Genomic DNA, 46069 nt, shown 5'->3' on the forward strand with positions numbered 1-46069 from the left:
GCGCTCCGTGGCGGCCGCGCCCGCTCCGCCCCCCCACCCCCCGCCCCCGCCCCCCCCCCCCCCCCGCCGGGGGCGGGGGGGGGGGGGGCCCCCCCCCCCCACCACCACTTCCGCAGCTTGACCACTCGCGGGGTTCCCCGCCTGGGCGCCCACCGCCGCACGGCGAGGTGGGACGCCCGCAGCACTCGAGGAGATGTTGTTGATGGACCTCGGCCAACAGCAGGTCGACACGACCGGCGTCGGGACCGGCGCGGTCACCGCGACGGTCCGCGGCGGTGACGGCTGGCCGGTCCCGGAGGCGGTGCTGACCGTCATCGACGGCACCGGCACCCAGGTCGCCCGCGTGCAGGGCGACGCGCAGGGTTCGGTGGTCGCCGCCGGGCTGAAGGCCGGTGCCTACACCGCGATCGTGACGGCGGTGGGCCACGAACCGGTCGCGCGCACCACGCTGGTGCACGACGGGACCGCCGCCACGCTCGGCGAGGTCGAGCTGCGCCGCGCGGGCGGGGCGGACCTGCCCGCGCCGGGGCTGTGGCGGATCGACCCGGTGCACTCGTCGATCCAGGTGACCGCCCGGCACCTGGGGATCAGCAGCATCCGCGGGCGGTTCAACGAGTTCGCCGGTGAGATCCGCATCGGCAACCCGATCGAGTCGTCCACCGTGGAGGCGACGATCGTCGCGGCGAGCATCGACACGGCCAACGGGATGCGCGACGACCACCTGCGCAACCCGGACTTCCTGGACGTCGAGCAGCACCCGCGGATCGCCTTCCGCTCCACCGGCCTGCGCCCGCGCGGCGGGGACCGCTGGGACCTGGACGGCGAGCTCACGCTGTGCGGCCTGACCCGCCCGGTGCGGCTGGACACCCGCTTCGCCGGGGTCGGCCCGGACCCGTGGGGCGGCACCCGCGCCTCGGCGACGGCGACGACCCAGCTGCGCCGCGAGGACTTCGCGATGAACTTCAACCAGGCGCTGCAGACCGGCATCGCGGCCATCGGCACCACGCTGAAGGTCGAGATCGACATCCAGGCCGTCCGCGAGGACTGACCCGCCCCTGCCGGGGACGGCGCGCGACTTCCCCGGCAGCCGAACGGACCTCCGGCACGTGCGACAGGCCGGAGGTCCGTTGGGTGTGGACCTCCGGCGTGCCGGTCGGACGACACGCCGGAGGCCGCGGGTTCGAGCCGCTCGTCAGACCTTCTCGGCCTTCTCGGCCTTGCGGACCTCACCGCTCCGGAGTTTCTCGCGGTAGGAAGCCAGCTCCTTCTTCACCACCGGGATCATGATGTACAGGCCGATGATGTTGAACAGGGCCAGCGCGAACAGCACCGCGTCGGCGAAGTCGAGCACGCTGCCCAGCGTCAGCACCGAACCCACTACGGTGAACGCGCAGAACAGCACGTTGTAGGCGCGCTCCTTGGCCTTGCCCTTGCCGAACAGGAACAGCCAGGCCCGCTGACCGTAGTAGCCCCAGGTGATGATGGTGGAGATCGCGAACAGCGCCACCGCCACGGTCAGCACGTACGGGAACCACGGCAGCACGGTGGCGAAGGACTCCGAGGTGACCGTGACGCCGTCCGGGGTGTCCCCGCCGTTGAGCACGGTCTGCTGCGCGTCGGTCCAGAACTGGGTCTTGGCGATGACGATGGTCAGCGCCGTCATGGTGCACACGATGACGGTGTCGATGAACGGTTCCAGCAGCGCGACCAGGCCTTCGGTGGCCGGGTGCTTGGTCTTCACCGCCGAGTGCGCGATGGGCGCCGAGCCGAGCCCGGCCTCGTTGGAGAACGCGGCGCGCTGGAAGCCGACGATCAGCACGCCGATCAGCCCGCCGAACCCGGCCTCCGGGGTGAACGCTCCGGAGAGGATGTCACCGACCGCGCTGGGCACCAAGGCGTAGTTGACGCCGATGACGGTGAGGCAGGCCAGCACGTAGATCACGGCCATCGCGGGCACCAGGCGGCTGGTGACCGCGCCGATGGACTTGATGCCGCCGATGATCACCGCGCCGATCAGCACCGCCAGCAGGATGCCGAAGATCAGCGCCGCGCCGTCCGAGCCGAGCAGCCCGGTCTCGCCGCCGGTGACGTTGCGCAGCTGCGCGAAGGTCTGGTTGGCCTGGAACATGTTGCCGCCGGCGATGGCGAAGAACAGGATCATGACCGCGGCGAGCACGGCCAGCACCTTGCCCAGGCCCGCGCCGAAGGCGTTCGGGATGCGCTCGGCGATGCCCTTGCGCAGGTAGTGCATCGGGCCGCCGGAGACGGTGCCGTCGGCGTCGATCTCCCGGTACTTCACGCCGAGGGTGCACTCGACGAACTTGGTGGCCATGCCGAGCAGGCCGCAGAGGATCATCCAGAAGGTCGCGCCCGCACCGCCGACGGTCACCGCCACGCCGACGCCGGCGATGTTGCCGAGGCCGACGGTGCCGGACAGCGCCGAGGCGAGCGCCTGGAAGTGGTTGATCTCGCCGGGCTCGGACTTGTCGGTGTACTTGCCGCGGACCAGGTCGATGGCCAGCTTGAAGGACCGGATCTGGATGAACCCGAAGGCGGTGGTGAACACCGCCGCGGCGATCACCAGCCAGGCCACGATCCACGGGAAGGTCACGCCGAAGACGGTGACCTCGCCGAAGACTATGTTGGAGAAGCCGTCCGAGATCGGGGTGAAGACCGTGTTGATCGCGTCCTCGATGCCGGAGAGCGCGCCGCCCTCTTCGGCAGCCAGCACGAGCTGGTCACCCGCTGTCGTGGTGGTCATGACGGTTTAGCTAAATCGGGTGAAATGTCAACATCAATACCTCGGTGTGACATTTGCCTGAAACTGAGACCAGTTCGTGTCCTGCATCACAGCCTCACCTTGAGCGGAACTCGCTCAACTTTCCTCGCGTTGACCGTGTGGATGAGGCTGGTACAGGGCACGATGTCCTGGTAGGAGCCATCGGTGACGAGGTGAGGAATGGACGCGTTCAACCCGACGACCAAGACCCAGCAGGCGATCTCCTCGGCGGTGCAGGCCGCGACCGTGGCCGGCAACCCGGACGTCAGCCCCGCGCACCTGCTCGGCGCGCTGCTCGCCCAGGGCGACGGGCTGACCGCACCCCTGCTGACCGCGGTCGGCGCCGAACCCGCGGCGGTGCACCAGGAGCTGGAGCAGCTGATCGGCAGCCTGCCCGCGGCCAGCGGCAGCACGGTGTCCGCGCCGCAGCTGTCCCGCGACGCCGTCCGGGCGCTCACCCACGCCCAGCGGCTGGCCACCGAGATGGGCGACGAGTACGTCTCCACCGAGCACCTGCTGGTCGGGCTCGCCGCTGAGGGCGGCCGGGTCGCCGACCTGCTCAAGAAGCACGGCGCCACGCCCGAGGCGCTGACCGACGCCTTCGGCAGGGTGCGCGGCTCGGCCCGCGTGACCAGCCCGGATCCCGAGGGCACCTACAAGGCCCTGGAGAAGTACGGCCAGGACCTCACCGACCGCGCCCGCAAGGGCGACCTGGACCCGGTGATCGGCCGCGACGCCGAGATCCGCCGCGTGGTGCAGGTGCTGTCCCGCCGCACCAAGAACAACCCGGTCCTCATCGGCGAGCCCGGCGTCGGCAAGACGGCGATCGTGGAGGGCCTGGCCCAGCGCATCGTCGCCGGGGACGTGCCCGAGTCGCTGCGCGGCAAGCGCGTGGTGGCGCTGGACCTGGGTTCGATGGTGGCCGGGGCGAAGTACCGCGGCGAGTTCGAGGAGCGGCTCAAGGCGGTGCTCAAGGAGATCACCGACTCGGCCGGGCAGGTCATCACCTTCATCGACGAGCTGCACACCATCGTCGGCGCCGGGGCCAGCGGCGAGGGCGCGATGGACGCCGGGAACATGATCAAGCCGATGCTGGCCCGCGGCGAGCTGCGCATGGTCGGCGCGACCACGCTCGACGAGTACCGCCAGCACATCGAGACCGATGCCGCGCTGGAGCGCCGGTTCCAGCAGGTGCTGGTCGGCGAGCCGAGCCCGGAGGACACGGTGGCGATCCTGCGCGGGCTCAAGGAGCGCTACGAGGTGCACCACGGCGTGCGGATCACCGACGGCGCCCTGGTCGCCGCGGCCACCCTGTCCGACCGCTACATCACCGCGCGCTTCCTGCCGGACAAGGCGATCGACCTGGTCGACGAGGCGGCGTCCCGGCTGCGCATGGAGATCGACTCCCGCCCGGTGGAGATCGACGAGGTCGAGCGCGCCGTGCGGCGGCTGGAGATCGAGGAGATGGCGCTGTCCAAGGAGGACGACCCGGCCTCCCTGGAGCGGTTGGCCGCGCTGCGCGCCGAGCTCGCCGACCGCCGCGAGAAGCTGTCCGAGCTGACCGCGCGCTGGCAGCAGGAGAAGGAGTCCATCGACAAGGTCCGCGACCTGAAGACGCAGCTGGAGCAGCTGCGCGGCGAGTCCGACCGCGCCGAGCGGGACGGCGACCTGGGCAAGGCCGCCGAGCTGCGCTACGGCCGGATCCCGCAGCTGGAGAAGGAGCTGGAGGCGGCCACCGCCGCGCAGTCCGAGCGCAAGGCCATGCTGCAGGAGGAGGTCACCGCCGACGACGTCGCGGACGTGGTGAGCGCCTGGACCGGCATCCCCGCCGGGCGGCTGTTGGAGGGCGAGACGGCGAAGCTGCTGCGCATGGAGGACGCCCTCGGCGCCCGCGTGGTGGGGCAGGCCGAAGCGGTGCGCGCGGTGTCCGACGCGGTGCGCCGCACCCGGGCCGGTGTCGCCGACCCGGACCGGCCCACCGGCTCGTTCCTGTTCCTCGGCCCGACCGGCGTCGGCAAGACCGAGCTGGCCAAGGCGCTGGCCGGGTTCCTGTTCGACGACGAGCGGGCGATGATCCGCATCGACATGTCGGAGTACTCCGAGAAGCACTCGGTGGCCCGGCTGGTCGGCGCACCGCCCGGGTACGTGGGCTACGACCAGGGCGGGCAGCTGACCGAGTCGGTGCGCCGCCGCCCCTACTCGGTGGTGCTGTTCGACGAGGTGGAGAAGGCGCACCAGGACGTCTTCGACGTGCTGCTGCAGGTGCTCGACGACGGTCGGCTCACCGACGGCCAGGGCCGCACGGTGGACTTCCGCAACACGATCCTGGTGCTGACCTCGAACCTGGGCTCGCAGGCCATCGCCGACCCGAACCTGTCCGAGCAGGAGCGCGACGACGCGGTGCTCTCGGTGGTGCGCAAGCACTTCAAGCCGGAGTTCCTGAACCGGTTGGACGACGTGGTGGTGTTCCACTCGCTGTCCACCGAGGAGCTGACGTCCATCGTGGACATCCAGGTGGACCACCTGGCGCGGCGCCTGGCGCAGCGGCGGCTCACCCTCGACGTGCAACCGGCGGCGCGGGACTGGTTGGCGCTCAACGGTTTCGACCCGGTCTACGGCGCGCGCCCGCTGCGCCGCCTGGTCCAGTCGGCGATCGGCGACCAGCTGGCCCGCAAGCTGCTGGCCGGGGAGATCCGCGAGGGCGACAAGATCCGCGTCGACACCTCCGACGACAACGACTCCCTCGTGGTCACGGCGTCCGAGAGCTGAGGTCGTGGTGAGGGCGCCGCTCGGGGTGCCCTCACCGCTGGATGAGGATCAGCGTCTTGCCGACCGTGGTGCGGTTCTCGACCGCTGCGTGCGCCTCAGCGGCGCGTTCCAGCGGGAAGGTCTGCCCGATCAGCGGTCGGATGGTGCCCGCTGCCGCCTTGGCCATCATCTGCTCCGCCCACCGGCGCTGGTGGGTGCCGAAGTCGAAGAGCTGCTCGATGCCGAGCACCTCGACGCCCTGCTGGCGCGCTTGCTCCGCGGAGATCTCGGTGACCGAGCCGCTGGACGCGCCGTGCACGGAGAAGCGCCCGCCGCGGGCCGTCACGCTGAACGCGGCGCGCCCGATCTCGCCGCCCACGCCGTCGAACACGACGTCGGGCCCCTTGCCGCCGGTCGCGTCGAGGACCTGGTCGGTCCAGTCCGGCGCGGAGTAGTCGACCACCGCATCGGCGCCCAGCTCCCGGAGCACGTCGAGCTTCCGGGCCCCGCGCGCGGCCCCGACGACCCGCGCCCCCGCCTCCCGGGCGAGTTGCACCAACAAGCTGCCCACACCACCGGCCGCGGCTTCGACCAGCACGTCCTCGCCCGGGCCGATCGCGGCCGCCTCGACCAGCCCCAGCGCGGTGCTGCCGTCGCTGAACAGCGCGGCGGCACCGGGCAGGTCCAGGCCGTCCGGCACCGGGAACAGCCCGGCGACCTCGACGAGTGCCTCCTCGGCGAAGCCCCCGCTGTCCCCGGTCTCGGCCAGGACGCGCCGCCCGAGCCATGCCGGGCCCACGCCCTCGCCGACCGCGCGGACCTGCCCGGCGACCAGGCCGCCCGGCACGTAGGGCAGCCGCGGCCGCTCGTGCCACTCGTCGACGCCGCGCCGGATCTGGGTCTCGATGAACGTCGTGCTCGCCACCGCCACATCCACCACCACCTGTCCCGGACCGGCCACCGGGTCCGGTGCCGAGCCGGGCACCAGCACCTCGGGGCCGCCGAAGCGGACCACCTCGACCACTCGCATGTCGTTCGCTCCCTCCGCCCGCTGGCGCGGGCTGGCCAAGCCTGTGACTTCGAGTTCGGTCGAAGTCAAGCGATCAGCGGTGCAGGTAGGTGGAGGTCACGGCGAGCGTGGCGAACAGCGCTGCTGCCGAGGCGAAGACGACCGTCGCCGTGGTGAGGCCGAAGGAGGTGCTCACCACGCCCAGAACCACGCTGGGGACCCCCGCCGACAGGTAGGCCACCACGTAGATCAGCGCCGAGGTGCCCGCGCGGTGCTCGGGCGAGGCAAGGCCGGTCAGCATGCGCATGCCGCCCATGAACACCACGCCCCAGCCGGAGCCTAGGACCGCGGCCGCGGCGAAGAACAGCAGCGGCTGGTGCTCGATGGTCGAGGTCGCCACCCCGGCCAGCCCGAGGACCATCACCGGCCCGCCGATCCGCACCGCGCGGCGGGCTTCCACACTGGACAGCACCAGCTGCGACAGTCCGCCGAACCCGGCCAGCACCGCGACCGTCGCGCCGCCGATCAGGTAGGGGTTGCCGTGCACCATGTCCTTGGCCACCGACGGGCCGAGGGACATGAACATCCCGCCGACGATCCACGACGCCAGCAGCGTGGTGGCCATGAGCGCGAACGCGAGGCCCTTGCCCGCCGGGACGGTCGGCCGCTGCGGGCGCAGCACCTCGCGCAGCTTGTGGCGGTGGGCGACCGGTTCGGGCATGGCCAGCACCCCGGGGACCGCCACCGCGAGGCCGAGCACGAGCAGCAGGTAGCTGGTCAGCGTCGGGCCGGGCACGTACTGCACGAGCGCTCCGGCCAGCAGGGAGCCCAGCGCCATGCCGAACGCCGCGGCGACCCCGTTGACCAGCGATCCGCGGTTGGTGCCGGGGCGCTGGAAGTCCAGCAGCGAGCCGCTGATCGCGCTGGTCGCCACGCCGGTGGCGAAGCCCTGCAGCGCGCGGCCCGCGTACAACCAGCCCACGGCGGGCGCGAAGGCGAGCAGGAGCATCGAGACGATCTCCAGCACCACCGCTACCAGGAGCACCGGTCGGCGCCCGATGTGGTCGGACAGCGAGCCGAACAGCAGCAGCGCGGCCAGGATGGCGACCGCGTAGACGGCGAACACCTCGGTGAGCACGGTGGTGGTGAAGCCCCACCGCTGCTGGTAGATCGAGTACATCGGGGACGGCGCGGTGGACGCCATCAGGAACAGGGCGTAGAGCGCGCCGACGAACCAGAACGCGGCGGGCCGGGACAGCCCGCCGCTGCGGAACACGCGCCCCGCGCTGCGGGGCCGGAGGAGTTCCGTGGTGGTCATTGTTGCTTCCATCCTCGCGAAGGCCGGAACGGATTATTCCGTTCCGCAGGAACACGAGGGCGGAACGGATCATTCCGGTCCGCGGGTATCCTGTGGCCCAAGACACCCCCTAATGTCGAGTCCTGCTCCACCGCAACTCAGGGGATCGTGATGCAACCCAGCCACAAGAAGCCGCGAAACGTGCCGGACGCGACCACCGCTGGGCATCGCGGGGAGGAGGACGGCGACCTGGTCATCCGGGCCGCCCGCGACGTGTTCGCCGAGCAGGGCTTCGCCGCCCCGATGGCCGAGGTCGCCAAGCGCGCGGGCGTCGGCGTGGCCAGCGTGTACCGCCGCTACCCGAGCAAGCACGAGCTGGTCGAGCAGGTGCGCATCACCGGCTTCCGGTTGATGCTCGCCGAGGTCGAGCAGGCGCGCGCCGAGGAGTCCGACCCGTGGGCGGCCCTGGTCCGGTTCATGCGGCGGTGCCTGCGGGAGAGCTCCGGGATCGGCACGCTGATGCCGCAGATGGACCCGCAGCACGTCTACTCCGAGGAGTTCCGCGACCTGCAGCGGCGGGTCGCGAAGGGGCTCGAGGAGCTGGTCGGCGCTGCCCAGCAGGCCGGTGAGCTGCGCTCGGACGTCGACTGGCCGGACATCTTGCTGCTGCTCAAGCACCTCAACCCGCGGCTGCCCACCACCGAGCGGCGCCGCGCCGAACTGCGCTCCCGCTACCTCCCGCTGGTGCTGGCGGGCCTGCGCCCCGGTGGTCCGGAGCTGCCGGGCTCGGCCCCGGACCGCGCGGAGTGGCAGTCCCTCTGCGACAACCTGGCCACGCCCTAGTGCTGCCCTAGGTCGACCCCAGTCCCGCGCCCCGCCGCCCGGTGGGGCGTTTTTGCTGTTCAGGGGACCTTTTTGCCGGTCCTGCTCGACAGAGATCATCGTATGGTTACCCTATGGTCATAGGTTAATGGAGATGGGAGCGAGTGCTTGATCGAGTTCCGGGTCGACACGGGATCGGGCGTGCCGCCGTACCGGCAGCTCGTGCACCAGGTCGAGCACGCCCTCAGGCTCGGGCAGCTGCAGGTCGGGGACCGGCTGCCCACCGTCAAGGAAGTCGCGAGAAACCTGGTCATCAACCCGAACACGGTGCTGAAGGCCTATCGCGAGCTGGAGCACAAAGGACTGGTGAAGGGCCGTCCGGGACAGGGCACGTTCATCGAACGCGGCCTGATCGGGCTGCCCGCGGAGAAGCAGGCCGAGCTGCGCGCCGGCCTGGAGTCGTGGTTGACCGAAGCGCACCGCGCGGGCATGGACGCCGACGGGATCGCGGCGCTCGTCGCGACGGTGCTGGCCGAATCTCGCTTGGAGGAGCGGACTTGAACGAGATCGCGATACGCACCAGCGGGCTGGGCAAGCGCTACCGGCAGAAGTGGGCGCTGCGCGGCTGCGACATCGAGGTCCCGGCGGGACGGGTGGTCGGCCTGGTCGGCCCGAACGGCGCGGGCAAGTCGACGCTGATGAACCTCGCGGTCGGCCTGCTGGCGCCGACCGAGGGGACGCTGGAGGTGCTGGGCCGCCAGGTGCGGGCGGACACCGTGCAGCACCGGGTCGCCTACATCGACCAGGAGCACACGCTCTACCGGAACTTCACGGTGCGCGAGATGGTCAAGGTCGGCCAGAAGCTCAACGCGCACTGGGTCGACCAGATCGCGCTCGACCGCCTCGCCGAGCTGAACATCCCGCTGGACAGCCGGGTCGGCTCCCTCTCCGGCGGCCAGCGCGCGCAGGTCGCGCTCGCGGTGGCGCTGGCGAAGGAACCCGAGCTGCTGATCCTCGACGAGCCGGTGGCCAGCCTCGACCCGCTGGCCCGGCGCGAGCTGATGGGCGTCCTGATGGAGGCGAAGGCGGAGACCGGCTGCACGGTGGTGCTGTCCTCGCACGTGGTCTCCGAGCTGGAACGGCTCTGCGACTACCTGGTCGTGCTCGACCGCGGCCGGACCCGGCTCCTCGGCGACATCGACGAACTGCTGGACGAGCACCGGCTGCTGGTCGGGCCGAGCGGGCTCCAGGCACCCGAGGGGGTCGTGCACCAGCACGTCGACGAGGGCCGGTGGTCGCTGCTGGTGCGCGGGACCGAGCCGGTCGACCCCGGCTGGACGGTGCAGCGGGTCAACCTCGAAGAGCTGGTCATGCGGTACTTGAGCCTGGCCACCTCGCAGCGGGCCGGAGCCGCGGAGGTGGCGGCGTGACCTGGGTGGCATGGCGGCAGCACCGCCTCGGGGTGGCGGTCTTCACGGTCGCGTTCCTCGCCGTGGCGGGGGTCTACCTCTTCGCCGACGCGCTGGGGACGACCGCGCACGCGGTCTTCGGCACCCCGGACGGGTTCACCGGGACGTTCTGGCTCGCCGAACGACTCGACGTGGTCCGGTTGCTGTCGCTGCTGGTCGGCGTCTTCGTGGGTGCACCGCTGGTGGCCCGGGAGGTGGAGCAACGCACCTACCGCTACGCCTGGACCCAGGGCGTGTCGCGGAGGCGCTGGCTGAGCACCAAGGTCCTGCTGCTCGGCGCGGTCGTCCTGCTGCTGAGCACCGCCTACACCGCGGTGCACATGTGGTGGTTCGCGCCGGTGGCGGGGCAGCAGGGCTGGTTCACGATCTACAACCAGGCGGGCGTGGTCTTCCCGGCGTACTGCCTGTTCAGCTTCGTGCTCGGGGTCGCCGCCGGGGCGGTCGTCAGGCAGACCGTGGTCGCGATGGTGATCACCCTGGTCGGCGGGGTGGTGGCGATGTTCGGGATGTCGTTGCTGCGCCTCCGCTTCGCGGAACCGGTGACCCTGTTCGGCCCGGCTGACTCCACCGCGATCGACGACGTCGCGCGGCTCGGCGACGTCCTGGGCTCTGGCGGCAGCCCCACCGCCACCTTCGTCACCTTCCACCCGGCCGAGCGCTTCTGGCCGTTCCAGTTCACCGAGGCCTCGATCGTCCTCGGGATGACCCTGGCGGCGCTGGCGGTGGCCTTCTGGCGGCTGCGCCGCAAGACGAGCTGAACCCCGTTCCGGGGGCACTTCCACGAATCCTTCGCAGGGCGCGGGAACCGCGCCCCGGTGGGTGCTGCCCGGAGCAACACGACAAGGAGTTGCGCATGTCCTGGCTGGCTTGGCGGCAGCACCGCCTGGCACTGGCCGGTTTCGCCGTCCTCTTCCTCGGCGTGATCGTCCTCTACTGGCTCGCCGACCCGCTCGGCGCCGACGCCCCCACCGTCTACAACTCGGCGCAGGGTTTCTCGCGCCTGGTCAAGTTCGGCGAGGACGTCATGTCCTTCTTCCAGCCGATCCCGGTGCTGGTGGGCGTGTTCACCGGTGCTCCGCTGGTGTCCCGCGAGCTTGAGCACGGGACGCACCGGTTCGCGTGGACCCAGGGTTGCTCGCGGGGGCACTGGTTGCTCAGCAAGGTGGTCCTCGTCGGCGGTGCCGTCGTGGTGCTCAGCGCGCTGGCCGCCGCCGTGCACGCCGCCTGGTTCGCGCCGGAGGCCGCTGCGCGGGGTTGGTTCGCCCTGTTCAACCAGACGGTCCTGGTGTTCCCGGTGACCTGCCTGTTCACCTTCGGCTTGGGCGTGGCGCTCGGCGCGCTGATCAAGCGGACCGTGCCAGCGATGGCGGCCACGGTGGTCGCGGCCTGGGCGGTGCTCCTGGTGGTCGCCCGGCTGCTGCGGCCGAACTACCAGGAACCGGTGACCGCCACCCAACCGTTCGCCAGCCGCGACGCCCCGCCGGGGCTGGCCACCGGCTACTACGTCGACGGCGAGGTGAACGGCGACCTGGCGACGTACACCTACCACCCGGCCGACCGGTTCTGGACCTTCCAGTTCATCGAGACCGGCCTCTACCTGGCGCTGACCGCTGCCCTCCTGGCGCTGGTCTTCTGGTGGCTGCGCCGCAGGACCAGCTGAAGCACCTCGGGTCACCGGAGTGGCATTCCCGAGCCCGGCTGGACCACGGTCCTCCGGTCCCGCGCAGCCACGGGCTCCGCCGCTGCTGGCGGTGTCCTGCACCAGCACCACCTGATCGTTGTCGCGCCGCGAGGCGCTCTGAGAGAGGAATGACATGCGATTACGAAAGTTCTTACCCGTGCTGCTCGGCGCGGTGCTGGTCGGCTCGGTCAGCGACGGCACCGCGCAGGCGGTCGTGGGCGGTGGCCCAGCCGACGAGCCCTACCCGTTCATGGCGTCGCTGCAGGTCCCCGAGGAACCCCGGTTCCACTGCGGGGCGACGCTGATCGACCAGGAGTGGCTGCTGACCGCAGCGCACTGCGTCGACTCCTTCGAAGCCGACCAGCTGAGCGCCCGCATCGGCAGCCCGGACCGCACCACTGGGGGTGAGCAGCGCGGGATCGCCGAGAAGGTCCCGCACCCGGACCACCGCCAGGACTTCCTGGCGCAGTACGACTTCGCGCTGCTGAAGCTGGACCGGCCCGTCGACCTGCCCACCGTGGCGATCGCGGAGTCCGCGCAGCCGCCCGGCAAGGACGTCCGGGTCATCGGCTGGGGCCGCGAGTGCAGCTACCTCGACTGCGGCCCGACACTGGCCTTCCCGCGGGTGCTGAAGCAGTTCGACTCGGAGGTGGGCGCCGACTCGGAGTGCCACAACACCGACGGCACCGTGGACATCTGCGTGCGCGGGCTCGGCGACGCGTCGATGTGCAACGGCGACTCCGGCGGACCGGCGCTGGTCCGCGAACCGGGCGGGCGCTGGGAGCAGGTCGGCATCGCCAGCAGGTTCGGCGCCCCCGACCCGGGGGCCGGCTGCGCTGCCGAACCCGACATCTTCGCCGACCCGGTGGCCGTCCGGGACTGGATCGCGCAGGAGATCGGGGCCTGAGATCTGCGCAACGCCCGGCCCACCTGGGGGTGGCCGGGCATTTCCGCAGGTCAGCTTCGGCCGAAGGGGTGGATCGGCGGTGGATCTCCAGGTGATCTTCGTCTTCGGCGGTGATCGGACTACCCTGCGCAGTGTGGGCATACCTGCGTGGCTCTGGTTCGTCGTCGCCGTCCTCGCCATCGGCGCGGGCGTCGCGCTGCTGGTCGCTGACCGGTCGCAGCGCGTCTCGAACAACCGGGAACGGCGGCGCTGGGCCGCGCTGCGCGGTTGGCAGTTCGCCGAGGCCGACCAAGTCCTGCCGACCCGCTGGGAGCGCGGCGCGCTCGCCCAGTACGGCAGCCCGACGGCCACCGACGTGGTCGCCGGCTCGACCTTCACCGCCGACGGTCGGCGCCAGGTCTACGTGATGGACCTCGCCGTCAACGGCCGCGCGGCGACCGTGCTGGTCGGCATCCGCTGCCGCCGGGCGGCCCCGGCCACCATCGAGCTGTGGCTGCCCGACGTGCCGGTGCCCCAGGACTCCGAGCTGGACCTGCTCGGCCCGGTCGGCGCCCGCTACGCGTTCGTCACCGAGGTGGCCGCCGCCCGGCCGCTGGTGACCCCGGACCTGGTGGACGCCACCGAGGAGATCGGCTCGGACGTCACCGTGGTGTGGCTGGAGGACGACTGGGTGCTGGCCGCCCTGGAGCCCGGCCAGGCCGACCCGGCCCGGCTGGAGCGCCTGCTCCGCGACCTCGGTGACCTGGCCGACCTGGTCGACCCCTTCGACACCGACCCGAACGAGGCGGAGACCGCCGCCGAGGTCGAGCACTCCGAGTCCCGCTGACCACCGGGCCGCCCGGTAAGTTCGGGCCCATGCCTACCGCACTCGTCACCGGAGCCACCGCGGGGATCGGACGCGCCTTCGCCCGCCGACTCGCCGCGGAAGGCCACGACATGGTCCTGGTCGCCCGCGACGCCACCCGGCTCGCCGAACTCGCCGACCGGTTGCGGGCCCGGCACGGGGTGCGCGTCGAAGTGATCTCCGCGGACCTCGCCGACGTCGAGCAGCGCGCGCAGGTCGAGCAGCGCCTCGCCGACGTCGACCAGCCAGTGGACCTGCTGGTCAACAACGCCGGGTTCGGCACCGCCGGTGCCTTCTGGGACACCCCCACCGCCGAGCTGCGCGAGCAGCTCGACCTCAACGCGGGCGCGGTGCTCGCGCTGACCCGCGCCGTGGTGCCGGGCATGCGGGAGCGCGGGCGCGGCGACGTGGTCAACGTGTCCAGCGTGGCCGGGTTCTTCCCGGTGGCCGGGTCGACCTACGGCGCGACCAAGGCCTACGTGACCGCCTTCTCGCAGGGCCTGTCCGTCTCGCTGACCGGCAGCGGGGTGCGGGTCATGGCGCTGTGCCCCGGCTTCACCCAGACCGAGTTCCACCAGCGGGCCGGGCTGGAGATGGGGCGGCTGCCCAGGGCGTTCTGGCTGCAGGCCGACCAGGTGGTGCACGAGGCGCTGGCCGACCTGCGCCGGGGCAGGGCCGTGTCGATCCCGGGCGCGCAGTACAAGGCGCTGGTCACCCTCGGCCGCCTGGTGCCGCAGAAGTTGCAGCGGGCGATCGTCGCCCGCACCGTCCCCGACCGCACCTGAGGCGGCGAGGGCCACCATCGGCGCCCGCCCCACCGGGACGTATGCTGAAAACTCGTGGTCACAGTGGATGAACAGCAGCGCTCCGAGCTCGCCCGCCTGGTCGGGGAAATCGCCGTCGTGCACGGCAAGGTCACGCTGGCCTCGGGCAAGGAGGCGGACTACTACGTCGACCTCCGCCGCGCCACGCTGCACCACCAGGCGGCACCGTTGATCGGTCGGTTGCTGCGCCAGCTCACCGCCGACTGGGACTACGCCGCCGTCGGTGGCCTCACGCTCGGCGCCGACCCGGTCGCGACCGCCATGATGCACGCTGGAGGCGCCCCGCTGGACGTCTTCGTGGTGCGCAAGAACACCAAGTCGCACGGCATGCAGCGGCTGATCGAGGGGCCGGACGTGACGGGTCGCCGAGTGCTCGCCGTCGAGGACACCTCCACCACCGGCGGCAGCGTGCTGACCGCAGTCGAGGCCCTGCGCGAGGCCAACGCCGAGATCGTCGGCGTGGCCACCGTCGTCGACCGGGACACCGGGGCGCGGGAGAAGATCGAGGCGGCCGGGCTGCCGTACCGCTCCCTCCTGGGCCTGGCCGACCTCGGCCTGGCGTGACCCCGGAGGACCTGCGATGACGTCCGAACTCGACCGCGGCGGTGGCGGTGCGGACGTCGACCTGGGGCCGACGGAGTGGGGCACCACGGTCGGCGTCGGCCCGTGGGAGGGCCCCTGGCCGACCGACGAGCGCTACGACCCCGAGCTGCTGGAGCACGGCGACCGCCGCAACGTGGTCGACCACTACCGCTACTGGCGGCGCGAGGCGATCGTCGCCGACCTGGACCTGCGGCGGCACGACTTCCACGTGGCGATCGAGAACTTCCAACACGACCACAACATCGGCACCGTGGTGCGCACCGCCAACGCCTTCGCGGCGAGGGCCGTGCACATCGTGGGCCGGCGGCGTTGGAACCGGCGCGGCGCGATGGTCACCGACCGCTACCAGCACATCCACCACCACCCCGAGCTCGACTCGCTGCGCGACTACGCGGCCGAGCACGACCTCGCGGTGGTGGCGGTGGACAACACGGCCGGGGCGGTGCCAATCGAGCGCACCGCGCTGCCACGCCGCTGCGTGCTGCTCTTCGGCCAGGAGGGGCCAGGCCTGCGCGAGGACTCGCGGCGCGAAGCCGACCTGGTGATCTCCATCGCGCAGTACGGCTCGACGCGGTCGATCAACGCGGGCGTGGCGGCAGGCATCGCGATGCACACCTGGATCCAGCAACACGCCGACCCGGACGCCGCCTGGCGGTGAATGCCGGGTCCGGACCAGCCGTCAGATCGACCTGCTGCCTACGGGAGGCCGGGCCTTGCCGCAGGGCCCCACCTACGGCCGCTGGCCGTCGCCCGAGACCACCGCCGCTCGGTGCGGGGAGGGCTGGAAAAGCAGTTCGCGCGGACCCGGTGGGACCGGATCCGCGCGAACGTGGCGACTGATCAGCTCGCGGCCTTGCGGGCCTTCTCGCGGCGGCCCTTCAGGTACTCGATGACGATCGGGATGACCGAGACCAGCACGATGAGGATGGCCATCGCTTCGAGGTTGTTCCGGATCCACGGGATGTTGCCGAGGAAGAAGCCCAGCAGCGTCATGCTCACGATCCAGGCGACGCCGCCGATCGCGGAGAAGCTGAAGAACTTTTTCTGGTCCATCTGCGCGATGCCCGCGACCGCGGTGATGAAGGTGCGCACGATCGGCACGAACCGGGCCAGGATGATCGCCCGCGCGCCGTAGCGCTCGAAGAAGTCGTGGGTCTTGTCCACGTGCTCGCGCTTGAACAGCTTCGAGTCCGGCTTGTTGAACATCGCCGGTCCGACCTTGCGACCGATCCAGTACCCGGTCACGTTGCCCACGAACGCGCACGCGCTCAGCAGGATCAGCACCAGCCAGATCGGGGTCTCGATCGCCCCGGCCGCCACGAACAGGCCGGTCACGAACAGCAGGGAGTCACCCGGCAGGAAGAAGCCGATGAGCAGGCCGCATTCGGCGAAGATGATCAGGCACACGCCGATCAGGGCGAACGGGCCGAGGGACTGGACGATGTTCTCGGGGTCGAGCCAGTCCGGCAGCAGGGCCAGCGCGGAGGTGTTCGCGGCGGCGTTGACAATCGCGGGCAGTTCGGTCGTCACGGTCGCCAACGGTACCGCGACCCCGCGAACCCCGGACCTCGGGCGAGCGACCCGCTGCGCACGCACCACAACCACCTGATCACCTGCCGCATCGCGGCGCGGCTCGGCGCGGTGGCGGCGTGGGCCGCCAGCACGACTCGCGGACCTGCTCAGAGCGGGTCGCCAGGCCAGGTCACTCGTCCTCGCGCCCGGTCAAGTCCCAAGGAGCCCCGTCAGTCCCGTCGAGCCTCGTCAGTCGCGGAGAGCCTCGTCAGTCCCGGGGAGCTGCCCAGGCTGTCGAGGCTCGTCGCAGCGGGGCACCGAGGACCGCCAGGTCCGCTGCCCTGCTCACCAGGTCGGGACGACGAGTGTCATGACCCCAGCCAGTGCCCCGGTCGCCAACCCCAGGACCAGCGCGAAGACCAGCACTCCTGACACGGGCAGCCCCTGGCGAGCAGGCGGCGGCGCAGGAGGCGGAGGTGTCGGTGCCATGCCTGGACTGCCCCCAGCCTGCGCACGCAGCGCCGAGGACAGCAGGTGCTCAGGATCAGGCGACGTCACACCCCGAGCTTAACCACCAACCCCAACGACCCCACCCCTTCACCCATCCCCCACATCCCTCTGCCGCACTCATCCCTCTTCTCCACTCATCGGCCTCCCGCCTCCGCCCACGACCCTCCACACGCACCAGAACACAACTCCAATTGGAAACCGGAAACCTGATTTCCCTTGGAAACCGCACCCCTCCGCCGCACGCCCGAGGCACAACCACACCCAGTCGGCACCCTCGCCCGACCGACCCGGCTGCACGAAATCTACAGTTTCAGTTGAAACTGTAACCAGGGGTGACGGGGTGGGTTACAGTTTCAGTTGAAACTGTAGCTGGGGGTGACGGGACCGCAGTTTCAATTGAAACTGCGAGTGTGAGTGGGGAACAGGCGCAGTTTCAATTGAAACTGCGATCGGTCCCACGCGTCCGGCGGCACGTTGCTTGCCCATCGTTACAGTTTCAGTTGAAACTGTAACGGGAGGTGAACCGCCTGACGGGTTCCGGTGGGGTCAGCTCACTGAACGTGGGATCTCGCCTTGGTTGGGTGAGTCTTTCGGGGGTCCTGTCGGTGTGTTGGGGTGGTGACGTGCCGGTGGGGCGCAGTTTCCATGGGAGCTGCGCCCCACTCGGGTGCCGGGTCAGGTGGGGTCGACCGTCCAGGTGCCGTCCTTGAGGACTCCGGTGAGGTGGAGGTCGTCGTCCAGGACGACCAGGTCGGCCGCCAGGCCGGGGCGGATGGCGCCGATGCGGTCGTCGAGGCCAAGCAGCTCCGCGGGCTTGGTCGAGGCCGCCGCCACCGCCGCGGGCACGCTCTGACCGCCGGACTCGACCAGGTTCCGGAACGCCACGTCCATGGTCAGCGTGCTGCCCGCCAGCGAACCGTCCGCCAGCCGGGCCTCGCCGTCGGTCACGGTCACCGGGAGCTTGCCCAGCTCGTAGGTGCCGTCCCCGGCGTCGGTGGCGCTGATCGCGTCGGTGACCAGCACCGTCCGCCCGGTGCCCGCGTGCGAGGCGGCCAGCTGCACGATCGCCGGGTGCAGGTGCACCAGGTCGCAGATGAGCTCGACGGTGACCCGCTCGTCCTCCAGCAGCACGCCGATGGGCCCCGGCTCCCGGTGGTGCAGCGGGCGCATCGCGTTGAACAGGTGGGTGGCCACCGTCGCCCCGGCCTCCACCGCGGGCACCACCTGCGACAGCACCGCGTCGGTGTGCCCGACCGCGGCGATCACACCGTTGTCGACCAGCTGGCGGACCGCCTCGACCCCGTTCGGCAGCTCCGGCGCCAGGGTGACCATCTTGACCGCGCCGCGCCCCGCGTCCAGCACCTGCTGCACGGCGGAGGTCTCCGGGGCCCGCAGGATCGCCGGGTCGTGGGCGCCGCACCGGGCCGCGGACAGGAACGGACCCTCCAGGTGGATGCCCGCCAGCTCGCCGTCCACGACCAGGTCGCTGAGCGCGCTGATCTGCTTGGTCAGGTCGGGCAGCGGGGCCGTCACCAGGCTGGCCATGACCGTCGTGGTGCCGTGCCTGCGGTGCGCGGCGATCGCGGCGCGCGCCTGGTCGACCTCGATGCTGGTGAACGAGCCGCCGCCACCGCCGTGGCAGTGGATGTCCACGAAGCCGGGCACCAGCCACTGCCCGCGCAGGTCCACCACCTGGCCCGCGGGTGCCGGACCGGTGCCGACCTCGGCGATCTTTGCGCCGGAGGTGCGGACCCAACCCCGGTCCAGCACTCCGTCCGGGGTGACGACCTGCCCACCGGCGAGGATCAGTTCGGGATCGTTCACTTCGCTCTCAATCCTTCCGTCGCCAGCAGTGCTGCCCCGAGGCAGCCCGCGGTGTCGCCGAGTTCGGCCAGTTCCAGGTGGGGGCGGCGGTGGTACGCCGCCAGCATGCCGTTGAGCCGGTCGCGCAGCGGCTCGGTGAGCAGGTCGCCGGCCTGCGCGAAGCCGCCGCCGAGCACGATGCACTCGGGTGCGGCGACCGCCACCAGCACCAGCAGGCCCTTGGCCAGCGCGTCGACCGCCTCCCCCCACACAGCTTGCGCGTCCGGGTCGCCCGCGCGCACGGCCGACGCCACTTCGGCGCTGGTCCGGGCCACGCCGGTGCGCGCCTGGTAGCGGCGGGCCACGGCCGCCGAGGACGCCAGGGCCTCGACGCAACCGGTGCGCCCGCAACCGCAGGGCTCGCCGTGCCCGATGTCGACGTGCCCGATCTCGCCCGCGAAGCCGCCGCCGGAGTGCACCCGCCCGTCGAACAGCAGCGCCGCGGCGATGCCGGTGCCGATCGGCAGCACCACCACGTCGCGCATGCCGCGCGCCGCGCCCAGCCGGGCTTCGGCGAGGCCGCCCGCGCGGACGTCGTGGCCCAGGCTGACCGGCAGGTCGATGCGCTCGGCGAGCAGGTCGCGCAGCGGGGCGTCGCGCCAGCCGAGGTTCGCCGAGTACACGCCGATGCCGCGGTCCTCGTCTACCGCGCCCGGCACCACCACGCCAACCGCGTCGACGGGGGTGTCCACGCGCAGCTCGGCCACCAGCTCGGCCACGGCGGCCACCACGCACTCCGCGGTCGCTGCGCCGTTCGCACCACGCGGGGTCGGGCGTCTCAGCCAGCGAAGTGGTTCCGCGCTGTGCTCGCCGACGGCGACCAGCGCGGCCTTCATCTCGGTTCCGCCGATGTCGACGGCGATGGCGTTTGCGGTCACGCCGACGATCCTCCGCTACCGGACACCTATTGGTCTACACCAAACTGGTGTGTTGTTCGCGGAAGGTTTTCGCGGACTTCCCGCGCTCACCCGCCCATCAGCTTCTGCAGCGCGTCGAGCGCCCGGCTCGCGGTGGACTTCACGGTGCCCCGCGACACCCCGGTGGCCTCGGCGATCTCCGCCTCCGACAGGTTGCCGTAGTAGCGCAGCACCAGGACCTCGCGCTGCCGCCGCGGCAGCTTGCCCAGCGCCGCCACCACCGCCTGGTGCTCGGCGGTCAGCATCGCCAATGACTCCGCCGACCGGGCGTCGGCCTGGTGCGGCGGCTGGTACTCGCGGGCCGTCTTGCGGCGGCGCAGCACCGAGCGGCTGCCGTTGACCACCGCGGTCCGCAGGTAGCCGATCGCCGCCCTGGCGTCGCGCAGCCCCGACCAGTTGCGGTAGAGCCCGGTGAACGCCTCCTGCACCACGTCCTCGGCCGTCGCCGGGTCGTCGACCAGCAGGATCGCCAACCGGACCATCCGCATCCGCTGCTGTCGGTAGAGGTCCTCGAGGGTCAGCGGCGGCGCTGAGGCGTCGATCGCCGCGCTGTCCAGGGTTCGCAGGTGGCCGAGGGTCTGCTCGACGCTCCGTTCGACTCCGCGTGAATCACCGGCCATGATCGAACAAGTTACCGGTTGCGCCCTGGTCGGTGTGGCGCGGCCGGGTAGCGTGCGCATCGATCGTGATCCGAGGACGGAGGTTCGGCATGGCCAGGTTCGCAGTCGAGTTGGTCTACGGCGAGGACCAGGAGCGTCGGCTGGAGGTCCGCCCGGCGCACCGCGAGTACTGCCGGGACCTGGCCGCTCGCGGGGTGGTGCTGGCCGGCGGCCCGTTCACCGACGGCGAGGGCGCGCAGCTGGTCTACGAGGTGGCCGACCGCGACGAGCTGCAGCGGGTCCTCGACGCCGACCCCTACACCGAGGCCGGGGTGATCGCGCGGACCACCGTCCGGGAGTGGGACGTGGTCGTCGGCTCGTGGTTGCAGTGACCTTCCAAGATCATCAACTCGACCTCGCTGCGGGGCGAAAGCCCAGCGTGTGAGGATGTACACAGGATTCGTCGCGTTCTGAATCCTGTCACCGGCTTTCCAAAGCGGCCCCGCCTCGGGCACTGTGACGCGAAAGTGTGGCGCCCAGCCGGCAGGGCCCGCTGGTGACCTGCGGCTCGTAGGATGCTGCGCAACTCCCCGTCACCACGACCAAACTCCATGCGAGGAGGACGACCGATGCCCATCGCGACCCCCGAGGTCTACGCGGAGATGCTGGACCGGGCGAAGGCGGGCGAATTCGCCTACCCGGCCATCAACGTGACCTCGTCGGAGACGCTCAACGCGGCGCTGCGCGGGTTCGCGGAGGCCGAGAGCGACGGCATCATCCAGGTCTCGACCGGTGGTGCCGAGTTCGCCTCCGGCACCAAGGTCAAGGACATGGTCACCGGTGCCACCGCGCTGGCCGAGTACGCGCACGTGGTCGCCGCCAAGTACCCGGTCAACATCGCGCTGCACACCGACCACTGCCCGAAGGACAAGCTGGACGGCTTCGTCCGGCCGCTGATCCAGCTCAGCCAGGAGCGGGTCGACCGCGGCGAGAACCCGCTGTTCCAGTCGCACATGTGGGACGGCTCGGCGATCGACCTCGACGAGAACCTGCAGATCGCCCAGGAGCTGCTGGCCGCCGCGGCCAAGGCCAAGATCATCCTGGAGCTGGAGGTCGGCGTGGTCGGCGGCGAGGAGGACGGCGTCGCCAACGACATCAACGAGAAGCTCTACACCGCGCCCGGCGACTACGAGAAGACCGTGGACGCCCTCGGCAGCGGCGAGAAGGGCCGCTACCTGCTGGCCGCGACCTTCGGCAACGTGCACGGCGTCTACAAGCCGGGCAACGTGAAGCTGCGCCCGGAGATCCTCAAGCAGGGCCAGGACGTGGTGTCCCAGAAGCTGGGCCTGGCGGCCGGTTCCAAGCCGTTCGACCTGGTCTTCCACGGCGGTTCGGGCTCGCTGCTGGAGGAGATCCACGAGGCGGTCTCCTACGGCGTGGTGAAGATGAACATCGACACCGACACCCAGTACGCCTTCACCCGCCCGATCGCGGACCACATGTTCAAGAACTACGACGGCGTCCTGAAGATCGACGGCGAGGTCGGCAACAAGAAGACCTACGACCCGCGCAGCTACCTCAAGGTCGCCGAGCAGGCCATGGCGGCTCGCGTCGCGCACGCCTGCGAGAACCTCAAGTCCGCGGGCCGCATGCTGGCGGGCTGATCTACTGGCGGTTCCAGGCCCACTCTGCTGAGCGGTGCGGGTAGCGAACCTCAGACGCCGCCTGGCCCCAGGATCCCGTTCGCCAATGCACGACGAACGGGCTGTCCTCGCCAGGCGACGTCTGAGAACCCGCGGCGGTGCCAGTTGCCGGGATGGGCTGTGCGCCTGGCGGCGCACGCGACCCCTGACGATCGGTGCCGGTCGCCCGTCGCGGTGGCTGTCCACCGCTGGAAGCGGCTTCGCCGCTTGCCTGACGGTCGCTCTTCCGGGTGGCTGCTGGTGATGTTCGACGGCCCGTCCGCCGCGTGCGGACGGGCCGTCGTCGTACCTGACAGGATTGGGTGCATGACGAGGAACCTGTTGGAACCGCCGGAGACGTTGCTGCCGGAGAGCCCGGAGGCGCGGGACGAGCTCAGCGCGGGCACTGACCCGACCGTGGTCGCCGCGCACCACCCGGCGTTCAGCGCCGCTTGGGCCACGCTCGCCGAGGCAGCGCTGGAATCCGGCGAGAACATCGCCGCCTACGCCTACGCGCGCACCGGCTACCACCGCGGTCTCGACGCGCTGCGCAAGGCGGGGTGGAAGGGCTTCGGCCCGGTGCCGTGGCGGCACGAGCCGAACCAGGGCGTGCTGCGGTCCATCGCGGCGCTGGCCAAGGCGGCGAAGTCGATCGGTGAGGACGAGGAGTTCGACCGCTGCCGGAAGCTGCTCGAGGACAGCGACCCCAAGTCCCTCGAAGCGACCGGCCTGGCCTGAGGTCGTACCGCGACCTCCGCTGGAGTCGGACAGCTGGTTTCGGTGGAGGTCGCGGGCTCGGACGAGGATCACTGCTGCCGGAGCTCGGTCCGCCGGGAGATCTGGCGGACAATGACCTGCGTGCACCGACTGCGCGAGGAACTGAACCGCCGACTGCGCCGACTCCTGCGCACGGGCGTGCCCATCGTGCAGTGCGCCGTCGCCGCCGGAGTCGCCTGGTTCCTCGCCCGTCACCTGTTCGGGCACCCGCAGCCGTTCTTCGCGCCGATCGCGGCGGTCATCTCGCTCGGCGTCTCGCTGGGGCAGCGGATGCGGCGCGCGCTGGAGCTGGTCGTCGGCGTGAGCATCGGCATCGGCGTCGGCGACGTGCTGATCTCGTTCATCGGCACCGGCGCCTGGCAGATCGCGCTCGTCGTCGCGCTGGCGATGAGCACGGCGGTGTTGCTGGACAGCGGTGTCGTCATCGTGCTGCAGGCCGCGTCCTCGTCGGTGCTGGTGGCCACCCTGCTGCCGCCTGCCACCGCGGGCGGGCTGACCCGCATGCTCGACGCGGCGATCGGCGGCATGGTCGGGTTCGTGGTGGCGGCGCTGCTGCCCGCCAACCCACTCGCCGTGGCCCACCGCAACGGGCGGTTGGTGCTCGGTGCGCTGGCCGACGCGCTGCGCGGCGTCGCCGGGGCGGTGGCGCGGCAGGACCCGGAGCGGGCCAGCGACGTGCTCGCGAGCGCCCGCAAGAGCCAGAAGTCCGTCGAGGAGTTCCGCTCCGCGCTGGAGGCGGGCCAGGAGATCGCCAGGTTCGCGCCCATCCGGTGGCGGCGGCGCGGCGACCTGGACCGCTACGAGACCGCAGCCACGCCGATCGACCGGGCGCTGCGCAACACCCGCGTGCTGGCGCGGCGCGCGTTGGCTGCGCTGCGCGACGGTGAGCCCGTGCCGCGACCGCTGCCTGGCCTGCTGGAGGAGTTGGCGGGCGCGGTGGTGCTGCTGCGCGACGAGCTGGCCAGCGGGGTCGATCCGCTGCAGACCCGCGAGGCGGCCCGCGTGGTGGCGAAGAAGTCCACTGTGGAACTGCTCGGGGATGGTGACTTCTCGATGCAGGTGGTGGTCATGCAGGTCCGCTCGATCGCGGTCGACCTGCTGCAGGCGACCGGCCTGAGCCGCAACGAGGCCATCGCCGCGCTCCCGCCGCTGCACCCCGAGGACGAGTAGTCGCGCGCTACGGCCGGTTCAGCACCGCGGCGAGGGCGGTGTGCAGGGCTTCGTGGTCGCGGGGGTCGTGCAGGCGGCAGTCCGCCGCGGAGATCCGGTACCACTCCTCGGCCCCGGCGTAGCGGATCCACACCTCGACCGCGCCGTCGGCGCAGGTGGTGGCCAGTTCCAGGGTGCCGGTGATGACGCCGACCTCGTCGGTCATCACCCCGCCCGGCGGTGCGGCGACGGACGAGCGCAGTTCGGTGGCCTCCGGCATCGGCCCTCCCCTCTCACTGCCTCCCGATGATCGCGCGGAGCGCGGCGAGGTGCGACTCGTAGGCGCGGTGGCCGAGCGGCGTGGCGCTCAGCCAGGTGCACGGCCGACCGTCGGCCTGCCCCTTGCGCACCGCGACGTACCCGGCGGATTCCAGCGTGGAGACGTGCTTGGACAGCGCGGAGTCGCTGACCTCGACGGTGTCGCGCACGCGGCGGAACTCGGCCTGGTCGACCGCGACCAGCACCGCCATGATCGAGAGCCGGACCGGGGAGTGGATGGCGCGGTCCAGCAGGTGCCGGGGGTGCTCGCCCCGGCTCACCTCGGGCGGCCTTCGGGCACAGCGATCTCGATCTTGCTCATGCCCGCAATCTCGCAACCACCCGACAGCGTGTCAAGCGCGGGGGCGCGACGCCCGCCGGACGGCGGATGCCGCGCCCCGATCGGATCAGCAGCCGTCGAGCGCCTGCTGCAGCGCCGACTTCTCCGCCTCGGTGATGGTCAGCTCGTACTTGTGCTTGCTGCCGACCCACATCGAGGCGTACTCGCAGTGGTAGTCGGCCAGCGGCGGCATCCACTGGTCGGGGGTCTGGTCGCCCTTGCTCTGGTTGACGTTGTCGGTCACCGCGATCAGCTGCGGGCCCTCCAGGTCGTTGGCGAACTGCTGGCGCTTCTCCTGCGTCCAGTCCGCCGCGCCGGAGCGCCACGCGGCGGCCAGCGGCACCACGTGGTCGATGTCCACATCGGACGGCTTCGACCAGGTCTCGCCGTCGTACGGGCTGAACCAGGAACCGGAGGTCGGGTAGCAGTCCGACCCGACCTCCACGCCCTCGCCGTCCCGCTTGAGCACCGACTCGCGGGTGTTGCAGTTGTCCGGGCCGTCGATCCAGTGCGGGAACTTCTCCCGGCTGTAGCCGTCCATCGAACCCTCGGGGGCGACGGTGAGCTCACCGAGCTGGGTCTTGGCGGTCGCCGGGTCCGGGATGCCCGGTGGTTCGGCGCCGGCGGGCGCGGCCAGGCCGAGGCCCAGGGCGGCCGCGAGCGGCAGGGCGGTCAGGGTCGCGCGCAACGTTCGGTGGCCTGTCATGGCTTCCTCCGCGTGGGCGTCTCGCCGTTGTCGGAGTTCGACCATTGCCCACGCAGGTGGACGGATCAATGCCAGTTCGTGGCCAGCGGGTGACTTGGCGTGAAATCGCCACCGATCGTGTCACCTTCTGGTGAATTTCACACCGACGGGTGCCCGTCGATCAGGTGAGATCACCGCGCGAACCGCAGGTCCTCGGTGTGCCGGTACCAGACCCACTTCTCCGCCGGGCGCGGGTGCCGCATGCCGTCGTGCACGACCGCCGCCGAGCGGAACGACGCCTGCACCGCGCGCCCCCGGGTGACCTGGCTGCGGCGGCGCAGGAGGCCGCGGCGGACCGTGGTGACCAGCAGCCCGTCCGTCGCGGGATCCAGCATCGCGTTCATCGGGTCCGCGGTGGACTCCGGCAGCGGGGTGGCGTCCGGGTCCGGCGAGATGGTGATCCCGAGCGCGCTGCCGTTGAGCACCTGCTCGTCGTCGCAGTACACCTGGCCGGTGATCGGCTCGATCGTCCCGGCGCCGAGCAGCACGCCGCCCGAGTCGTCGCGGATCAGCGCCGACGGGCGCGGCGCGGCGGTCAGCGCCCGCTCGAAGTCCCCCGCCCGCAGTCCCCACAACCGGGCCGCCGGGGAGTCGACCACCGGCACGTAGCCCACCACCAGGTCGCCCAGCCGCTCCTTGCGGAGCAGGCGGAGCACGACCGAGGCGAAGTCGGCGTCGGTGCCGTGCACCACCAGCCGCTCCGAGGTCTCGGCCAGCACCGGGTCCAGGTCCTGCCGGGTCGGGGTGACCGGCAGGTCGAACCATTGCACACCGTCACCGACCGGGCGCGCTGCGCGGTCGACGTTACCGCAGGACAATGCGCTGGTACTCACGTTTCGCTCCTGGTTTACCCTGATCGATCGGCATACCCCGTGGTGGGAGCGGGCGAAGCGTGCGGTCACGCTGGCTACCACCCAGTCCAGGTTGGAGTTTCACATGCCGGCGATCGTGCTGATCGGCGCCCAATGGGGCGACGAGGGCAAGGGTAAGGCGACCGACCTGCTCGGCGAGCAGGCGCAGTGGGTGGTCCGCTACCAGGGCGGCAACAACGCGGGTCACACCGTGGTGCTGCCCGACGGGCAGGACTTCGCGCTGCACCTCATCCCGTCGGGGATCCTCACCCCCGGGGTGACCAACGTGATCGGCAACGGCGTCGTGGTCGACCCCGGCGTGCTGCTGGAGGAGCTGGCCGGGCTGGAGGAGCGCGGCGTGGACACCTCGCGGCTGCTGGTCTCCGCCGACGCGCACCTGATCATGCCGTACCACGTGGCCATCGACCGGGTCACCGAGCGGTACCTGGGCAAGAAGCAGATCGGCACCACCGGTCGCGGCATCGGCCCCTGCTACCAGGACAAGATCGCCCGGGTCGGGGTCCGCGCGCAGGACCTGCTGGACGAGAAGATCCTCCGGCAGAAGGTCGAGGCCGCCCTCGACGTGAAGAACCAGATCCTGGTCAAGGTCTACAACCGGCGCGCGATGGACGTCGACGAGGTCGTGGACACCGTGCTGGCCCAGGGCGAGAAGTTCGCCAGTCGGATCGCCGACACCAAGCTGCTGATCAACCAGGCGCTGGACCGCGGCGAGACGGTGCTGCTGGAGGGCTCGCAGGGCACCCTGCTGGACGTCGACCACGGCACCTACCCGTTCGTGACCTCGTCGAACCCGACGTCCGGCGGCGCCTGCGCCGGGTCCGGCATCGGGCCGACGAAGATCGGCGCGGTGATCGGCATCCTGAAGGCCTACACCACCCGCGTCGGCGCCGGTCCGTTCCCGACCGAGCTCACCGACGAGGCGGGCGAGAACCTGCGCAAGCAGGGCGGCGAGTTCGGCGTCACCACCGGCCGCTCGCGGCGCACCGGCTGGTTCGACGCGGTGATCGCGCGCTACGCGACCCGGGTCAACGGCATCACCGACTACTTCCTGACCAAGCTGGACGTGCTGTCCGGGCTGGAGACCATCCCGATCTGCGTGGCCTACGACGTGGACGGCGAGCGGGTCACCGAGATGCCGATGACGCAGACCGGCGTGCACCACGCGGTCCCGGTGTACGAGGAGATGCCGGGCTGGTGGGAGGACATCAGCGGCGCCCGCTCCTTCGAGGACCTCCCGGCCAACGCCCGCGCCTACATCGAGCGCATCGAGGAGCTCTCCGGCGCCCGCGTCTCGGCCATCGGCGTCGGCCCCGGCCGGGACCAGACCATCGTCCGCCACACCATGGCCTGACCGCAGGCACCGCCTGACCTCAGGAGCACCCAGGGGGACCCCGGCCTCGGCCGGGGTCCCCCTGCTCATGGGGCGCCGACCCCGTCCCGACGCGATTCCCAGTGGTGGAATCGCACGTCCGACGTCGGGAGTCGTGGGTCAGCGGTTGAGCCAGGAGCTGTCCAGGGCGGCTTCCTGCAGGTCGAGCTCGCGGAGGACGCGGCGGAGGATCTCGTCGTCGAGGTGGCCCGCGTCGCGCTCGTCGGCCACCACCGAACGCTGGACCTCCAGCAGGTCCCGCCGCAGGTCCGAGAAGCTGCGGCTCGCGGTGTCCGCCCGCTCGGCAGGGGTTCGGCCGATCCGCTCGGAGGCGACCATCCCCTGGTGCTCCACCATGGCCTTCATCCGGCTGATGATGCGTTCGAAGCGCTCCGGGTCGGTGCCCAGGTCCTCCGGGGTGAGCTTGTCCAGGTGGCGCAGCGCCGCGTTGGTCGCCGTCACCCGCGCCTCCGCCTCGGCGTGGTCGTCGCGGGCCGCCTCGTCCGGGTCGATCACGTCGAGCTTGCGGATCAGCCAGGGCAGCGTGGTGCCCTGCACCAGGATGGTGGCGACCGTGATCACCGAGGCGACGAACTGGATCAGGTCCCGGGCGGGGAACGGATCACCCGAACTGGTGGTGAACGGGATCGCGCCCGCCGCCGCGAGGGTGACCACGCCGCGCATCCCCGCCCACGAGATCACCGCCGTCCGGCGCCACCGGCCGCCGGGCCGCTTGCCCGGGCTGAGCAGGTGCGACAGGCCCGGCAGGTAGTTCGAGCTGAACATCCACAGGACCCGGAAGGCCGCCGTCGCGGCGAAGATGGCCAGCGTCGCCAGCAGTAGCGAGCTGATGTCCCGCCCGGAGGCGATCAGCCCGTCGACGACCGCCTTCAGCTGCAGCCCGATGTAGGCGAACACCAGGCTCTCCAGCAGCAGGTTGATCGAGGCCCAGATGGTGTGCTCCTGCAGGCGGCCCGCGGCTCGGGCGCGCGGCTGGTTGTGGCCGACGTAGAGCCCGGCGGTGACCACCGCGAGCACCCCGGACCCGTACAGCTCTTCAGCCGTGAGGTAGGCCAGGAAGGGCACCAGCACGCCCAGGACCGTGGCCACCTGCACGTCCGGGACGCGGGTCCGCGCGGCCTGCGCGAGCACCCCGAACACCAGCCCCAGCGCGACGCCGACCACCACGGCCAGCACGAACACCAGCGCGCCGTGCGAGAGGGTCGGGGTGGCCCCGACGACGGCCGCGATCGCCATCCGGTAGATCGTCAGCGCGGCGGCGTCGTTGATCAGGCTCTCGCCGCCGAGGATCGTCATGACGCCGCGCGGCAGGTTCAGCTGGCGGCCGATCGCGGCGGCGGTCACCGCGTCCGGCGGGGCGATCACCGCGCCGAGCACGATCGCCGAGGCCAGCGGCAGCTCGGGGATGAGCACGAAGGCGAGCCAGCCGATCACGAACGAGGTGACGATCACCTGCAGCACGCCGTGGTGCGTGATCTTGCGGATCTGGGCCCGGAAGTTGGTGTAGGAGCTCTCCAGCGCCGCGGCGTAGAGCAGTGGCGGGAGCACGACGGTGAGCAGCAGCTCCGGGTTGATGTTGAGCTCGCCGGTGCCGGGGATCAGCGACACCAGCAACCCGACCAGCACGAGCAGCAGCGGTGCCGCGATCTCGCGGCTGCGGGCCAACGCGGTGACGAGCAGTGCGCCGATCAGCACGAGGAGCAGTTGGACCACCGGGTGACACCTCCGTCCATCATGGACAGGTTAGGTGTCCGACCTGGTCGTCGGCTCGTCATCACGACGTCGATCACAGCCTGCGGCACCAGATCACAGTTTCAATTGAAACTGTGGTTCGGTGTCTGGACCGTCGGCGTGTCGGGATGACGACATGCCGACGGTTGTGGACAACTGGCCGCCGCCGTCCTGGATTCCCGCGACCCCGGTGGAAGTCGGACGTCTGGCCCGATGGAGATCGCGTCCACCCCGGCACCGGGCGGTCGCCGGGTACCGGGGTGGATCAGCCTGGGGTTCGGGTCAGCGGTTGGTGGCGTGGTCGTCGCGGGCGGTGACCGCGATGTCCGGGTGGTCGGCGAAGATGCCGTCGATGCCGGTGTCGAACAGCGCCTGGAAGAAGCCGAAGACGTCCCCGAACGCGGCCGGGTCGTCCGAGGTCTGGAAGTCCGCCGGCAGGAAGTTGTTCTCCGCCCGCACCGTGTAGGGCACGACCTCCAGCCCGGCGGCGTGCGCGTCGGCGACCACCGGGGTCGGCCCGGTGAGGAAGCCGTCCTCGCCGACCGGCAGCAGCACCTTGGTGTCCGGCCCGATCACGTCCGCGTACCCGGCGACCTCCCGCAGGCCCTCGGGCTCGACCAGGTCCGCGTAGGTGCGCGGGTCACCGGACTCGACGAAGTCCTGCGGCGCCCCGCTGCTGCTGATCAGCTGGACCAGGTCCACCGCCAGCGACTCGTCCAGCGCCTTGAGGTTGGCCACCTCGAAGGACTGCACCGCGACCTTGGCGTTCGGCCGGTTCAGGCCGTTGCGGGTCAGCGCCTCGACCACGCCGGGCTCCAGCGGCAGGCCGATCCGGGCGAAGTAGCTCGGGTGCTTGGTCTCCGGGGCGACGCCGACCTCCCGGTGCAGCTCGCGGGACAGCCGGGCGCGCAGGTCCAGGACCTCCTGGAACGTCGGCACCTCGTAGCGGCCGTCGTAGATCGTGTTGTTCGGCCGGAACTCGGGGATGCGCTCCTTCGCGCGCAACGTCTTGAGCTCGGCCAGCGTGAAGTCCTCGGTGAACCAGCCGGTCAGCTCCTGGCCGTCGATGACCTTGGTGGTCCTGCGGTCGGCGAACTCGGGGCGGGCGGCGACGTCGGTGGTGCCACCGATCTCGTTCTCGTGCCGCGCGACCAGCACGCCGTCCTTGGTGGGCACCAGGTCCGGCTCGATGTAGTCCGCTCCCATCCGGGCGGCCAGCTCGTAGGAGGCCAGCGTGTGCTCCGGGCGGTACCCGGAGGCGCCTCGGTGGCCGAAGACCGCCACCTGCTCGGTGCCGGTCGGCCGGTCCGGTGCGGCGACCGCGGGCGCGGTGATCAGGCCGAGCGCGGCTGCGCCCGTGACGAACAGCGCCATCAGGCGTCTCCGAATCCTCAATGTGCCCTCCCGTGGTTCGCAGCGCGTGGATCAACGCTGCACCCTCGGGCAGAACACTGACCGCCGCAATCGACCATTCGCGCAAGCGGGTGCGACGTCCGGTCGACCGCCAGGTGAACGCCGGGGAGCGCTGGGCGAGCGCAACGAGTTGCCGGGGGCAGGTCCCGCGTGGCGTGCCGCACGCTCTACGCTGCGGTTCGTGCGAATTCTCGTGATCGGTGGTGGCGGCCGGGAGCACGCGATCGCCTTGGCCCTGTCCCGCGATCCCTCCGTGACCGCGATGGCCTGCGCGCCCGGCAACGCGGGCACCGCTGCGCTGGCCGAGAACTACGGCGTCGACGTCGCCAAGCCCGCCGCGGTGGTCGAGCTGGCCACCAGGTGGCAGGCCGACCTGGTCGTGTTCGGCCCGGAGACGCCGCTGGTCGCGGGCGCGGCCGACGCGGTCCGGGCGGCGGGCATCGCCTGCTTCGGCCCGTCCAGGTCGGCGGCCCGCATCGAGGGCTCCAAGGCCTTCGCCAAGGACGTCATGCTCGCCGCCGGGGTGCCGACCGCGCACAGCGAGGTGGTGGACAACCCCGCCAAGCTGGACGCCGCGCTCACCCACTTCGGGCCGACCTGGGTGGTCAAGGACGACGGCCTGGCCGCGGGCAAGGGCGTGCTGGTGACCAAGGACTTCGACGCGGCGCGCGCGCACGCGCTCAAGCTGCTCGACGGCGGCCACCCGGTGCTGCTGGAGTCGTTCCTGGACGGCCCGGAGGCGTCGCTGTTCTGCCTGGTCGACGGCACTTCGGTGGTCCCGCTGCTGCCCGCGCAGGACTTCAAGCGCGTCGGCGACGACGACGCGGGCCCGAACACCGGGGGCATGGGCGCCTACGCGCCGCTGCCGTGGGCGCCGGAAGGCCTGGTCGACGAGGTCGTGCGCACCATCGTGCAGCCGACCGTCGACGAGCTCGCGCGCCGCGGCACCCCGTTCTCCGGCCTGCTCTACGCCGGTCTCGCGCTGACCTCCAACGGCCCGCAGGTGATCGAGTTCAACTGCCGCTTCGGTGACCCGGAGACCCAGGCGGTGCTGTCGCTGCTGCACACGCCGCTGGCCGGGTTGTTCCACGCGGTGGCGACCGGCACGCTCGCCGAGCAGCCGCCGCTGGAGTGGGAGGACGGCGCCGCGGTGACCGTGGTGGTGGCCGCGGAGGGCTACCCGGGGCGGCCGCGCGTGGACGACGTGATCCAGGGCAGCGACGCCCAGGGCGTGCTGCACTCCGGCACCCGGCGCCGCGAGGACGGCGCGGTGGTCTCGGCGGGCGGCCGGGTGCTGTCCGTGGTCGCCACCGGTGCGGACCTGGCGGCGGCGCGGGAGGCGGCCTACCAGCGGGTCGACGGCGTGCACCTGCCCGGCGCGCACTACCGCACCGACATCGCGCTGCGCGCCGTGCGCGGCGAGATCACCGTTCCGACCGCCTGACGATCGGACATCCTGGCAAAATCCGCCCGGTGGTTGGGGAATTTCTCGCCACCGGGCGGATTTTTCTGGTGTTCTGGCTCTGGGCCGCGAGCGGTGCGGCCGAGCACGAGGAGGAGTCGTGACGCAGGCGGGCTACAACCTGGCGGCGCTGGAGGACTGCCGGGCGGAGCTGGACGGCAAGGCCGGTCCGGTGGGCGCGGTCGGTGACGGGTTCGAGGGGCAGCACGTCGATGCCGGGATCTTCGGCGAGCTGGACGCGGCGGGTGACCTCGCCGCCGCGATCACCGAGCTGGACACCACCGGCAAGGCGCAGTTCGACGCCGCTGAGCAGCTGCTGCGCAGCGCCAGCGGAGCACTCGACGCGGTGCGCGGCACCATGGACGAGATCGACCAGGCCAACGCCGAATCATTCCGCTGAACTGGGGATCTGATGGGGATATCGGGAGAGGTGGCGAGCAAGCCCGGTGGCGGCCCGCTCGCCGAGCAGCTGCGCAAGATCGAGGACAGCCGGCCGGACGACATCCGCGCCATCAGCACCCGCTGGCGGGATGCGGCGGGCAAGGCTGACGAGCACGGCAACGCGCTGAACCGGACCGTGAGCGGGCTGGACGGGGCGTGGGAGGGCACCTCCGCGGACGCCTTCGTCGGCTACATGGGCAAGATCAACGGCGGTTTCACCAAGGCCCGCGAGGCGCTGCAGAGCTCCGCGGACGTGCTGGACCGGGCGGCCGAAGCGGTGCAAGCCGCGAAGGACGAGGTCAACGCGATCGGCGAGCGGGCGTTGGCCGACGCGCGGCGCGCGGAGCAGGCGTACGAGGCGGAGGTCGCGGGAGCCGCCGACGACGAGGCCAAGGCGGAGGCCGCGAAGCGGCGCGACGAGGCCATCACGAAGGCGATGCAGGAGCACGCCGAGGAGGCCAGGGGCAAGGTCGACGCGGCGAATGCCAAGCTCAGCGGCGCGCTGGGCGAGCTGCGCGGCGCCGCGGCCGGGCTCAACGACGTGTTCTCCGCGCTGCCGAAGGCCGGGGAGCAGCCGTTCACGCCCGCCGAGGGGCGGAAGGTCGACTGGGAGATGACGATGCCGTCGTCGACGAACTCGCAGTCCACGGCGCCCGGCGGCGAGCAGGGGTCGCCCGGGGGCAGCGGGTCGGGCGGCGGTTCCGGCTCCGGTGGCGGTGGCGGTGGCGGTGGCGGTGAGTCCGGTGGTGGCGGTGGCCTCGGGCCCAGCGGCGGTCCGCCCGCCGGTCCGCCGCCCGGCAACGTCGAGGAGTGGATCCGGGAAGCGATCAAGATCCTGCAGGCCAACGGCATCCCGGTCACCGAGGACAACATCGACGAGATCTGGACGATCATCCAGAAGGAGTCGGGCGGCGACCCGCACGCGATCAACAACTGGGACTCCAACGCGGCCAAGGGCACCCCGTCGAAGGGCCTGATGCAGTGCATCGACCCGACGTTCCAGTCCTACAAGCTGCCGGGCCACGGCGACATCTGGAACCCGGTGGACAACATCATCGCCGGTGTCCGCTACACCTTCGACCGCTACGGCGGCTTCGAAGGCCACCCCGGCCTGAAGTCCATGGCCCAGGGCGGCGGCTACCAGGGCTACTGATATCCGACCTGGACCCGTCCCCCGGTGGACCACAGTTTCAGTTGAAACTGTGGTCCACCGGGACCCGACGGGGTGAACCGCCGGCGTGTCGGGCCCACGACACGCCGGTGCCCGTGGACAACTCGCCGTCCTCCCCCCGGCCCCTCCCGCGAGTTCGATGGGAATCAGATGTCCGATTTCCATTGAGGTGATCTCACCGGACCCGCACAGGCGAGTCGCCGGGTGATTCACAGTTTCAATTGAAACTGTAACCCCGGGCAGACGCCGAAACCGCTTCCACCGGCACCCAGCGCCGATCGCGGGCGTGCTGAAGGGCGCCTTCGCCGACCGAGCCGGTAGAAGCCCCCACGCACAATTCGGGTGCGCAAGAGTGGTGACACGTCCTCGGGTGGGTTGGGACGGTTGCAGTTTCAATTGAAACTGCAACCGCCGGTTGTGTCGGGCACCCGACATGCCGATGATGCGTCGGGGTGCTTACTGAGATCACCTCAATGGAATCGCATACCGGGGGTGTCGGAGTGCCGGGCGGAACCCGGCCCCGGAGCGTGGGGCGGAGCCGGGGGTTCCGGCGGGTCAGCGCGTTTGGCACGCTGAACGCATGGTCGATCCCGCGGTTCTGGGCGTCGCGCAGCGCGCCGACGTCGCTCCGTTCCAGGTCATGGAGGTCCTCACGGCCGCTGCGGAACGCCAGCGGCGCAAGGGCGACGTGGTGTCGCTCGCCGCTGGTCAACCCAGCACGCCCGCACCTCGCGCGGTCCGCGAAGCCGCCGCGGCGGCTCTGCACGGCGATCCCCTCGGCTACACCGAGCAGCTCGGGCTGCGCGCGCTGCGGGAAGCCATCGCCGGGCACTACGACCGGTCCTACGGGTTGTCGGTGCAGGCCGACGACGTGGTCGTGACCACCGGCGCGTCCGGGGCGTTCCTGCTCGCGTTCCTCTCCGCGTTCGACGCCGGGGACCGGGTCGCGCTGGCCCGCCCCGGCTACCCGGCCTACCGGAACATCCTGGCCGCGCTGGGCTGCGAGGTCGTGGAGCTGCCGTGCGACTCCTCGACCCGGTTCCAGCCCACCACGGCGATGCTGGAGGAGCTGGACCAGCCGGTGCGCGGGCTGATCGTGGCGAGCCCGGCGAACCCGACCGGCACCGTGCTCTCCGGCACCGAGCTGGCCGACCTCGCGGCGTGGTGCGAGGCCAACGGCGTGCAGCTGATCAGCGACGAGATCTACCACGGGCTCAGCTACGGCGACCCGCTGCACTCGGCGTGGGAGACCTCCCGCGAGGCGGTCGTGGTGAACTCGTTCTCCAAGTTCTGGTCGATGACCGGCTGGCGGCTCGGCTGGATGCTGGTGCCGCCGCGGCTGCGGCGCGCGGTCGACTCGCTGACCGGCAACTTCACCCTCTGCCCGCCCGCGCTGTCCCAGCACGCCGCGATCGAGGCCTTCTCCGCGTCAGCCCTGGAGGAGGCCACCGGGCACGTCGAGCGCTACCGGAAGAACCGCGAGCTGCTGCTGGACGGCCTCGAACAGCTCGGCATCACGCAAGTGGCCCCGGCCGACGGCGCGTTCTACGCCTGGGCCGACATCGGGCACCTCACCGAGGACACGACCGCGTTCTGCCGCCGCCTGCTGGACGAGACCGGGGTGGCGGTGGTGCCGGGCGCGGACTTCGACCCGGAGCTGGGCAACCGCTTCGTCCGGATGTCCTTCGCGGGCAGCACCGACGACATCGCCGAAGCCCTCGACCGCCTCAAGACCTGGCTGCCGACCGGTCCGGGACGACCCTGAGATTTCCCGGGGAGTGCGCGCTGGGCGGGGCTGATCGGGCGTCGCGTCTGGCAGGCTTGGGGTGACGAGTTGCTGCGGTCGAGCTGAGGTGCTTGCGATGGTGTGGAAGGTGATCGGCGGACTGCTGGCCCTGTGGCTGGTGATCTCGATCGCGGGAGTGGTCATCAAGGGCCTGTTCTGGCTCGCGGTGCTCGGCGGCGTCCTGTTCGTCGCCACCGCCGCGGTGGGCTGGGCGCGGGACCGCAAGAAGATCAAGTCCTAGTCAGGTGAGGACCGAGCGGGACCGGAGGAGGGCGCGGGCCGCGTCCGCGCCGGGCCAGAGTTCGGCGGCCAGGCCCACCTCGCGGGCGGCGTCGATGTTCTCCTGCCGGTCGTCGAAGAACAGGCAGTCGGCGGGGTCCGCGTCGAGGGTCCCCAGCAGGTGGTGGTAGATCCGGGTGTCCGGTTTGGCCAGCTGTAGGTCGCCGGAGAACACCAGGTGCTTGAACAGCCGGGCCCACTCCTCCCGCTCGGCGGCGCGCCCGAACGACGACGGCGCGTTGGACAGCAGCGCCAGCGTGACGCCCTGCTGGTGCAGCTCCTCGAGCAGCCGCACCGAGCCGGGGTCGGTCTCCAGCCAGCCCGCCACGTCGGCGCTGGTCAGCCGCTCGGACAACGCGGCGTCAACCGGCCGGGCCACCCGTTCGCCCACGGCCCGCCAGTACTCCAGGTCGGGGCAACCCCAGTCGTAGGCCTTGCGCTCGGCGAAGTAGGCCGCCTCGAACGCCTCGGGTTCGACGCCGAGCGCCGCCGCGATGTCCGGCAGCGCCGCCGTCCGCCGGCTGATCACCTCGCCGTAGTCGAAGACGACCCACCGCACCACGTGCACCTCCTGGTCAGAGCCGGGCTTCCGAGATCCTGCGCAGCGCTTCCTTGACGTCGGCCGAGGACACGTCGCGGTGCGTGACGAACCTGATCTGGCCGTTCATCGACACTGCCCGCACCCCGATCGCCGCCAAGCGTTCCAGGGTCAGGCCCACGTTCGGTACCGCTGCCAGCACGATGTTGGTCTGCGGCGCGGAGACCGACCAGCCGTGCTCGGCCAGGCCCTCGGCGAGCAGCCGGGCGTTGTCGTGGTCGGCGGCCAGCGCGTCGATGCGGTCCAGCGCGACCAGCCCGGCCGCGGCCAGCACGCCGCCCTGCCGGACGCCGCCGCCGAGCATCCGCCGCACCCGCCGCGCCTCGCCGATGAAGTCCTCACCAGCTGCGATGACGGAGCCGACCGGGGCGCCGAGGCCCTTGCTCAGGCACGCCTGCACGCTGTCCACGCCGACGGTCAGCGCGGCAGGCGGCAGCCCGAGGGCGACCGAGGCGTTCCAGATCCGCGCCCCGTCGAGGTGGATGCGCAGACCGGTGTCGCGGGCCGCGGCCGCGAGCTGCGCGTGCTCGTGCGGCGGCGTCACCGCGCCACCAGCGCTGTTGTGCGTGTTCTCCAAGCAGAGCAGCGTCGTGCGCAAGGTGTCGTAGCTGGACTCGCCGTGCCCGCGCACGGTCTCCGGCGTGGGGCGCCCCGGCCCGCCGTTCCACTCCAGCGGTTGTGGCATGCCGCCAGCCAGCCACGCCGCCGAACCGAACTCGTAGGCGAGCACGTGCGAGCCGTGCGGCGCGAGGAACCGGTCGCCGCGCTGCAGGTGCAGCATCAGCGAGATCAGGTTGCCCATCGAACCACTCGGCACCCAGAGGGCGGCGGCGGTGCCGAGCAGCGTGGCGACGCGCTCCTCCAAGGCGCGCGTGGTGGGGTCGTGGTCGAGCACGTCATCGCCGACTTCCGCGGTCGCCATGGCCGCGGACATCTGCTCGTCGGGACGCGTGACCGTGTCGGATCGCAGGTCGATGGGTTTGGTCACGAACGGATCACACCACACCAGCCCCGGGGGAGGGCAACAGCCCGCCGCTGGCGACCCGGGGTGTTGCGGTATCAATCACGGGGTGGATCGCCGCGCCGGGGCGTGCAACGGTTGGGGGCGGGGATCCCGTCCTGGACGTGCAAGCACTGATGAGCGGAGAGTTCCGCGTGGACCAGCGCGAGGAGCAGGAGTTCGCGGAGTACTTCGCGGCCCGGCGGGAGGCGGTGCGTCGAATGGCGTACATGATGTGCGGTGACTGGCACCGCGCGGACGACCTCGCCCAGACCGCGTTCATCTCGCTGCACCGGCACTGGCGGAAGGTGCGCGACAAGGGCGCGCTGGACGCGTACGTGCGGCGGACCCTGACGCGGGCGGTGATCGACGAGTCCCGGCGCCCGTGGCGGCGGGAGCGGGCCGCGGAGGTGCTGCCGGACCGGCCGGTGGACAGCCCGGACGTGGACGACTCGGTGGCCACCAAGCAGACCCTGCTGGCCGGACTGCAGAAGGTGCCGCCGAAGCAGCGCGCGGTGCTGGTCCTGCGGTTCCTCGAGGGGCTGGACGTCGCGGGGGTGGCCGCGGTCATGCGGTGCAGCGAAGGCAATGTCAAGAGCCAGTGCGCCCGAGGTCTCGCCGCGTTGCGCGAGGCGCTGGGGGACGAGCTCGGCGATCTGCGATCGGCGTGAGGAGGTGCGGGTAAGTGGATGAGCGCAAGCTCGAGGAGCTGTTCCGCGATTCGGTGCAGTCCGCTCCTCCGGCGTCGTTCGACGAGCACGACGTGGCCCGGGCGTCGCGGCGCATCACGGCCAGGCGCCGGGTGGCGGCCGTCGGCGGCACGGTGGTGGCCGCGGGCGTGCTCGCGGGCGGGGTCTTCACGTTCCTGCCGTCGCAGCAGCCCGTCTCCAGCCAGCAGGCGCAGCCCCAGGTGGCACCGGCCACGCCGCGCAGCGAGGACGGCCCGGGCATCCTGACCGACCGCGGCGGCCGCTGCGGCCCGGACGCGCAGGTGGCGGCGGCGGTGACCAAGCAGCTCCCGGAAGCGGCGTCGACGGCCCCGGTGGCGGTCCCGACGTGCCCGTCCGGCGCGAAGGTGGCGTCCTTCGTCCTGCGCGAAGGCCCAGCAGCGGGCAGCGTGACGGTGATCGTGAGCCCGGCCGGAACGGTCCCCCCGGACCAAGCCACCCCGGGCGACACCCGCCACCCGGACGGCACAGAACAATCGGTCCGCCAAACCCGAACGGGAAAGCTCCTGGTCGTCCAGAGCAACCCAGACGAAGGCTCCCCAACAGCCCCCTACCGCACCCGCCTACCAACTCTCGCCACAACCCTGGCCACCCAGTTCTAACCCACCCCAAACTGCCAGCCGCACCGCGCCCCACCACGAACCAAGCCCGGTCCGCAACACTGAAACCAGGTGGCAAGCCCAGGAATGTCGTGGCCGGGAACAGCGCATCACCGCACCACCCCGGGCCAGCCGACGCGGCTCTGACTGCTGGTACGAAGGTGGTGAACCTGGCGATGTGGTGGTCAGGAGTCAATGCACCGCCGCACCACCACGGGCCAACCCAACCCCGGTATCACCACTGACACCCGGGGTGGTGAACCTCCGCAATTTCGATTGAAATTGCACACCTCGCCACCGAAGCCTCCGTCGAGAACGAGCAATTTCGATTGAAATTGCTACACCACGCAACGCAACCCCCCACCGCTTCGAACCCAAAGCAACCCCACCCCACCGCCACTTCCCCTCAACAACTCAACCCAGGTATCACCCCCCACCCCCCAAGCCCCAAGCCCCAAGCCCCAAGCCCCAAGCCCCAAGCCCCAAGCCCCCGGTGTCCTCCCTCACCAAACCGGTACACCCGTACCACTTTATCGGTACGCTCGTCCCAGAAAATCCACCGCGTCCGAAGGAGGGGTCGACCAGCGATGATGTCCTGGATCATCCTGATGGTGTCGGGAGTCTTCGAAGCAGGTTGGGCGATCTCGCTGAAGCTCTCGCACGGCTTCACCCGCCTCGTCCCAACGATCTCGTTCTTCGTCCTGGCCGCGGTGAGCTTCGCGGGCCTGGCCTACGCGATGCGAGACCTGCCCGCGGGCCCGGCGTACGCGGTGTGGACCGGCATCGGCGCGGCGCTGACCGCGATCGTCGGCATGGTCTGGCTCGGCGACGGCGTCTCGGTCCTGAAGCTGGTCTCGATCGTCCTGATCGTGGCGGGCGTCATCGGCCTCAACCTCGCAGGCGGGGGCCACTGACCCCCGCAGGTCCCACCCGGCCGCCCCGTGCGTCCGGAGGAACCGAGGGGGCCGGGGCGAACGCAACATCAATGGGAACCGGCCCCACGACTTCCATTGAAGTCGCGAAGCCCGGACGACGGAGATCCGGGCGGGCGGCACCCCTGGGGCGGTGCGCCGTCGCGGGGTGGCCGGGGCGGGGTCGGCGGCGCTTAGGATCGGCAGGCATGACAGCGGCCAGTACACCGAAGGGCGAGCGGCGGCGGCAGGCGTTGGTGGTGGCCGCCGCGGAACTGCTCACCGAGGGCGGCTTCGAGGCGGTCCGCCACCGCGCGGTCGCCGAGCGCGCCGGGCTCCCACTGGCCTCCACCACCTACTACTTCTCCTCGCTGGACGACCTGATCAGCGCCGCGGTCGAGCACGAGTCGCGGCAGGAGCTCGCCGCGGGCCGCGCCCAGCTGGACGAACTCGCCGACCAGCCCCGCAGCACCGACGCGGTGATCGAGCTGCTGCTGGACATGCTGCTCGGCATGGAGTCGCGCGACGGCGGCGCGGAGCCGGTGCTGCTGCGCTACGAGCGGCTGGTCGGCTCGCCCCGCCGCCCCTACCTCGCCCCGCTGATGCGCGAGCTCAGCGCGGAGCTGCACGACCTGCTGGCCGAGATCTTCGCCCGCAGCGGCATGGCGGTCAGCCGGGACCGGCTGCTCGAGCTGATCGCGCTGGTCGACGGTGCCGTGGTCAACGCGCTGATCGAGAGCAACCCCGACCCGCGCGGAGCCGCCCGCCGGATGCTGCGCGCTCAGCTCGGCTGAGCCACCCGGTAGAGGTCGGCGTAGGAGCCGCCCGCCGCGAGCAGTTCGTCGTGGCTGCCCAGCTCCACGATGCGCCCGTCCGACATCACCGCCACCCGGTCGGCGTTGCGCGCGGTGTGCAGCCGGTGCGCGATGGCGATCACCGTCCGCCCGTCCAGCAGCGTGGCCAGGGCCTGCTCCAGCTCCCGCGACGTGGTGTTGTCCAGCAGCGAGGTCGCCTCGTCGAGCACCACGGTGTGCGGGTCGACGAGCAGCACCCGGGCCAGCGCGAGCTGCTGCGCCCGGGATGCGGGCACCGGGTGGCCGCCCGCGCCGAGCGCGGTGTCCAGCCCGTCCGGCAGGGTGTGCAGCCACTCCAGCAGCCCGACCGACTTCAGCGCGTCGACCAGCTGGTCATCGGTGAAGTCGTGGTCCGGCAGGGCCAGGTTGTCCCGGAGCGAGCACGCGAAGACGTGCTGCTCCTGGGCCAGCAGCACCACCTCGCGGCGCAGCTGCTCGGGCGGCAGGTCGGCGACCTCGGTGCGGCCGAAGGCGACCGAACCGGAGTCCGGTCGGCTGATCCCGGCGATCAACCGGCCCAGCGTGGACTTGCCCGCCCCGGACGGCCCGACCACGACCAACCGCTGCCCGGCGGGCACGGTCAGGTCGATGCCGCGCAGCACCTCCCGGTCCGCGCGGTAGGAGAAGCGCACGTCGCGGACCACCAGGTCGCGCGATCCGTCGACGTCCTGCCGCGCGGTGCCGGCGGTCGGCGCCTCGCGGACGCCGAGGATCCGCTGCAGCGCGGTGTAGCCGGTCTGCAGCTCCTCCAGCCACTGGAACAGCTCGTCGAACGGGTTCGACATCGCCTGGGCGTAGAGCACGACGGTAATGACCGTGCCGAGCTCGACCACCCCACCCCAGTACGCCCAGCCGCCGATCAGCAGGATCGTGCCGATCGGCAGCACGTACGACAGCTCCAGGCAGGGCAGCCAGATCGTGAGCAGCTTGCGGTGCCGGAACTCGGGACCCAGCGCGTTGCCGAGCACCTCCTCGTTGCGCGCGATCCGGCGCCCGCCCAGGCGCAGCGCGGCGATGGTGCGCGCGCCCTCGACGGACTCGTGCGTGCTCGACTGCACCTCCGCCCAACCAGCCATGATCCGGCGCAGCAGCGGCAGGGAGCGCGGGTAGTACCAGCGGGTGCTGAGCACCATCAGCGGCACCGCGACGAGCATCCCGCAGGCCAGCAGCGGCGAGGTGAGGACCATCGCGGTGCCGGTCAGCAGCACGGTGATCAGCGCGGTGGTGATCTCCGGGGCCGCGTTGCGGATCGTGAAGTCCAGCCGGTCGACGTCCGTGGTGGCGCGGCTGAGCAGGTCGCCGGTGCCCGCGGCTTCGACGGTGCCCAGTGGCAGCCGCAGCGCGTGCCCCACCATGCCTTCGCGGGACTCGGCCAGCAGGTGCTCGCCGAGCAGCGTCGCGCGCATCCGCGCGGCCCGGATCAGCAGCGCGTTCACCACCAGGACCACGAGGAACGCCCCGGCCAGCAGGTCGATGCGCTGCGTCGTCGTGCCGGCGACCACCGCGTCGACCAGGCTGCCGAGGATCTGCGGACCGGCCAGCCCGACCACGGTGGCCAGCCCGAACAGCAGCATCATCGCGGCGAACTGGCCGCGGTGCGCCCGCAGGGCCTGCCACGCCCAGCGCCGGACGGTGCGCCCGTCGGCCAACGGCAGCTTCACCCCTCGGCCCCCATTTCCAGTGCGCGGTCCGCCACTGCCGCCCAGAGTGGACTCTGGCTGAGCACGATCGTGGTGCGACCGGCGCGGAACTCCTTGACCCGCGCCGCGATCCGCGCCTCGGTGTGCGCGTCGACGGCCGAGGTCGGTTCGTCCAGGACCAGCACGTCCGCGTCCGCGCACAGCGCGCGGGCCAGCAGCAGCCGCTGCCGCTGACCGCCGGACAGCGAGCGGCCGCGCTCGTCCAGGACGCCGTCGGCGGGCAGCGCGGCCAGCACGTCGTGCGCATCAGCGGCGTGCAGGGCGGCGTCCAGGTCCACCCCGCGACCCAAGTCCACCTCGGTCCGGACCGGTCCGGCGAACAGCTGGTCCTGGTTGTGCGCCAGCAGGATCCGCTGCCGCACCTCGTCCGGATCGACCTCGCGCAGCGGCACGCCACCCGCGCTCGACTGCCACGCCAGCCGCTCGGCGACGGCCTCGGTCCGCTCCCCTGCGTCGACGACGGTCAGCTCGCCCGCGGCGAACCGCTCCCCGCTGGCCTCGTCGACCAGCTCCAGCGGGCCCGGCGGCAGCGATCGCGGCTGCTCCGGCGACGGCGGCTCGGGCGCCACCTGCAGCAACGCCTTCGCACGGCCCGCCGCGACCATCGCGCTGGCGAACGAGTAGGCGGCCTCCGACGCCGTGCGCACCGGGATGACCAGGAACGCGGAGACGCCGTAGAACGTGACCAGCTCGCCTGCGCTGATCGTGCCGTCGAGCGCCAGCCGGGCGCCGAGCCAGGTCACCAGCACGGTCACCAGGCCGGGCAGCAGGACCTCGGCCCCGACCAGCCACGACTCGATCCGCCCGGCCGCCACCCCGGCGGCGCGCACCCGCTGGCTGGCCCGGGTGAACCGCTCGTGGAACCGGGGTTCGCCGCCGACGCCGCGCAAAATGCGCAGCCCGGACACGATGTCCGCCGCCTGCGCGCTGACCTGGCCCAACTGCTCCCGCTGGGCCTCCTCCCGGCGACGCAGCGGGCTCAGCAACGGGCTGATGCCCAGCGTCGCCAGCGGCACGCCGACGAGCACCACGGCACCCAGCAGCGGGGAGATCCACAGCAGCAGGCCCACCGCCACGGCGAAGGACACCAGCGACCCGGTCGTCCGGCCGATCACCTCGAACAGGTTGCCCACGTGGTAGATGTCCGAGGCGCCGATCGCGACGACCTCACCGGCCCGGACCTTGCGCGTCAGCACCCCGCCCAGCTTCGTCACGTGCGCCAGCACGCGCCGCTGCGAACCGGCCGTGCCGTGCAGCCAGATGGTGTGCGTCGCCCAGTGCAGGCACCCGGCGGCGACCACCTGCACCAGCCCGAGTCCGAGCACGACCAGCACCCAGCCCAGCAGCGCGCCGACGTCGTGCGGGCCGATGCCGGAGTCGATCGCGGAGCCGATGGCGAGTGGCATCAGCGCCGTCGGCAACATCCAGATCGAGCCCGCGACGGTGGCGGCCAGCAGCAGTCCCGGCCGCTGTGCGAGCAGGGACCACAGGAAGTGCAGGGAACTCTCGGAAGCCATGGCCCGACCGACGGTAGCCCGCGAAAACACCCCTGGCGAACGAATTTCCAGCCCCCAAACCCCGCCCGCTGCTCCCTCCTCCTCGCTCCGCGGGTCCAGTTGAGGCTCACCCGCCGACCCTGGTGATCCGCAGTTTCAATTGAAACTGCGACTTCGCCCCACGTCGTTCCGCAGTTTCAACTGAAACTGCGACCTGTCCCCACGTGGTTCCGCAGTTTCAATTGAAACTGCGACCTCGCCTCACGGGGTTCCGCAGTTTCAATTGAAACTGCGATCCACTGGTGTGCCATCGCGCGGCACATCGGTGTCGTCGGTGTGGCTGGGTGTTGGTCGGGAACGTTTCGGGGAACGGGTGCCCGCCGGAGTCGTGGTGTTCTCGGTGGGGTCAGAAGTCCCAGGTGGTTTCGGTGCAGTTGGCTCCGGTGGTGCGGTCCGCGCAGGTCGGGCACTTGTCGGTGACCGCTTTGGAGCGCGGGTCGCGGCCGATCGGGGTGGGTTGCGGGATCTTCAGCTCCGCGCCGCACAGCGCGGGGACGGACTGTCCGGCGTAGACCGCGCCGGGGCGCATGGTGATCGCGTGCCGCTGGGTCAGGCCCATGCCGACGATCCAGAACACGTCCTGCTGCTCGCCGCCGAACACGTCGATGTCCATCCCCGCTGCACCCTCGCTCCTGGTCGTTGCAGGGCAACGATATTCGGCGGGGTGTCCGGGCGGCCACCACAGCCCGCGGTCGTTGAGGTTTCCTTAAGAGATCGCCCGTCCGGGTTCTCCGGGCGCCGGGCGAAAACGCCTGGTCGGACGCCGGGGGACCCGCGCCGCGTCGAAATCCCGCGAGGTCGTGCAACCCCGCGCGGGGCACGTGCGTCTGGAGCGGTGGTTGCGCGGAAAGGGGAATTGTTCCATGCGGGCCGAACAGGAGCGGGCGTTCCGCGAGTTCGTCGGGGAGCGCGCGTTGTGGCTGCGCCGCTCGGCATACCTGTTCTGCGGGGACTGGCACCTGGCCGAGGACCTCGTGCAGGCGACGCTGCTCAAGCTCTACCGCTCCTGGCGCCGGGTAGGCATGGCCACTGTGGACGATTATGCGCGGGTCGTCCTGCTGCGGGTGTGGCGGTGGTCGGGACGTGCCGGTGCTGCTGCACGTGGAGGTGCTCGGGCCGGGCGTCGTGACCAGCCCGCCCGAGCGGGTTTGCCAGGCCAGCGCGCCGATCGTCGTCGAGCACTGCGATCGGCACGTCCGCCCCGACGGTTCGGTCCTCGTGGACCGCACGACCGCCCTGGCCTCGGGCGAGGGCGCGCCCAACCGGGAGGCGCAGCACTTCCGGGCCGACGGCTCGGTCGTGTCGGTCACCACGTCCTTCGGCGCCACCCCGCAGGACCCGACCGCCAGCGGGCAGGACGCGCCGCCGCTGGACTCCGCCGAGATCACCGCGCTGACCACCGATCCGCAGCTCCCCCTGTCCCGGTGAGCGCAACAACGAGAGGGAACGAGACGAGCACCACCATCCGCAGGTGTTCCGCGCTGGCCCTGGCAGCCGCGGTCTTCGCCGCGCCGGTCACCGCCGCGGCGGCACCGGCCGACGTCCCCGACATCGAGTGGCCCCCGGCCGGGACCACGCCGCCGAACCACACCCCGGAGGAGATCCAGCAGATCGCCACCCGGCTGCAGCAGCACGTGGAGCGGACGTTCCCCGAGGTGGTGCCGAACGCGGTGGACCCGCAGACGCCCCAGCCCGGGTTGCTGAAGGACAACCTCCTGCTCGGCACCACGTCCTTCCACATCCCCGGGGGCCGCACCGGGGTGACCTTTCAGTACGACGCGCCGGGTGAGTGGACCGCCGAGCCGAAGCTGTCGTGCGAGCGGGACCCCGAGGCCTGGCTCTGCGAGGGCACCCTGCTCCCGGACGGTTCGGTGCTGGTGCACAAGCGGCGCGGCGGCACCGCCGAGGACCCGTTCGAGACGGCCTCGACGATGCACTTCCGGCTCGACGGCGCGGTCACGATCGTCAGCGGCTACAACTACGACCCGGTCATCGACGACGAACAGGACCCCGAGCCGCGCCCGGCGGTCGCGGTGTCGTTCGAGCAGCTCGACGCGTTCGCCACCGACCCGGCCCTCGCCTTCGCCTGACCCGCGTGGGGTGCGGTGGTCCGGCCGGGACGCCGAGCGGGACCGGGAGTTCCTCCGGGACGTGCTCGGGTTCGAGTCCGTGGACGCCGGGGG

Annotated in this window: 46 protein-coding genes and 1 pseudogene; 29 read left to right on the forward strand and 18 right to left on the reverse strand. The window is 71.5% G+C overall.

The annotated features are described in order from the left end of the window. Nucleotides 1-202: 202 nt before the first annotated feature. Entirely contained in the window at nt 203-1048 is an 846-nt protein-coding gene (locus tag ABT324_RS28280; RefSeq protein WP_351183630.1) for a YceI family protein, read from the forward strand. A 144-nt stretch (nt 1049-1192) separates the two neighbouring features. On the opposite strand, the gene ABT324_RS28285 is transcribed toward ABT324_RS28280, so the two are convergent. Continuing rightward, nucleotides 1193-2761, reverse strand: coding sequence for an alanine/glycine:cation symporter family protein (locus ABT324_RS28285; RefSeq protein ID WP_351183632.1), 1569 nt, complete (start codon nt 2759-2761; stop codon nt 1193-1195). A gap of 198 nt (nt 2762-2959) precedes the next feature. Here ABT324_RS28285 and clpB point away from each other — a divergent pair, with 198 nt between their 5' ends. Beyond that, nucleotides 2960-5548, forward strand: coding sequence for an ATP-dependent chaperone ClpB (gene clpB / locus ABT324_RS28290; protein ID WP_351183634.1), 2589 nt, complete (start codon nt 2960-2962; stop codon nt 5546-5548). Nucleotides 5549-5579: 31 nt separating this feature from the next. On the opposite strand, the gene ABT324_RS28295 is transcribed toward clpB, so the two are convergent. Together ABT324_RS28295 and ABT324_RS28300 are read right to left on the reverse strand one after the other, a co-directional pair. After that, entirely contained in the window at nt 5580-6557 is a 978-nt protein-coding gene (locus tag ABT324_RS28295) for a zinc-binding dehydrogenase (protein ID WP_351183636.1), read from the reverse strand. A gap of 73 nt (nt 6558-6630) precedes the next feature. Beyond that, nucleotides 6631-7854, reverse strand: a complete 1224-nt coding sequence (locus ABT324_RS28300; RefSeq protein WP_351183638.1) for an MFS transporter — start codon at nt 7852-7854, stop codon at nt 6631-6633. A 150-nt stretch (nt 7855-8004) separates the two neighbouring features. Here ABT324_RS28300 and ABT324_RS28305 point away from each other — a divergent pair, with 150 nt between their 5' ends. The 10 genes from ABT324_RS28305 (at nt 8005) to ABT324_RS28350 (ending at nt 15641) form a co-directional block, all read left to right on the forward strand. After that, nucleotides 8005-8676 carry a TetR/AcrR family transcriptional regulator gene (locus tag ABT324_RS28305; RefSeq protein ID WP_351183640.1) on the forward strand — a complete coding sequence of 224 codons (672 nt, stop codon included), beginning with the start codon at nt 8005-8007 and terminating at the stop codon, nt 8674-8676. A gap of 147 nt (nt 8677-8823) precedes the next feature. Beyond that, on the forward strand, nt 8824-9216 hold the full coding sequence (locus ABT324_RS28310) for a GntR family transcriptional regulator (protein WP_351183642.1): 393 nt from the start codon (nt 8824-8826) through the stop codon (nt 9214-9216). Then, nucleotides 9213-10085, forward strand: a complete 873-nt coding sequence (locus tag ABT324_RS28315; RefSeq protein WP_351183644.1) for an ABC transporter ATP-binding protein — start codon at nt 9213-9215, stop codon at nt 10083-10085. The genes ABT324_RS28310 and ABT324_RS28315 overlap by 4 nt, the downstream gene beginning before the upstream one ends. After that, nucleotides 10082-10882, forward strand: coding sequence for an ABC-2 membrane transporter-related protein (locus tag ABT324_RS28320; RefSeq protein ID WP_351183646.1), 801 nt, complete (start codon nt 10082-10084; stop codon nt 10880-10882). Before ABT324_RS28315 ends, ABT324_RS28320 begins: the two co-directional genes overlap by 4 nt. Before the next feature lie 95 nt (nt 10883-10977). Continuing rightward, nucleotides 10978-11784 (forward strand): ABC-2 membrane transporter-related protein, encoded by an 807-nt coding sequence (locus tag ABT324_RS28325; RefSeq protein WP_351183648.1) that lies wholly within the window; start codon nt 10978-10980, stop codon nt 11782-11784. A gap of 154 nt (nt 11785-11938) precedes the next feature. Further along, entirely contained in the window at nt 11939-12712 is a 774-nt protein-coding gene (locus tag ABT324_RS28330; protein WP_351183650.1) for a S1 family peptidase, read from the forward strand. Between the two features lie 133 nt (nt 12713-12845). Next, nucleotides 12846-13538: a TtfA family protein gene (locus ABT324_RS28335; RefSeq protein ID WP_502949812.1), complete on the forward strand. Its 693-nt coding sequence runs from the start codon at nt 12846-12848 to the stop codon at nt 13536-13538. Between the two features lie 29 nt (nt 13539-13567). Then, complete coding sequence (locus ABT324_RS28340) at nt 13568-14341, forward strand: SDR family NAD(P)-dependent oxidoreductase (protein WP_351183652.1); 774 nt, start codon at nt 13568-13570, stop codon at nt 14339-14341. Between the two features lie 54 nt (nt 14342-14395). Further along, a complete protein-coding gene (gene pyrE, locus ABT324_RS28345) occupies nt 14396-14944 on the forward strand; it encodes an orotate phosphoribosyltransferase (RefSeq protein WP_351183654.1) in 549 nt (182 codons plus the stop codon). A gap of 16 nt (nt 14945-14960) precedes the next feature. Next, nucleotides 14961-15641, forward strand: coding sequence for a TrmH family RNA methyltransferase (locus ABT324_RS28350; protein ID WP_351183656.1), 681 nt, complete (start codon nt 14961-14963; stop codon nt 15639-15641). A 182-nt stretch (nt 15642-15823) separates the two neighbouring features. On the opposite strand, the gene ABT324_RS28355 is transcribed toward ABT324_RS28350, so the two are convergent. The 4 genes from ABT324_RS28355 to ABT324_RS28370 all read right to left on the reverse strand — a co-directional run bounded on the left by ABT324_RS28355 (nt 15824) and on the right by ABT324_RS28370 (nt 20405). Further along, nucleotides 15824-16513: a DedA family protein gene (locus ABT324_RS28355; protein ID WP_351183658.1), complete on the reverse strand. Its 690-nt coding sequence runs from the start codon at nt 16511-16513 to the stop codon at nt 15824-15826. 1167 nt (nt 16514-17680) lie between these two features. Beyond that, complete coding sequence (gene nagA, locus ABT324_RS28360; RefSeq protein ID WP_351183660.1) at nt 17681-18829, reverse strand: N-acetylglucosamine-6-phosphate deacetylase; 1149 nt, start codon at nt 18827-18829, stop codon at nt 17681-17683. Continuing rightward, nucleotides 18826-19746: an ROK family protein gene (locus ABT324_RS28365; RefSeq protein ID WP_351183662.1), complete on the reverse strand. Its 921-nt coding sequence runs from the start codon at nt 19744-19746 to the stop codon at nt 18826-18828. The genes nagA and ABT324_RS28365 overlap by 4 nt, the downstream gene beginning before the upstream one ends. 86 nt (nt 19747-19832) lie before the next feature. Then, nucleotides 19833-20405: a SigE family RNA polymerase sigma factor gene (locus tag ABT324_RS28370; protein ID WP_351183664.1), complete on the reverse strand. Its 573-nt coding sequence runs from the start codon at nt 20403-20405 to the stop codon at nt 19833-19835. Between the two features lie 89 nt (nt 20406-20494). Here ABT324_RS28370 and ABT324_RS28375 point away from each other — a divergent pair, with 89 nt between their 5' ends. From ABT324_RS28375 to ABT324_RS28390, 4 genes are all read left to right on the forward strand, one after another. After that, on the forward strand, nt 20495-20776 hold the full coding sequence (locus tag ABT324_RS28375) for a YciI family protein (protein ID WP_351183666.1): 282 nt from the start codon (nt 20495-20497) through the stop codon (nt 20774-20776). 237 nt (nt 20777-21013) lie between these two features. After that, on the forward strand, nt 21014-22048 hold the full coding sequence (gene fbaA / locus ABT324_RS28380; RefSeq protein ID WP_351183668.1) for a class II fructose-bisphosphate aldolase: 1035 nt from the start codon (nt 21014-21016) through the stop codon (nt 22046-22048). A 345-nt stretch (nt 22049-22393) separates the two neighbouring features. After that, nucleotides 22394-22804: a DUF3151 domain-containing protein gene (locus ABT324_RS28385; protein ID WP_351183670.1), complete on the forward strand. Its 411-nt coding sequence runs from the start codon at nt 22394-22396 to the stop codon at nt 22802-22804. Nucleotides 22805-22915: 111 nt separating this feature from the next. Continuing rightward, a complete protein-coding gene (locus tag ABT324_RS28390; RefSeq protein ID WP_351183672.1) occupies nt 22916-24013 on the forward strand; it encodes an FUSC family protein in 1098 nt (365 codons plus the stop codon). Between the two features lie 7 nt (nt 24014-24020). Here the strand turns inward: ABT324_RS28390 and ABT324_RS28395 are convergent, their stop codons facing one another. The 4 genes from ABT324_RS28395 to ABT324_RS28410 form a co-directional block, all read right to left on the reverse strand. Beyond that, nucleotides 24021-24272: a hypothetical protein gene (locus ABT324_RS28395; RefSeq protein ID WP_351183674.1), complete on the reverse strand. Its 252-nt coding sequence runs from the start codon at nt 24270-24272 to the stop codon at nt 24021-24023. A 13-nt stretch (nt 24273-24285) separates the two neighbouring features. Then, a complete protein-coding gene (locus tag ABT324_RS28400) occupies nt 24286-24591 on the reverse strand; it encodes a winged helix-turn-helix domain-containing protein (protein WP_351183676.1) in 306 nt (101 codons plus the stop codon). Between the two features lie 126 nt (nt 24592-24717). Further along, nucleotides 24718-25356, reverse strand: coding sequence for an HNH endonuclease family protein (locus ABT324_RS28405; RefSeq protein WP_351183678.1), 639 nt, complete (start codon nt 25354-25356; stop codon nt 24718-24720). A 170-nt stretch (nt 25357-25526) separates the two neighbouring features. Then, complete coding sequence (locus ABT324_RS28410; protein WP_351183680.1) at nt 25527-26228, reverse strand: hypothetical protein; 702 nt, start codon at nt 26226-26228, stop codon at nt 25527-25529. A 103-nt stretch (nt 26229-26331) separates the two neighbouring features. Here ABT324_RS28410 and ABT324_RS28415 point away from each other — a divergent pair, with 103 nt between their 5' ends. Beyond that, on the forward strand, nt 26332-27618 hold the full coding sequence (locus ABT324_RS28415; protein WP_351183682.1) for an adenylosuccinate synthase: 1287 nt from the start codon (nt 26332-26334) through the stop codon (nt 27616-27618). 138 nt (nt 27619-27756) lie between these two features. On the opposite strand, the gene ABT324_RS28420 is transcribed toward ABT324_RS28415, so the two are convergent. Both ABT324_RS28420 and ABT324_RS28425 read right to left on the reverse strand, forming a co-directional pair. After that, on the reverse strand, nt 27757-29370 hold the full coding sequence (locus ABT324_RS28420) for a Na+/H+ antiporter (RefSeq protein WP_351183684.1): 1614 nt from the start codon (nt 29368-29370) through the stop codon (nt 27757-27759). Between the two features lie 300 nt (nt 29371-29670). Continuing rightward, nucleotides 29671-30762 (reverse strand): glycerophosphodiester phosphodiesterase, encoded by a 1092-nt coding sequence (locus ABT324_RS28425; protein WP_351183686.1) that lies wholly within the window; start codon nt 30760-30762, stop codon nt 29671-29673. Between the two features lie 220 nt (nt 30763-30982). Here ABT324_RS28425 and purD point away from each other — a divergent pair, with 220 nt between their 5' ends. From purD to ABT324_RS28450, 5 genes are all read left to right on the forward strand, one after another. Beyond that, nucleotides 30983-32245, forward strand: a complete 1263-nt coding sequence (gene purD / locus ABT324_RS28430) for a phosphoribosylamine--glycine ligase (protein WP_351183688.1) — start codon at nt 30983-30985, stop codon at nt 32243-32245. A 118-nt stretch (nt 32246-32363) separates the two neighbouring features. Continuing rightward, nucleotides 32364-32663 (forward strand): hypothetical protein, encoded by a 300-nt coding sequence (locus ABT324_RS28435; protein WP_351183690.1) that lies wholly within the window; start codon nt 32364-32366, stop codon nt 32661-32663. 12 nt (nt 32664-32675) lie between these two features. Next, the gene (locus tag ABT324_RS28440) at nt 32676-33857 is read left to right on the forward strand and encodes a WXG100 family type VII secretion target (RefSeq protein WP_351183692.1); all 1182 of its coding nucleotides are present in this window, start codon (nt 32676-32678) and stop codon (nt 33855-33857) included. Between the two features lie 598 nt (nt 33858-34455). Next, entirely contained in the window at nt 34456-35640 is a 1185-nt protein-coding gene (locus tag ABT324_RS28445) for a pyridoxal phosphate-dependent aminotransferase (RefSeq protein ID WP_351183694.1), read from the forward strand. Nucleotides 35641-35737: 97 nt separating this feature from the next. Then, nucleotides 35738-35902 carry a hypothetical protein gene (locus ABT324_RS28450; protein ID WP_351183696.1) on the forward strand — a complete coding sequence of 55 codons (165 nt, stop codon included), beginning with the start codon at nt 35738-35740 and terminating at the stop codon, nt 35900-35902. Here the strand turns inward: ABT324_RS28450 and ABT324_RS28455 are convergent, their stop codons facing one another. Continuing rightward, the gene (locus ABT324_RS28455; protein WP_351183712.1) at nt 35903-36499 is read right to left on the reverse strand and encodes an HAD family hydrolase; all 597 of its coding nucleotides are present in this window, start codon (nt 36497-36499) and stop codon (nt 35903-35905) included. A 16-nt stretch (nt 36500-36515) separates the two neighbouring features. Next, on the reverse strand, nt 36516-37526 hold the full coding sequence (locus tag ABT324_RS28460) for a threonine aldolase family protein (RefSeq protein ID WP_351183698.1): 1011 nt from the start codon (nt 37524-37526) through the stop codon (nt 36516-36518). Nucleotides 37527-37693: 167 nt separating this feature from the next. Between ABT324_RS28460 and ABT324_RS28465 the strand changes: the two genes are divergently transcribed. The 4 genes from ABT324_RS28465 (at nt 37694) to ABT324_RS28480 (ending at nt 40570) form a co-directional block, all read left to right on the forward strand. Further along, nucleotides 37694-38209 carry a SigE family RNA polymerase sigma factor gene (locus ABT324_RS28465; RefSeq protein WP_351183714.1) on the forward strand — a complete coding sequence of 172 codons (516 nt, stop codon included), beginning with the start codon at nt 37694-37696 and terminating at the stop codon, nt 38207-38209. Between the two features lie 14 nt (nt 38210-38223). Further along, complete coding sequence (locus ABT324_RS28470; RefSeq protein ID WP_351183700.1) at nt 38224-38868, forward strand: hypothetical protein; 645 nt, start codon at nt 38224-38226, stop codon at nt 38866-38868. 584 nt (nt 38869-39452) lie between these two features. Then, nucleotides 39453-39779: a DMT family transporter gene (locus ABT324_RS28475; protein WP_502949813.1), complete on the forward strand. Its 327-nt coding sequence runs from the start codon at nt 39453-39455 to the stop codon at nt 39777-39779. Nucleotides 39780-39985: 206 nt separating this feature from the next. Further along, entirely contained in the window at nt 39986-40570 is a 585-nt protein-coding gene (locus tag ABT324_RS28480) for a TetR/AcrR family transcriptional regulator (protein WP_351183702.1), read from the forward strand. Here the strand turns inward: ABT324_RS28480 and ABT324_RS28485 are convergent. From ABT324_RS28485 to ABT324_RS28495, 3 genes are all read right to left on the reverse strand, one after another. Next, nucleotides 40558-42291, reverse strand: a complete 1734-nt coding sequence (locus ABT324_RS28485; protein WP_351183704.1) for an ABC transporter ATP-binding protein — start codon at nt 42289-42291, stop codon at nt 40558-40560. The two genes, ABT324_RS28480 and ABT324_RS28485, sit on opposite strands and share 13 nt — an antisense overlap. Continuing rightward, nucleotides 42288-43847 (reverse strand): ABC transporter transmembrane domain-containing protein, encoded by a 1560-nt coding sequence (locus ABT324_RS28490; protein WP_351183706.1) that lies wholly within the window; start codon nt 43845-43847, stop codon nt 42288-42290. The genes ABT324_RS28485 and ABT324_RS28490 overlap by 4 nt, the downstream gene beginning before the upstream one ends. 385 nt (nt 43848-44232) lie before the next feature. After that, complete coding sequence (locus tag ABT324_RS28495) at nt 44233-44499, reverse strand: hypothetical protein (RefSeq protein ID WP_351183708.1); 267 nt, start codon at nt 44497-44499, stop codon at nt 44233-44235. A 250-nt stretch (nt 44500-44749) separates the two neighbouring features. On the opposite strand from ABT324_RS28495, the pseudogene ABT324_RS28500 reads away from it, so the two are divergent. From ABT324_RS28500 to ABT324_RS28510, 3 genes and pseudogenes are all read left to right on the forward strand, one after another. After that, nucleotides 44750-44890: pseudogene (locus ABT324_RS28500) on the forward strand (RNA polymerase sigma factor); the annotation flags it as partial. Between the two features lie 79 nt (nt 44891-44969). Next, nucleotides 44970-45314 carry a hypothetical protein gene (locus tag ABT324_RS28505; RefSeq protein WP_351183718.1) on the forward strand — a complete coding sequence of 115 codons (345 nt, stop codon included), beginning with the start codon at nt 44970-44972 and terminating at the stop codon, nt 45312-45314. Continuing rightward, on the forward strand, nt 45311-45976 hold the full coding sequence (locus ABT324_RS28510; RefSeq protein WP_351183720.1) for a hypothetical protein: 666 nt from the start codon (nt 45311-45313) through the stop codon (nt 45974-45976). The genes ABT324_RS28505 and ABT324_RS28510 overlap by 4 nt, the downstream gene beginning before the upstream one ends. Nucleotides 45977-46069 lie beyond the last annotated feature (93 nt).

Origin of the sequence: Saccharopolyspora sp. NPDC000359 (genome assembly GCF_040300525.1) — a bacterium.
GTDB lineage: Bacteria > Actinomycetota > Actinomycetes > Mycobacteriales > Pseudonocardiaceae > Saccharopolyspora.

Excerpts from the sequence above, each read along its gene's own strand:
- ABT324_RS28280 (WP_351183630.1), top strand. The coding sequence starts at position 203 with ATGGACCTCGGCCAACAGCAGGTCGACACGACCGGCGTCGGGACCGGC.
- ABT324_RS28285 (WP_351183632.1), bottom strand. The coding sequence starts at position 2,761 with ATGACCACCACGACAGCGGGTGACCAGCTCGTGCTGGCTGCCGAAGAG.
- clpB (WP_351183634.1), top strand. The coding sequence starts at position 2,960 with ATGGACGCGTTCAACCCGACGACCAAGACCCAGCAGGCGATCTCCTCG.
- ABT324_RS28295 (WP_351183636.1), bottom strand. The coding sequence starts at position 6,557 with ATGCGAGTGGTCGAGGTGGTCCGCTTCGGCGGCCCCGAGGTGCTGGTG.
- ABT324_RS28300 (WP_351183638.1), bottom strand. The coding sequence starts at position 7,854 with ATGACCACCACGGAACTCCTCCGGCCCCGCAGCGCGGGGCGCGTGTTC.
- ABT324_RS28305 (WP_351183640.1), top strand. The coding sequence starts at position 8,005 with ATGCAACCCAGCCACAAGAAGCCGCGAAACGTGCCGGACGCGACCACC.
- ABT324_RS28325 (WP_351183648.1), top strand. The coding sequence starts at position 10,978 with ATGTCCTGGCTGGCTTGGCGGCAGCACCGCCTGGCACTGGCCGGTTTC.
- ABT324_RS28330 (WP_351183650.1), top strand. The coding sequence starts at position 11,939 with ATGCGATTACGAAAGTTCTTACCCGTGCTGCTCGGCGCGGTGCTGGTC.
- ABT324_RS28340 (WP_351183652.1), top strand. The coding sequence starts at position 13,568 with ATGCCTACCGCACTCGTCACCGGAGCCACCGCGGGGATCGGACGCGCC.
- ABT324_RS28350 (WP_351183656.1), top strand. The coding sequence starts at position 14,961 with ATGACGTCCGAACTCGACCGCGGCGGTGGCGGTGCGGACGTCGACCTG.
- ABT324_RS28370 (WP_351183664.1), bottom strand. The coding sequence starts at position 20,405 with ATGGCCGGTGATTCACGCGGAGTCGAACGGAGCGTCGAGCAGACCCTC.
- ABT324_RS28375 (WP_351183666.1), top strand. The coding sequence starts at position 20,495 with ATGGCCAGGTTCGCAGTCGAGTTGGTCTACGGCGAGGACCAGGAGCGT.
- fbaA (WP_351183668.1), top strand. The coding sequence starts at position 21,014 with ATGCCCATCGCGACCCCCGAGGTCTACGCGGAGATGCTGGACCGGGCG.
- ABT324_RS28385 (WP_351183670.1), top strand. The coding sequence starts at position 22,394 with ATGACGAGGAACCTGTTGGAACCGCCGGAGACGTTGCTGCCGGAGAGC.
- ABT324_RS28390 (WP_351183672.1), top strand. The coding sequence starts at position 22,916 with ATGACCTGCGTGCACCGACTGCGCGAGGAACTGAACCGCCGACTGCGC.
- ABT324_RS28395 (WP_351183674.1), bottom strand. The coding sequence starts at position 24,272 with ATGCCGGAGGCCACCGAACTGCGCTCGTCCGTCGCCGCACCGCCGGGC.
- ABT324_RS28405 (WP_351183678.1), bottom strand. The coding sequence starts at position 25,356 with ATGACAGGCCACCGAACGTTGCGCGCGACCCTGACCGCCCTGCCGCTC.
- ABT324_RS28415 (WP_351183682.1), top strand. The coding sequence starts at position 26,332 with ATGCCGGCGATCGTGCTGATCGGCGCCCAATGGGGCGACGAGGGCAAG.
- ABT324_RS28425 (WP_351183686.1), bottom strand. The coding sequence starts at position 30,762 with ATGGCGCTGTTCGTCACGGGCGCAGCCGCGCTCGGCCTGATCACCGCG.
- ABT324_RS28440 (WP_351183692.1), top strand. The coding sequence starts at position 32,676 with ATGGGGATATCGGGAGAGGTGGCGAGCAAGCCCGGTGGCGGCCCGCTC.
- ABT324_RS28445 (WP_351183694.1), top strand. The coding sequence starts at position 34,456 with ATGGTCGATCCCGCGGTTCTGGGCGTCGCGCAGCGCGCCGACGTCGCT.
- ABT324_RS28450 (WP_351183696.1), top strand. The coding sequence starts at position 35,738 with ATGGTGTGGAAGGTGATCGGCGGACTGCTGGCCCTGTGGCTGGTGATC.
- ABT324_RS28475 (WP_502949813.1), top strand. The coding sequence starts at position 39,453 with ATGATGTCCTGGATCATCCTGATGGTGTCGGGAGTCTTCGAAGCAGGT.
- ABT324_RS28480 (WP_351183702.1), top strand. The coding sequence starts at position 39,986 with ATGACAGCGGCCAGTACACCGAAGGGCGAGCGGCGGCGGCAGGCGTTG.
- ABT324_RS28490 (WP_351183706.1), bottom strand. The coding sequence starts at position 43,847 with ATGGCTTCCGAGAGTTCCCTGCACTTCCTGTGGTCCCTGCTCGCACAG.
- ABT324_RS28495 (WP_351183708.1), bottom strand. The coding sequence starts at position 44,499 with ATGGACATCGACGTGTTCGGCGGCGAGCAGCAGGACGTGTTCTGGATC.